The 57,671-nt window shown below is 66.7% G+C and carries 52 protein-coding genes and 1 tRNA gene; 25 read left to right on the top strand and 28 right to left on the bottom strand.

What is annotated here, in order from left to right:
* Positions 1-22: 22 nt before the first annotated feature.
* Positions 23-748: a hypothetical protein gene (locus tag ACFXKN_RS21455; protein WP_378948026.1), complete on the top strand. Its 726-nt coding sequence runs from the start codon at positions 23-25 to the stop codon at positions 746-748.
* A gap of 80 nt (positions 749-828) precedes the next feature.
* Here the strand turns inward: ACFXKN_RS21455 and ACFXKN_RS21450 are convergent, their stop codons facing one another.
* Positions 829-1,353, bottom strand: coding sequence for a YdcF family protein (locus tag ACFXKN_RS21450; RefSeq protein ID WP_379433676.1), 525 nt, complete (start codon positions 1,351-1,353; stop codon positions 829-831).
* Between the two features lie 253 nt (positions 1,354-1,606).
* Here ACFXKN_RS21450 and ACFXKN_RS21445 point away from each other — a divergent pair, with 253 nt between their 5' ends.
* Positions 1,607-2,929 carry a UDP-glucose dehydrogenase family protein gene (locus ACFXKN_RS21445; protein ID WP_379433675.1) on the top strand — a complete coding sequence of 441 codons (1,323 nt, stop codon included), beginning with the start codon at positions 1,607-1,609 and terminating at the stop codon, positions 2,927-2,929.
* A gap of 177 nt (positions 2,930-3,106) precedes the next feature.
* Entirely contained in the window at positions 3,107-4,348 is a 1,242-nt protein-coding gene (locus tag ACFXKN_RS21440; protein ID WP_379433674.1) for an Hsp70 family protein, read from the top strand.
* Between the two features lie 78 nt (positions 4,349-4,426).
* On the opposite strand, the gene ACFXKN_RS21435 is transcribed toward ACFXKN_RS21440, so the two are convergent.
* From ACFXKN_RS21435 to ACFXKN_RS21425, 3 genes are all read right to left on the bottom strand, one after another.
* The gene (locus ACFXKN_RS21435; RefSeq protein WP_379433673.1) at positions 4,427-5,698 is read right to left on the bottom strand and encodes a YibE/F family protein; all 1,272 of its coding nucleotides are present in this window, start codon (positions 5,696-5,698) and stop codon (positions 4,427-4,429) included.
* A 414-nt stretch (positions 5,699-6,112) separates the two neighbouring features.
* A complete protein-coding gene (locus tag ACFXKN_RS21430) occupies positions 6,113-7,357 on the bottom strand; it encodes a pyridoxal phosphate-dependent aminotransferase (RefSeq protein WP_379433672.1) in 1,245 nt (414 codons plus the stop codon).
* A gap of 183 nt (positions 7,358-7,540) precedes the next feature.
* Positions 7,541-8,800, bottom strand: a complete 1,260-nt coding sequence (locus ACFXKN_RS21425; RefSeq protein WP_379433671.1) for a helix-turn-helix domain-containing protein — start codon at positions 8,798-8,800, stop codon at positions 7,541-7,543.
* 203 nt (positions 8,801-9,003) lie between these two features.
* On the opposite strand from ACFXKN_RS21425, the gene ACFXKN_RS21420 reads away from it, so the two are divergent.
* On the top strand, positions 9,004-9,486 hold the full coding sequence (locus ACFXKN_RS21420) for a hypothetical protein (RefSeq protein ID WP_378948004.1): 483 nt from the start codon (positions 9,004-9,006) through the stop codon (positions 9,484-9,486).
* On the opposite strand, the gene dcd is transcribed toward ACFXKN_RS21420, so the two are convergent.
* Both dcd and ACFXKN_RS21410 read right to left on the bottom strand, forming a co-directional pair.
* Complete coding sequence (dcd, locus tag ACFXKN_RS21415; RefSeq protein ID WP_378948001.1) at positions 9,432-10,031, bottom strand: dCTP deaminase; 600 nt, start codon at positions 10,029-10,031, stop codon at positions 9,432-9,434. The genes ACFXKN_RS21420 and dcd overlap by 55 nt on opposite strands.
* Before the next feature lie 180 nt (positions 10,032-10,211).
* Positions 10,212-10,673 carry a hypothetical protein gene (locus ACFXKN_RS21410; protein ID WP_378948265.1) on the bottom strand — a complete coding sequence of 154 codons (462 nt, stop codon included), beginning with the start codon at positions 10,671-10,673 and terminating at the stop codon, positions 10,212-10,214.
* A gap of 283 nt (positions 10,674-10,956) precedes the next feature.
* Between ACFXKN_RS21410 and ACFXKN_RS21405 the strand changes: the two genes are divergently transcribed.
* A tRNA-Gly gene (locus ACFXKN_RS21405) sits at positions 10,957-11,027 on the top strand.
* A 135-nt stretch (positions 11,028-11,162) separates the two neighbouring features.
* Here ACFXKN_RS21405 and ACFXKN_RS21400 read toward each other — a convergent pair.
* The 5 genes from ACFXKN_RS21400 to ACFXKN_RS21380 all read right to left on the bottom strand — a co-directional run bounded on the left by ACFXKN_RS21400 (position 11,163) and on the right by ACFXKN_RS21380 (position 13,867).
* Entirely contained in the window at positions 11,163-11,444 is a 282-nt protein-coding gene (locus ACFXKN_RS21400; RefSeq protein WP_378947998.1) for a hypothetical protein, read from the bottom strand.
* Positions 11,445-11,880: 436 nt separating this feature from the next.
* Positions 11,881-12,219 (bottom strand): hypothetical protein, encoded by a 339-nt coding sequence (locus ACFXKN_RS21395; RefSeq protein ID WP_378947995.1) that lies wholly within the window; start codon positions 12,217-12,219, stop codon positions 11,881-11,883.
* A gap of 109 nt (positions 12,220-12,328) precedes the next feature.
* A complete protein-coding gene (locus ACFXKN_RS21390) occupies positions 12,329-12,826 on the bottom strand; it encodes a flavin reductase family protein (RefSeq protein ID WP_266294373.1) in 498 nt (165 codons plus the stop codon).
* On the bottom strand, positions 12,819-13,340 hold the full coding sequence (locus ACFXKN_RS21385) for an NADPH-dependent FMN reductase (RefSeq protein ID WP_379433691.1): 522 nt from the start codon (positions 13,338-13,340) through the stop codon (positions 12,819-12,821). Before ACFXKN_RS21385 ends, ACFXKN_RS21390 begins: the two co-directional genes overlap by 8 nt.
* Before the next feature lie 209 nt (positions 13,341-13,549).
* The gene (locus ACFXKN_RS21380; protein ID WP_378947992.1) at positions 13,550-13,867 is read right to left on the bottom strand and encodes a hypothetical protein; all 318 of its coding nucleotides are present in this window, start codon (positions 13,865-13,867) and stop codon (positions 13,550-13,552) included.
* Positions 13,868-13,981: 114 nt separating this feature from the next.
* Here ACFXKN_RS21380 and ACFXKN_RS21375 point away from each other — a divergent pair, with 114 nt between their 5' ends.
* Positions 13,982-14,731 (top strand): crotonase/enoyl-CoA hydratase family protein, encoded by a 750-nt coding sequence (locus tag ACFXKN_RS21375; protein ID WP_379433670.1) that lies wholly within the window; start codon positions 13,982-13,984, stop codon positions 14,729-14,731.
* A gap of 167 nt (positions 14,732-14,898) precedes the next feature.
* A complete protein-coding gene (locus tag ACFXKN_RS21370) occupies positions 14,899-16,005 on the top strand; it encodes a DUF4185 domain-containing protein (RefSeq protein WP_378947979.1) in 1,107 nt (368 codons plus the stop codon).
* 75 nt (positions 16,006-16,080) lie between these two features.
* Here ACFXKN_RS21370 and ACFXKN_RS21365 read toward each other — a convergent pair whose 3' ends face one another.
* Positions 16,081-17,406 carry an MFS transporter gene (locus ACFXKN_RS21365; protein WP_379433669.1) on the bottom strand — a complete coding sequence of 442 codons (1,326 nt, stop codon included), beginning with the start codon at positions 17,404-17,406 and terminating at the stop codon, positions 16,081-16,083.
* A gap of 218 nt (positions 17,407-17,624) precedes the next feature.
* Here ACFXKN_RS21365 and ACFXKN_RS21360 point away from each other — a divergent pair, with 218 nt between their 5' ends.
* A complete protein-coding gene (locus tag ACFXKN_RS21360; RefSeq protein ID WP_379433668.1) occupies positions 17,625-18,296 on the top strand; it encodes a class I SAM-dependent methyltransferase in 672 nt (223 codons plus the stop codon).
* Here ACFXKN_RS21360 and ACFXKN_RS21355 read toward each other — a convergent pair whose 3' ends face one another.
* Positions 18,297-18,899, bottom strand: a complete 603-nt coding sequence (locus tag ACFXKN_RS21355; protein WP_379433667.1) for an alpha/beta family hydrolase — start codon at positions 18,897-18,899, stop codon at positions 18,297-18,299.
* Between the two features lie 211 nt (positions 18,900-19,110).
* Between ACFXKN_RS21355 and ACFXKN_RS21350 the strand changes: the two genes are divergently transcribed.
* From ACFXKN_RS21350 to ACFXKN_RS21335, 4 genes are all read left to right on the top strand, one after another.
* Entirely contained in the window at positions 19,111-20,946 is a 1,836-nt protein-coding gene (locus ACFXKN_RS21350) for an acyl-CoA dehydrogenase (RefSeq protein ID WP_378948251.1), read from the top strand.
* Between the two features lie 287 nt (positions 20,947-21,233).
* On the top strand, positions 21,234-21,665 hold the full coding sequence (locus ACFXKN_RS21345; RefSeq protein WP_378947958.1) for a HigA family addiction module antitoxin: 432 nt from the start codon (positions 21,234-21,236) through the stop codon (positions 21,663-21,665).
* A gap of 25 nt (positions 21,666-21,690) precedes the next feature.
* Positions 21,691-22,125 (top strand): ImmA/IrrE family metallo-endopeptidase, encoded by a 435-nt coding sequence (locus tag ACFXKN_RS21340; RefSeq protein ID WP_378947954.1) that lies wholly within the window; start codon positions 21,691-21,693, stop codon positions 22,123-22,125.
* Positions 22,126-22,199: 74 nt separating this feature from the next.
* Positions 22,200-22,913, top strand: a complete 714-nt coding sequence (locus ACFXKN_RS21335) for a helix-turn-helix domain-containing protein (protein WP_379433666.1) — start codon at positions 22,200-22,202, stop codon at positions 22,911-22,913.
* A gap of 58 nt (positions 22,914-22,971) precedes the next feature.
* Here ACFXKN_RS21335 and ACFXKN_RS21330 read toward each other — a convergent pair whose 3' ends face one another.
* Together ACFXKN_RS21330 and ACFXKN_RS21325 are read right to left on the bottom strand one after the other, a co-directional pair.
* Complete coding sequence (locus tag ACFXKN_RS21330; protein ID WP_378947948.1) at positions 22,972-23,316, bottom strand: hypothetical protein; 345 nt, start codon at positions 23,314-23,316, stop codon at positions 22,972-22,974.
* Between the two features lie 456 nt (positions 23,317-23,772).
* On the bottom strand, positions 23,773-24,747 hold the full coding sequence (locus tag ACFXKN_RS21325; RefSeq protein ID WP_378947943.1) for a GlxA family transcriptional regulator: 975 nt from the start codon (positions 24,745-24,747) through the stop codon (positions 23,773-23,775).
* A 75-nt stretch (positions 24,748-24,822) separates the two neighbouring features.
* Between ACFXKN_RS21325 and ACFXKN_RS21320 the strand changes: the two genes are divergently transcribed.
* From ACFXKN_RS21320 to ACFXKN_RS21305, 4 genes are all read left to right on the top strand, one after another.
* Positions 24,823-25,407 carry a cysteine hydrolase family protein gene (locus ACFXKN_RS21320; protein WP_378947940.1) on the top strand — a complete coding sequence of 195 codons (585 nt, stop codon included), beginning with the start codon at positions 24,823-24,825 and terminating at the stop codon, positions 25,405-25,407.
* A 781-nt stretch (positions 25,408-26,188) separates the two neighbouring features.
* Positions 26,189-26,638, top strand: a complete 450-nt coding sequence (locus ACFXKN_RS21315) for a hypothetical protein (protein ID WP_378947937.1) — start codon at positions 26,189-26,191, stop codon at positions 26,636-26,638.
* A 1,105-nt stretch (positions 26,639-27,743) separates the two neighbouring features.
* Complete coding sequence (locus ACFXKN_RS21310; RefSeq protein ID WP_378947934.1) at positions 27,744-27,938, top strand: helix-turn-helix domain-containing protein; 195 nt, start codon at positions 27,744-27,746, stop codon at positions 27,936-27,938.
* Between the two features lie 14 nt (positions 27,939-27,952).
* Positions 27,953-29,128: a type II toxin-antitoxin system HipA family toxin gene (locus ACFXKN_RS21305; protein WP_378948248.1), complete on the top strand. Its 1,176-nt coding sequence runs from the start codon at positions 27,953-27,955 to the stop codon at positions 29,126-29,128.
* Positions 29,129-29,190: 62 nt separating this feature from the next.
* Here the strand turns inward: ACFXKN_RS21305 and ACFXKN_RS21300 are convergent, their stop codons facing one another.
* The 3 genes from ACFXKN_RS21300 to ACFXKN_RS21290 all read right to left on the bottom strand — a co-directional run bounded on the left by ACFXKN_RS21300 (position 29,191) and on the right by ACFXKN_RS21290 (position 32,992).
* The gene (locus tag ACFXKN_RS21300; RefSeq protein ID WP_378947929.1) at positions 29,191-30,489 is read right to left on the bottom strand and encodes an acyltransferase family protein; all 1,299 of its coding nucleotides are present in this window, start codon (positions 30,487-30,489) and stop codon (positions 29,191-29,193) included.
* A 278-nt stretch (positions 30,490-30,767) separates the two neighbouring features.
* Positions 30,768-31,637 (bottom strand): MaoC family dehydratase, encoded by an 870-nt coding sequence (locus ACFXKN_RS21295; protein WP_378947926.1) that lies wholly within the window; start codon positions 31,635-31,637, stop codon positions 30,768-30,770.
* Positions 31,637-32,992 (bottom strand): 3-oxoacyl-ACP reductase, encoded by a 1,356-nt coding sequence (locus ACFXKN_RS21290; RefSeq protein ID WP_378947923.1) that lies wholly within the window; start codon positions 32,990-32,992, stop codon positions 31,637-31,639. Before ACFXKN_RS21290 ends, ACFXKN_RS21295 begins: the two co-directional genes overlap by 1 nt.
* 206 nt (positions 32,993-33,198) lie before the next feature.
* Here ACFXKN_RS21290 and ACFXKN_RS21285 point away from each other — a divergent pair, with 206 nt between their 5' ends.
* Positions 33,199-34,536, top strand: a complete 1,338-nt coding sequence (locus ACFXKN_RS21285; RefSeq protein WP_378947918.1) for an acetyl-CoA C-acetyltransferase — start codon at positions 33,199-33,201, stop codon at positions 34,534-34,536.
* A 71-nt stretch (positions 34,537-34,607) separates the two neighbouring features.
* Here the strand turns inward: ACFXKN_RS21285 and ACFXKN_RS21280 are convergent, their stop codons facing one another.
* The 4 genes from ACFXKN_RS21280 to gnd form a co-directional block, all read right to left on the bottom strand.
* Positions 34,608-34,823, bottom strand: a complete 216-nt coding sequence (locus ACFXKN_RS21280) for a hypothetical protein (protein ID WP_378947913.1) — start codon at positions 34,821-34,823, stop codon at positions 34,608-34,610.
* 139 nt (positions 34,824-34,962) lie between these two features.
* On the bottom strand, positions 34,963-35,940 hold the full coding sequence (locus ACFXKN_RS21275; RefSeq protein ID WP_378947910.1) for an alpha/beta hydrolase: 978 nt from the start codon (positions 35,938-35,940) through the stop codon (positions 34,963-34,965).
* A gap of 109 nt (positions 35,941-36,049) precedes the next feature.
* Entirely contained in the window at positions 36,050-36,748 is a 699-nt protein-coding gene (locus tag ACFXKN_RS21270; protein ID WP_378947907.1) for a hypothetical protein, read from the bottom strand.
* Positions 36,749-37,066: 318 nt separating this feature from the next.
* Positions 37,067-38,098: a phosphogluconate dehydrogenase (NAD(+)-dependent, decarboxylating) gene (gene gnd / locus ACFXKN_RS21265; RefSeq protein ID WP_378947903.1), complete on the bottom strand. Its 1,032-nt coding sequence runs from the start codon at positions 38,096-38,098 to the stop codon at positions 37,067-37,069.
* Between the two features lie 356 nt (positions 38,099-38,454).
* Between gnd and ACFXKN_RS21260 the strand changes: the two genes are divergently transcribed.
* Positions 38,455-40,314 carry a VanW family protein gene (locus ACFXKN_RS21260; protein WP_378947900.1) on the top strand — a complete coding sequence of 620 codons (1,860 nt, stop codon included), beginning with the start codon at positions 38,455-38,457 and terminating at the stop codon, positions 40,312-40,314.
* Between the two features lie 61 nt (positions 40,315-40,375).
* Here the strand turns inward: ACFXKN_RS21260 and ACFXKN_RS21255 are convergent, their stop codons facing one another.
* The 3 genes from ACFXKN_RS21255 to ACFXKN_RS21245 all read right to left on the bottom strand — a co-directional run bounded on the left by ACFXKN_RS21255 (position 40,376) and on the right by ACFXKN_RS21245 (position 43,646).
* The gene (locus tag ACFXKN_RS21255) at positions 40,376-41,677 is read right to left on the bottom strand and encodes a DUF5685 family protein (protein WP_378947897.1); all 1,302 of its coding nucleotides are present in this window, start codon (positions 41,675-41,677) and stop codon (positions 40,376-40,378) included.
* A gap of 113 nt (positions 41,678-41,790) precedes the next feature.
* Positions 41,791-42,390 carry a TetR/AcrR family transcriptional regulator gene (locus ACFXKN_RS21250; protein WP_378947894.1) on the bottom strand — a complete coding sequence of 200 codons (600 nt, stop codon included), beginning with the start codon at positions 42,388-42,390 and terminating at the stop codon, positions 41,791-41,793.
* Positions 42,391-42,476: 86 nt separating this feature from the next.
* The gene (locus tag ACFXKN_RS21245) at positions 42,477-43,646 is read right to left on the bottom strand and encodes a glycoside hydrolase family 3 N-terminal domain-containing protein (protein ID WP_378947889.1); all 1,170 of its coding nucleotides are present in this window, start codon (positions 43,644-43,646) and stop codon (positions 42,477-42,479) included.
* A gap of 114 nt (positions 43,647-43,760) precedes the next feature.
* Here ACFXKN_RS21245 and ACFXKN_RS21240 point away from each other — a divergent pair, with 114 nt between their 5' ends.
* From ACFXKN_RS21240 to ACFXKN_RS21225, 4 genes are all read left to right on the top strand, one after another.
* Complete coding sequence (locus ACFXKN_RS21240; protein WP_378947886.1) at positions 43,761-44,228, top strand: universal stress protein; 468 nt, start codon at positions 43,761-43,763, stop codon at positions 44,226-44,228.
* 84 nt (positions 44,229-44,312) lie between these two features.
* Positions 44,313-45,437 (top strand): isochorismate synthase MenF, encoded by a 1,125-nt coding sequence (locus ACFXKN_RS21235; protein WP_378947883.1) that lies wholly within the window; start codon positions 44,313-44,315, stop codon positions 45,435-45,437.
* A 40-nt stretch (positions 45,438-45,477) separates the two neighbouring features.
* A complete protein-coding gene (locus ACFXKN_RS21230; protein WP_022566695.1) occupies positions 45,478-45,648 on the top strand; it encodes a DUF2613 domain-containing protein in 171 nt (56 codons plus the stop codon).
* On the top strand, positions 45,629-50,059 hold the full coding sequence (locus ACFXKN_RS21225; protein ID WP_378948243.1) for an alpha-(1->3)-arabinofuranosyltransferase: 4,431 nt from the start codon (positions 45,629-45,631) through the stop codon (positions 50,057-50,059). Before ACFXKN_RS21230 ends, ACFXKN_RS21225 begins: the two co-directional genes overlap by 20 nt.
* A gap of 7 nt (positions 50,060-50,066) precedes the next feature.
* Here the strand turns inward: ACFXKN_RS21225 and ACFXKN_RS21220 are convergent, their stop codons facing one another.
* Entirely contained in the window at positions 50,067-51,284 is a 1,218-nt protein-coding gene (locus ACFXKN_RS21220) for an acyltransferase family protein (protein WP_378947880.1), read from the bottom strand.
* A gap of 74 nt (positions 51,285-51,358) precedes the next feature.
* On the opposite strand from ACFXKN_RS21220, the gene ACFXKN_RS21215 reads away from it, so the two are divergent.
* Positions 51,359-52,537: a DUF3068 domain-containing protein gene (locus ACFXKN_RS21215; protein WP_378947876.1), complete on the top strand. Its 1,179-nt coding sequence runs from the start codon at positions 51,359-51,361 to the stop codon at positions 52,535-52,537.
* A gap of 59 nt (positions 52,538-52,596) precedes the next feature.
* On the opposite strand, the gene ACFXKN_RS21210 is transcribed toward ACFXKN_RS21215, so the two are convergent.
* Entirely contained in the window at positions 52,597-53,787 is a 1,191-nt protein-coding gene (locus ACFXKN_RS21210) for a polysaccharide biosynthesis protein (RefSeq protein ID WP_378948240.1), read from the bottom strand.
* 208 nt (positions 53,788-53,995) lie between these two features.
* Between ACFXKN_RS21210 and ACFXKN_RS21205 the strand changes: the two genes are divergently transcribed.
* Positions 53,996-55,858: a hypothetical protein gene (locus tag ACFXKN_RS21205; RefSeq protein ID WP_378947873.1), complete on the top strand. Its 1,863-nt coding sequence runs from the start codon at positions 53,996-53,998 to the stop codon at positions 55,856-55,858.
* A 106-nt stretch (positions 55,859-55,964) separates the two neighbouring features.
* Positions 55,965-56,225, top strand: a complete 261-nt coding sequence (locus tag ACFXKN_RS21200) for a hypothetical protein (protein ID WP_378947869.1) — start codon at positions 55,965-55,967, stop codon at positions 56,223-56,225.
* Positions 56,226-56,229: 4 nt separating this feature from the next.
* Here ACFXKN_RS21200 and ACFXKN_RS21195 read toward each other — a convergent pair whose 3' ends face one another.
* The gene (locus ACFXKN_RS21195; RefSeq protein WP_378947866.1) at positions 56,230-57,393 is read right to left on the bottom strand and encodes a glycosyltransferase family 4 protein; all 1,164 of its coding nucleotides are present in this window, start codon (positions 57,391-57,393) and stop codon (positions 56,230-56,232) included.
* Positions 57,394-57,671 lie beyond the last annotated feature (278 nt).

Here is a 57,671-nt window from a genome sequence, read left to right as displayed (position 1 = left end):
CACCTGATGGATTGGAACCTGAATGAACTTCCGTAGGACCACTGCGGCTGCCGCGCTGGTTATCGGGGCGATGACCGTTGCCATGGGCACTGCTCATGCCGAAGAGGCACCGCAGGACATCAAGTACTCGGTCAAGCTGGTCGACAAGACCGTCGTCGCCACCGTGAAGAACGGCACCTTCTCGATCGTCGAGCAGGATGGCGAGACCCCCGAGGCGCCCAAGACCAAGATCGCCGAGATCAAGGACACCAGCGGCGCGGTCGTGATCGCCCTGCCGATCGCCTTCTCGATCGGTGGCGCGGAGATCCCGACCAAGACCGAGGTCGTCAAGGACTCCACTGTTCTGGAGCTCACTCCGGAGCGGCCGGCCGGCGTGGCCATCGGCCAGCAGGTCGTCAGCCCGAAGCCGGTCCTGAAGGACATCGCGTCGGCGCAGGAGAACCAGAAGGCGATCAACGACTTCTCCAGCAAGTTCAGCATCGGCACCGCCATCGGCACGTTCGTCGGCACCGCCGTCGGCGCGCTGATCGGCTGCGTCGTCACCATCCCCGTCGGTTGCATCCCCGGTCTGACCGTCGGTGCCGCTGTCGGTGGAATCGTTGGCATGATCGCCATCGGTGGTCCGACCATGGCCGTCACCGGCTGGGAGCTGCTGCAGGTGCTGCAGGCTCCGGACGGCACCACGGTGTGGGCCGACAAGCCGAAGGCCGTCGCGGCTCCGGCTCCTGAGGTCGCTCCGGCCAACTGATAGGGCTTACGCCCCAACAGTTTTCCCGCTAAGGCCCCGCTCCTGTTCGGAGCGGGGCCTTACGCGTTCGGCGATCCCCCTCAGCAATCGGCGAACCAGGCCTTCACGTACCCCGCCGACTGATATACGTAGTCCCACGCCCAGCGGGCGGGCGAGAGGTGTGGTTCGGGGTCGACGAACAGCAGCTCCCCGTCCCAGCATTTCCCGAGGATGTAGCGGGCGCGGGAGATGTGCGGGGTGAAGGTGACCACGATGACGCGGTCCCAGCCGGCACCGAGCCGTGCCAGTTCGCGGCCTTCGCCGAGGGTCGTGCGTGGGTCGGGGTCGAAACAGATGACCTCGAAGCTGTAACCCCCGTGGCAGATTCGATTCACCATCGGGCTGCGGTCGTAGGGGTTGGAGACCAGGACGCGGGGCGCGTACCCCTGCGCGGCCAGCCGCAGACCGAGTTGTTCGCGGCCGTCGTGCGCCCCACCGAGGACGAGAATCGCGTCGGCCATCCGCGGGTCATCCGTGCGCGGCCGCACATACACCGGCCACAGCGCGACCACCGCGATCAACACCACGACCAGCAATCCACCCGTGGCGAACAGGACCCGACGCATAGTCAATGCTCCGTCCGCGATGGCGAATTCGTGCGATTCCACACGATTATGCCAATCCCGGCGAAGCCGAGCGGTACGCCGCGAGTGCAGGCCGACGATCCGAACCGTGCACCGACCGGCTACCGCGTTCTCGCAGGTGAGAGCCCCGCAAGCCAATCACCCCAGCTACCGTTTCCCCCTGTACACCAGATGTTGCGCCCCCTCTTGCCTCGCTGACGCGGCGTAGCCACGCGCGCCGCCTACCAACAGAACTATGCGATGCACAGTCTTCGGAACGGGGTACCTCGGAGCCACGCATGCAGCGTGTATGGCCGAGTTGGGACACGACGTGGTCGGGGTGGACGTCGATCCCGGCAAGGTGGCCAAGTTGGCCGATGGAGTGGTGCCGTTCTACGAGCCGGGACTCGAGGAGGTCCTGCAACGCAACCTCGCCGCCGGCCGCCTCCGGTTCACCACCGATTACTCCGATGCCGCGGCCCACGCCGACGTCCACTTCCTCGGTGTCGGAACGCCGCAGAAGAAGGGCGAGTACAGCGCCGACCTGAAATACGTTCACGCGGTGGTTGATACGCTCGCCCCGATGCTGGAACGCCCGGCGATGATTGTCGGCAAGTCCACAGTGCCGGTGGGAACCGCCGCCGCCCTTGGTATTCGGGCCCGCGAGCAAGCGAATGTCGAGGTCGAGGTCGCCTGGAACCCCGAGTTCCTGCGCGAGGGTTTCGCGGTTCAGGACACCCTGCGTCCCGACCGCCTCGTCCTCGGTCTCGACCACGGCCGCGAACGTTCGGCATGGGTGGAACAGCACATCCGCGAGATCTACGCCGACCTCATCGCCGCCGAGATCCCCTTCCTGCTCACCGACCTGGCCACCGCCGAATTGGTGAAGGTCTCGGCGAATGCCTTTCTGGCGACGAAGATCTCGTTCATCAACGCCGTCTCGGAGGTCTGTGAGGCCACCGGCGCCGATGTCACCATGCTGGCCGACGCGCTCGGCTACGACGCCCGCATCGGCCGCCGATTCCTCAATGCCGGACTGGGTTTCGGTGGCGGCTGCTTACCCAAGGACATCCGCGCCTTCATGGCACGCTCGGGCGAACTCGGCGCCGATCACGCCGTCGCGTTCCTGCGCGAGGTCGACAACATCAATATGCGCCGCCGCACCAAGGTCGTCGACATGGCCACCCGCGCCTGCGGCGGTTCCCTGCTCGGCGCGAATGTGGCCGTCCTCGGCGCGGCCTTCAAGCCCGAATCCGATGATGTGCGCGATTCGCCTGCCCTGAATGTGGCGGGCATGATCCAGCTGCACGGCGCCGTCGTCACCGTGTACGACCCCAAAGCGGTGGAGAACTCGCGCCGCGTGTTCCCCACGTTGAACTACGCCACCTCGGTCTCGGAGGCCTGTGATCGCGCCGATGTGGTGCTGGTACTTACCGAATGGAACGAATTCACCGCTTTGACACCGGCCGACCTGGACCCGGTGGTACGTTCCCGTTCGATCATCGACGGTCGCAACTGCTTGGATAGCGCGGCCTGGCGTCAAGCCGGGTGGGTGTACGCCGGACTCGGTACCCCGTAGAGTAGCGAGCCAAGCGGGGGCTGGGCGAATTTCGTGCAGCACGGACGAGATGGGCAGTGGATGAGTTCGGTTCTGGGAGTATCGGTGGGGGCCGGGACGGTTCGCCTCGCGCGTCCGCAGCACGGTGGCCCGCACGATTCCGTCCCACCGTATTCATTCGAGCTGCAATCCATCTCGATGCCCGAACAGCGGGCCGAGGAGTCCGCTGCCGACGCGATCGCCGCCATGCTGGCCGCATCGCCGGAGGTCGTCGCCACCACCGTCACTTTCCGCAGCGAACCGCAGGCCAGGGCGGTCCGCGCCGCGATGGCACGGCGCCAGCTCACCAACTACCAGCTCGTTCCCGAAGCCGTTGCCGCCGTGCATTTCGCCCACGCCACCAGCGATATGCGCGAAGTGTCCACGCTGGCCGTGTACGACCTGGGCAGTTCGGGTCTCACGGTGAGCGTGATCAACGCCCGCACCAGCGATGTGTACCAGTGCGAGCGGATCAGCGACATCAGCGGCGACTACCTGGATTCGCTGATCAGGGAGCAGCAGATCGCCTCGGGCCGGATCGCGCATCCGGCCGACCCGGCGGGCCTGGCGGCCCTCGACGCACTGTGCCGGGCCGCCAAGGAGCAGCTGTCCAACAGCAACGCGGTGGCGTTACCCAGCGAGCAGGGTCTGGTCCTGCTCACGCAGGAGAATTTCGAAGCGCTGATGATGCTGGCGATCGAGTCGTCGGCCCGGATGACCCGCGATGTCATCATCCGCGCACAGCATCCGGTGCAGGCGGTCATGGTTCTCGGTGGTGGCGCCCGGATTCCGTTGATCGCGCGCGTGCTCGAGCGCACGATCGGCGTGCCGGTGATCGTGCCCGCCGAGCCGGAGACCGCGCTGGCCCGCGGTGCCGCGCTGCTCGCCCGGCCCGCCCAGGTCCAGCAGGCACCCGTCGCCCCGGTGCCGATTCCGATGGGCGAACACGACGACCCGACCCCCGCGTGGCTGACCGCGCCCACCCGCGGCCGCCGCCCGCTCAGCGCACTCACCAACCGCGCTCATTCCCGCCGCGAACTGAACGTGGCGGTGCTGACGGTGAGTTCGCTGGTGGTCGTCGCCGCGATCGGCCTCGGCCTCGGCTACGGCCCCGAAGTGCTGGAGCGTGGTTCGTCGACGGACGGTTCGCAGGCCGTCCCCGCGTCCACTCCGCCGCGCCCCAGCGCCGTCGGCCCGACGACGGCTCCGGTCGCGACCACCGAGGCCCAACACGAAACCGTCGCCGCCCCACCGGCCAATCCGCGCCAAGCGGAGGTAACCACCACCGCGCCGCCCGCCCAGGGCCCCAACACCTTCACCGTGGTCCCCGGTCTGCCCCCGGTCGTACTGCCCACCCTGCCCCCGGTCGTACTGCCCGGGTTCCCACCCGCCGGTCAGTAACCGCTCGATTCGAAGGCCTGCCGAGTTCCGGGCGCGGTATGCCGAACTGAATTCCGGGTGCCGGTCCGACGCTCGGATTCAGTTCCGGGCGTGCCTGGCCCGCGCGGGCGCCACCGCTGCCTGCTTCGACCCGAACGGCCGGGCCAGCATCACCGCGATCGCCGTCGTCAACGGCACCGACAACGCCAGCGCGATACCACCCACCGCCGATCGGGTGATCTCGATGGCCACCGCGTCCCCGGTCAGCACATCGGTGATCGACCGCCCCGCCACGCTGAACAGCAGCAGCAGTGGCAGCGCCCCACCCGCATAGGCGAGCACGAGCGTGTAGACGGTACTGGCGATGTGGTCGCGCCCGACCCGCATGGCCGCGGTGAAGATCTCCCGCCGCGTCGCGCCTTCGTCGAGCGCGGCTAGCTCGAAGGCCGCCGAGGCCTGCGTGATGGTCACATCGTTGAGCACACCGAGCGAACCGATGATGAACCCCGCCAGCAGCAACCCGGTGATGCTCACGTGCTGAATGTAGGTCGCCACGTTGGTGTTCTGTTCCTCGGACAACCCCGTGAGGTGCGTGACCTCGATCGCCAGCCACGACAGCACCGCCGCCACCACCATCGACGCGAGCGTCCCGAGCAACGCCGAACTGGTCCGCAGATTCACCCCGTGCGCGAGGTAGAGCACCACGTAGAGAATCAGCGCCCCCGACACCAGCGCGACCGGAATCGCCGACTTCCCGTCGAGCAGCGCGGGCAACAGGAACATCACCACCACACCGAACGCGAAACACAACCCGACGAGCGCCCGGAATCCCCGCCACCGCGCGACCACACAGATCACCACGACGAACGCGAGCACGATCAGGGCCAACGGTAGCCCGCGCGAGTAGTCCTCGAAGCCGTACATGGTGACGCCCGCCGGATCCGCGGCTCGCACCACCCGAATGTCGTCGCCCGCCCGCAGATCGGGCTGCCCCGGCCCCGGCGCGATCTCGAACAACGTCTTCTGGCCCTCGTCGGGCCCCGACCTGAGCTCGATGATGCTGCGCTGACACGTGTAGGAGGAGGTCCGCGGCGGTTGCGGCGTGTCCGCGAACACCTTCCCGTTCGACGGACTCCCGCAGGGACCGATGTCCTGCATCACAACGGTTCCGGCCTCGGTCTGCACCGCCTCACCGGACATGGTCTGCATCGGCAACGGAATCTCGACGTGCTGCGCGCTCGGCCACAAAATCACCGTCGCGACCAACACCACCGCCCCGATGATCGCCAACAACCCGACTACAACCTTCGCCGCAGTGTCACTGATGGCAATCGGCCCAGAATGGTCGTGATGGTGATGATGCTCGCTCACGGCCGAAGCTTAACGGATCTCGTTTTCAAGAACACCCCACACGCCCCGCCTCTCCGCGAATGGCGTACACAAAAAACTCCCCGGGTCTAGGTCTGACCTAGACCCGGGGAGGCGGGTTTGTGGGCGGCGGAGAGCAGGGGGGTGTCTCCGCCGCCGGAGGCAGGCGCCCAGGGGGGTAGGCGCGCGTACCTAAGGCTCTCGGTTGTCCAGGGGGGGTAGACAACCGGGCCAGGGCGCCGAAGCGCCGAGGTCTACTGTACACAAAAGATGGATATTTGCACTAGTAGATCTTCAAAACATCCAACATTCCGAACTCACAGTCTGTTTATACGGGGGATACCAGGAACCCCATCCTGCCTACAACCCCGGAAACTCACTGGTCAAAGCCGTGACAAGTGAGTATCACCTGTAACCCTACTGCCGGTAGCTGGCCAGGAAATTGCCGAATCGCTCGATCGCCACGGCCAGATCGCGCGCCCACGGCAGGGTCACGATCCGCAGATGGTCGTTCGCGGGCCAGTTGAAGCCGGTCCCCTGCACCATCAGGATCTTCTCCTGCAACAGCAGATCGAGCACGAGCTTTCCGTCGTCGTGAATCTCGTGCACATTCGGATCGAGCCGAGGGAACGCGTACAGCGCGCCACGCGGCTTCACACACGACACACCCGGGATCATGTTGAGCCGCTCCCACGCCACATCGCGCTGCTCGAGCAGCCGCCCACCGGGCAGGATCAAATCCTCGATGCTCTGATGTCCGCCGAGCGCCACCTGGATGGCGTGCTGAGCGGGCACGTTCGGGCACAGTCGCGAGGACGCGAGCAGATCGATGCCCTCGAGGAAACCGGCCGCGTGCTCCTTGGGCCCGGTGATCGCGAGCCAGCCCGAGCGGTAACCGGCCACCCGATACGCCTTCGAGAGCCCGTTGAACGTCAGGCACAGCAGGTCGGGGGCGAGCGAGGCCAGCGAGATGTGCTTGGCGTCGTCGTAGAGGATCTTGTCGTAGATCTCGTCGGCCAGCAGCAGCAACCGGTGCTTGCGCGCCAGGTCGACGATCTGCTGCAACACCTCCGCCGAGTACACCGCACCCGTCGGATTGTTCGGGTTGATCACCAGCAGGGCCTTGGTCTTGTCGGTGATCTTCGATTCGATATCGGCGATATCGGGCTGCCAGCCGTTCTCCTCGTCGCACAGGTAGTGCACCGGAGTACCGCCGGCCAGGCTGGTCATGGCCGTCCACAGCGGGTAGTCGGGCGCCGGGATCAGCACCTCGTCGCCATTGTCGAGCAGGGCCTGCATGGTGACGGTGATCAGCTCGGACACCCCGTTGCCGAGGTAGACGTCGTCCACATCGAGCTCAGGGAAGCCGGGCACCAGCTCGTACCGGGTGACGATCGCGCGCCGCGCCGACAGGATGCCCTTGGACTCCGAGTACCCCTGGGCATACGGCAGGGCGGCGATGATGTCGCGCATGATCACATCGGGCGCCTCGAAGCCGAACGGGGCCGGGTTGCCGATGTTGAGCTTGAGAATGCGGTGGCCCTCGGCCTCCAGGCGTGCTGCCTGCGCATGAACCGGCCCACGGATCTCGTAGACCACGTTCTGCAGTTTCGTCGACTGCTCGAGAACGCGCGGGGGCACATGCGGATGTTGGCTACTCACCCATCCATGGTGCCACCACCATCAAATGGATTTTGACGACCCGCTGTCTCGCCTCCCTGCGTTTCTAGGCCAGTCCTAGGCGCGCTGGGGCGTGCGTTCGCGGCCGACGGCACGGTGGTGAACCAGCTGGTTCGTCCCCGGCGAGTACCCATGTGCGTGCGCGACCAGGCGTTATCTGGAGATTCAGAGTCTCGGGTGACTGGCGAGGGCGGCCGTCGCGACGCAGAACTCTTCGATTCGTTCGTCCAGGCCGCGCGCTTCGACAGCGTCACGATAAGTCGGGGCGGCGATGCGGCGGCGCAGGCCTACGAGGCGTTCGCTCAGCTGGGCGATGCGCTTGTCCTCGGGGAGGTCGAGGACCGGGCGCAGGGCGTCGGCGGCGCCGTCGATGCTGCCGTTGATGAGGTGGGCGGCCGCGTTGTCGACGCGGGCCAGCGATTCGGCGCCGTAGGAGCGTTGTAACGGCGGGCCGCTCGAGTAGAGGGTGATGGCGCGTTCGGTGGCGGCCAGTGCCTGTTCGGCGCGGCCGAGCTGGATGCAGGTGGCGCCCGCGTAGTAGGCGGCCTTGGGCGGGCCGAAACCGAACACCCCGCCGATCTCGTCGTGCAGTTCGTCGCGCCGGTCGCCTGCCGCCACCTCGGCCGCGCGCAGGCACCGGTCGGTCTCGGTATCGCTGCCGAGCCGCGCCCACACCCTTGCCTCGATATTGAGCAGCCGCACCCGGCCGAGGCCGGGCCCCACGAATTCCTGTCCGCTGCGCGCTAATTGGACGGCGTTGCGCGGCCGGTCGGACCAGTTCTCGATCAGCGCGTGCATGCCGCGGGTCCACGCGCGCAACCCGTTGTGTCCGCTCAGTTCCGCGTAAGCCCAAGCGGCCCTGATCTGTTCGCCCGCAGCGTCGAGATAGCCCAGGTCGGTACTCGCGTTCGCCAGCAGCCCCGACAACGTCCCGGCCAGCAGGTAGAGGTGGCTGGTGTCGACCGGCTTCTGCTGCCCGTCGAGTAGTCGATACACCCGCCTGCGCACCCGCAGCATCTCCACCATCATCGGTGCCGGTGCGGCATGGACGTATTCGTTGGCGATGCGCCGGACGTCGGCGTCGAGCTGGGCCAACGTCGTCGCTCCCACGTTGGTGCCCTCCGCGGCGGCCGCGTGTTCGCTGGCCTCGTGCGCAGCCGCCATGATCAACTCCCTCTCCGACAACACCTCGGGCACAGCACCTTTGACAGTTCCCGCATCGACGAACGCGAGCAGATCGGCATCACCCGCGGGCGCCAGCAGGGTCGAGAATCGCGCGCGCACAACATCATCGGAGCGGGCCAGTGACGTATCGAGCGCGGCCTGATTCACCGGACGTGGGCGCACCCGCACCCCGCCTGCTTCCCATTTCGACACCAGCCGTTCGTGCACACCGAGATGAGCCGCGAACTCCCGGATGCTCATTCGTTTGGCATCGCGAAGAGCTCTGGCCTCTCTCCCTGTCCACTCTCCGACCACGGCGTCACCTCATCCGACTAACAAGCTCCTTCCAGAGTACGAGCGTGACAGTGAGACACACCACAAGTTCGCGGAATCGGTTGCCAGAGGCAGTGAAAGGGCGGTGCGGGGCAGTGGTCACGCGCTCGCGCGTGGGCGATTCTGGAAGCGTGGAAGCCAGAACTGTCGACGACTGGGTGCGGTGTTACCAGCGTGAATTCCGGCTACCCGTCCGCGAGCGCGGCGGCTTTGTGATGCTGCCGATCACCGACCGGCTCTGCGTGGTGCACCTACCGACCACGCGCGCCGAGAAGGTGCTCACGGCGTTGCGCGAGCAACGCTGTGACGGTCCGGTGCTGGCACGCCAGATCCGCTGGAGTGTGCTCGCCGTGCCCGACGCCAGGCCCTCCGAGGAAGAGGCCGCCGAGCTCGCGGGGCTCGATATCGACATCCCCGGCACCGGCAGCGCCGTGATGCTGCCGACCAATCTGGGCCGCTGGAGCCGCGAGGGCTGTCACTGGGTGCGGCCACCGTCCGGCGGTGGCGACACCCTCCCGGCACTGACCCTGGTGCTGAGTCTCGCCGTGACGGCGGGCCCTCAGCGGGTCTCGACCGCGCTCAGCGAATCGGGCGAGAGGGGAAAGTTGAGGTAGGACCGCGACGGCGTCGGCCCCCGCTGACCCTGATACTTCGACCCGGCTCTGGCGCTGCCGTACGGGTGCTCGGCCGGGCTGGACAGCCGGATCAGGCACAGCTGCCCGATCTTCATCCCCGGCCACAGCGTGATCGGCAGATTCGCCACATTCGACAGCTCCAGGGTGATGTGCCCACTGAACCCCGGATCGATGAACCCCGCCGTCGAATGCGTGAGCAGCCCGAGCCGCCCCAGACTCGACTTGCCCTCCAGCCGCCCCGCCAGATCGTCGGGCAGCGAGCACACCTCGAGCGTGGACCCGAGCACGAATTCCCCCGGATGCAGCACGAACGGCTCACCCGGCTTCGGCTCCACCAGACTGGTCAGCTCGTCCTGCTGCTGCGCCGGATCGATATGGGTGTAGCGGCTGTTGTCGAACACCCGGAACAGCCCGTCGAGGCGCACGTCGATACTCGACGGCTGAACCATCGACTCGAGCATCGGTTCGACACCGAGCCGCCCAGCGGCGATCTCGGCCCTGATGTCACGATCGGAGAGCAGCACCGGCCCAGTGTAGGCAGCTGCGGCGCAGGTAGGGCCCCCACCCCTGCGGGCGACGCGTCAGCCACTCCGCCAGGCGACCTCGTCCGTTCCGCGGGTGAACCGGAGTCGCGTTCACCCGCGGGCTGGACTCGAATGCCATCGTCGCCGCGTCGGCCCGCCATGATCTCCCAGCTCGGCGAACTACGGCGTCGGCGCCACGATGTCGCCCGGGGAGGTCGGCGGCTTCTCGATGGTCGGGTTCACCAGGGCGCCGGGCGAGGTCGGCGGCTTCTCCGAAGTCGGGTTGACGATGTCGCTGGGACCGGTGGGAACCACCGTCGGCTGCACCGGCGTGCCAACCTCGGAGGTCTCCACCGGATCGCCACCGCCGTGGTTCGGGTTCGTACAGATGGTCCCCTCACACGGCACCCACGTCCCGTCCCCGTTCGGGTTCGGCATCATGTTCGGCCCCGGCGCGGGCGCCGTCGTGTGCACATGCCCCGGATCCCCGTGCCCCTCATCATGGGCAGCCGTGGTCGTCGTCGGCTTCACGGTGGTGGTGGTCTTGCTGGTGGTCTCGGTCTTGGACCCGGAATCATCCGAGCATCCCGCGCCGAGCACCGCCAACGCCGCGATCACCGAAACGAACAGAACGCGCTTCATCAAGTCAGCCTTTCGCCGTTCCGGCCATCGACCCAACCCACCGAGCCGAACCCTCGAGCCGGAGAACTAGTTACGCCGCACGACACGGCATGGCCGGATCCCGCACGAACGCTGACGAAAATGTGCGAAACCCGCTGCCCGCACTCTAGATCCACCCACCGACAACCACGGCCGAATCGCGCCCGATCCCCAACGATGCGCCGACCACCCCCACAGACGCGGCAACAGTTGCATCGCCCCACGCGAGTTCTGATAGAGTCGCGAGAGCCCCCAGTGGCGCAGTGCCGATGTAGTTCAATGGTAGAACTTCTGCTTCCCAAGCAGATGGCGCGGGTTCGATTCCCGTCATCGGCTCAAAACACAAGACCCCCAGGTCAGCCTGGGGGTCTTGTTGTTTCTGTTGATCTTGTCCGAGCACTCAGTCCTTCGCCATCTGCGAAAGATCGTCGGCTATGCGACGTTCGGCGTCATCGGTTGCCCGCTGGTAGATCAGCGCGGCCCGCATATCGTCGTGGCCATCCGCGACATCAGATCCTTGGTCGACATCCCCGATTTCGAGGCCCACAGGCCCCCGGCATGGCGCAAGTCGTGAATGTGGATGCCCGGCGGCCCTACCGACATGGTGGCCACCTTCCAGGTCGCGTTCTTGGTGAAGTTGGACCGCCGCATCGGATTTCCCCTCAACCCGGTGAACACGTAGGCATCCGGCCGGTTGTCGACGTACTTCTCGAGGTGAGCCAGGATGTCCGGCCGGATGGCTTCCGGGACCATCAGGGTTCGAACACCAGCCCGCGACTTGGGGCGGGATTCGCGAATAGGCTCGGAGTGTGGAGTACGAGGCGGTCTACTCGGTTATCTATCGCGCGGTGGACGAGGGCAGCGATGACCCGGACTATCTGTATGCCGGTGTGCGATTCGTCAGGGAGGGCGAGGCGCTCGCGCATGCCGCGGCTCCGCCCGGACGCGTTCCCGTTTGCGGAACGACCACACCATTCATCGTTCCGGGTTTGCCCTGGTCGGATCCTGTTTCGGGTGAGTACAGACGTTGTCCGGAATGTGAGGTGCTTTGCCCGTTGTAGCCGATGTTCGTGTCGAGCCGTCGGCCAACTCCCCTGGGTGAGTGCTCAATGTCGACCACTGTGCACGAAACTCGGCATGAGCGCAGGTCAACCTTGGGGTCTTGTCGTTTCTGCCGGTCTGGCCCGAGTCAGTAGGTGGTGAAGACCCAGGAGCCGTCACAGCCCCAGTCGGTGTTCCGCGCGGAATCGAAGTACCACGTGCCACGTGGCGGGGTTCGCACCACCCAGCCATCGTCGGAGGCGATCGCCTGGTCGCCCACTGTCAATATCGTGGTGGTGAAGGGGGCCACCTCCCACCATTCGTCCTCGAACGCATTCTCCAAGTGGATGACAACAGTGTCGGGAAGCTGGTTCGCGACCGTCAGGCACGCATTCGAGTCCGGGCCTGCCTGGGCAGGTGCGGACACCAGAAACGTTGCGCCGACTGCGATACACACCGCACCCACACGACCGACAAACGAACTCATCAGAATCTCCCCGTTCACTGGAGTGGACAGGCACAAACGCTGTCCCCGGTGACAGATTTGTCGAGATCCCTTGGCGAAAGCTGGTGAAACGCTTGCTGTTACGCGGCGATCAGCCCGCGTGCAAGGTGCGGAACTTGCTGCCGTGGAAGACCAGTGGGTCGATGTCCTCGCGGGCGGCGACGCGGTTCACGCGCAGGATCACCACGAGGTGGTCGCCCGCGCTGACCTGTGTCTCCGGGACTCCTTCGATCCAGGCGGTGGCGCCGTCGATGAAGACCGCTTCGCCGGTTCCGCGGTGCAGGGCGGTCTCGCGGAAGCGGTCGCCGTTGCGGGCGCCGAGCGCCTTGGCCGCGGCTTGCTGGTCGGTGCCGAGCAGGCTCAGGCCGAGGTGGCCGGCACCTGCCAATTTCGGCCAGGTCGACGACGAGTTCTGCACGCAGAACGAGACGAGCGGCGGATCGAGGGAGACGGGGACGAAGGTGCTCACCGCCAAACCGTGTGGGACGCCGTCGATCTCGGCGCACACGGCCACCACACCGCTGGGAAAGTTGGCGAAGGCACGGCGCAGGCCGTTGCCGTCGGCGGGAAAGTCCAAGAGCTCATGCATGATTCGTTGCCTCCACCGGCCTACCCGCCGGATCTGTCAGTGCCGCGACGACGGGTCCCCATCGCCGCGCGTATTCCTCGATGACGCCGTCCTCGCCGAAAGTCTGATCGGAGAGGTAGAGCCCTGGCAGTGCGGCGGTGCCGCCGATCTCCACCAGGACGGGCTTGAGTAGCAGGTCGGGCGCGAGCGCGTGGGCCGGGCCCGCGCCGAGCATCACCGGCACCGTCACCACACCGGCCAAGCCGGTACCGCCGTCGAACTGTTCGAGGAACAGTTTCAGCAGTCCGGTGTAGGTGGCCTTGAAGGTCGGACTCGCGAACACGACGAGCTCGGAGGACGCGACGGCGCGCGCGGCCGCAGTCACCGCCGGGTCGCCCCAGCCGAGCAGACCGGGCCCGAGAGTGACCAGGTCGATCACCGCGGGCTCGGTGCCGGGGCGCAGTGCCCGCGCGATCTGCACGGCCGCGGCCAGGGTGCGCGATGCGGGTTTCGGGTTTCCGACGACGACCGTCACTGTGTGGTCGAAATCCCAGCTGGTGCGCTGCTCGATATCGCTGGTCACCAGCCCGCCACTGACGTTGGGCACCCAGTAGGCGAACGAGACCTGGTCGGCGATTCTCTCCGTGGTCACGGCTGCTCCTCCTCGTCGTCGGCTGTTCCAGTGCAACACCGGCAGCCGACCCCGACGAGGGTTTGAATCGGCGCGATCGATACGCGCTCGGGTCAGCTGCCCACGCGCACGCAATCCGCCGCGATCTTCGACTGCGCCGCGCTCACTTTGGCCGCGTCGCCTTCGCCGAGCAGCTCGGCGGGATCGCCGGACTGCGCGTTCGACACCATCACCCGCAGCCCGTCCTGCGACATCCCCGAGTCGAGGAACACCTTCGCCGCGCAGTCGGCCAGCGCGGGATTCTTCAACCCCTTGTCCTGCAACGACTTCGACAGCTCGGCCTGAGTCACCGCAGGTGCTTCGTCGCCACTGCCGCAGGCCGAGAGCACCGGCAGCGCGAGCAGTGCCGCGGCCATCAGACAGATCCGCATTCGGGGAGTCCTCTCGATCGTCGCGCGTCGAACGACGCGCGATGCGTTCGGATCATGCCGCACCATCGTCCGCGTGGCCACCCACTCGAACTGACTCGCGAGTAAGATAGGCACATGGGAGACAACATCACCGTCCGTTTCGACGACAATCGCGCCTATGTCGAACTGAACAGGCCCGGCAAACACAACGGGCTCACCCTGGAAATGCTCCGCGATCTTGTCGACGCGGCCCGAAAAGTGGCCGACCGCAAGACAACCCGCGCCGTCATCATCACCGGAAATGGTCCGAGCTTCAGTAGCGGACTCGATATCGCCGCGGCCACTCGCAATCCGGTGGCTATCGTCAAAGAATTCCTGCCACGACCCTTGCGCGGCACCAATACCTTTCAGGAAGCCTGCTGGGCCTGGCGCCGCCTCGACGTCCCGGTGATCGCCGCCGTCCACGGGCGCTGCTTCGGCGGCGGCCTCCAGATCGCACTGGCCGCCGACTTCCGGATCGCCGCCCCCACAGCCGAATTCTCGGTGATGGAGGCCGCCCACGGGCTGATTCCGGATATGACAGGCCCCGCCGCATTGTCACAGCTCATCGGCATCGACCAGGCCAAGCTGCTGGCGATGACGGCCGACTCGATCGACGCCGATTACGCGCTCCGGATCGGCCTGATCACCGACGTCGCCGACGACCCGGTGAAGGCCGCCCAGGCCCTGGCCGACCGCGCCACCGCCCGCGACCGCAACGCCGTCGCCGCCGCCAAACACCTGTTCGACCGTTCGTGGCAGCACGGTTCCCGCGCCACCTTCGCCGCCGAGCGAATGGCCCAACTGCCATTGCTGCTGCGTAAGGCCATGAGCAGTAGCGACTGACAAGCAATCCACCGGGGAATTTATGCCAACTACCGGAGGTATGTGCCGCACCTCACTGTTAGCGGCTGTTAGCATCGCTTCGATTCGCTGACCAGTCGAAGAGTGGTACGTGACGGCAAGCCTGGAACGTGCCTGGATTTCGGCCTGACCCGGAGGCTCGAACACCTGTGAACAAGACCGGCTCCGCCCTGTTGTCCGCACTCACAGGTATTACGGCCTTGCTGGTGAGCGCGGCACCTCCCGCCGTGGCGAACCCGAACGCCATCAACCCGATTCCCGTTCTCAACGGCACCCATGGCCTGCCCGTTCTGCACGGACGCACCCAGGCGGTGTTCCAGGTAACCGGCATGGCCAGCCCCAACAACACCCAGAACTACAACGTCCTCGGCACCGATCTCGGCATCATGTGGGACAACGGGCGCGGCGAGATGCTCACCGCCTTCGGCGACACCGCGGGCCTCGGCTTCCCCAACCTGCTCGCGGGCAGTACCTGGGCGTGGCGCTCCAACATCCTGGTCCGCAGCCATGACCAGAACCCGTCCGACGGGATCATGTTCGACGGTGTCGTGCGCGATGTCATCGGCCAGGCGCGCGACCTGATCCCCAGCCCCAAGATCCCCTTCCTGGAGATCAGCCGCATCCCCACCGCGGGCATCTCGGCCAACGGCGTGCAGTACCTGTCGCTGATGTCGGTGAAGACCTGGGACGCGCCCGGTGAGTGGACCACCAGCTTCTCCGGCCTGGCCGCCTCGGCCGATAACGGCGAGACCTGGGCCGATCTGGGCCACACCCGCCGTCCCGATGAGGGTGGCAACGCCAACTTCCAGATGAACAGCTTCGTGAAGGACGGCGGCTTCGTCTACGAATACGGCACCCGCGCCGGCCGCAACAACGATGCCTTCATCGCCCGCGTCCCCGAAGCCCAGATCGAGAACCTCGGTGCCTACGAGTACTGGGACGGCCACGACTGGAAGCTCAACGAGGTGAACGCGGCGGCCCCCATCATGGGCGGCGTCGGCGAACTCTCGGTGATGTACAACGAGCACCTCGGCCAGTTCATCTCCCTCACCACCGACCCGTTCAACTCCGTGGTGATGCGCCGCGCGTCCTCCCCCGTAGGCCCGTGGAGCGGACCGGAGGTACTGATCGACGCCCGCGATCTGCCGACCGCCTACGCGCCATCGATCTTCCCGTACCAAACCGGCAGCGACCTGTACTTCATGACCACGATCCACACGCAGTACAACGTCGTCCTCATGCGCACCAGGCTTTGATTCCCGGCCGCCCACGGCGCCAACGCACGCGCCCCGTTCGATGACGAACGGGGCGCGTCGTGTGATTTCCGGGTCCTACATGGCCTGGTCCTTGGTCTCGACCAGTGCCTTGGTGCAGACCAGGCTGAGCACGGCGAGCCCGGACAGCATGACGCCGATCGAGATGCTGCCGAAGGACGCGGTCAGCGGTGCGGCGATCAGCGGGGGAATCGCCCCACCGAGCACGCCGGCCAGGTTGTAGCCGAGTCCGGCGCCGGTGTACCGGAAGCGGGTCTGGAACATTTCCGGCAGTAGCGCGCCACAGGGCCCGTAGGCGATGCCGAAGATCGCCAGGGTGATCCCGACGCCGATCGCGAAGGCCACCGGGGATTTGGTGTCGAGTAGCGGGAACAACATCAGCGACCAGACGACGGCCAGCCCGGACGACACCATGATCACCCGGCGGCGACCGAGGCGGTCCGAGTACAGCGCCGAGACGATGATCGCCGCGCCGAAGACCAGCGCGGCGCCGATACCAACGGTCAGCACGAACGGCCTGCTGAAGCCGAGGGTCTTGGTCCCGTAGCTGGTGAGGTACGCGGTGCCCATATAGAAGAAGGCGAACAGCAGAGCCAGCGAACCGGCCGAGAGCAGGATCTCCTTGGCCTGGAAGCGCCAGGCGTCGAGGAACGGCAGGGCGTTCGGCTTGCTCGTGTCGAGTGCTCGCTGCGCCTGGTTCGCACGGAACACCGGCGTCTCCTCGATCGCCAATCGCATGTACAGGCCGATGGCGAGCAAGACAATGGAGAACAGGAACGGGATGCGCCAGCCCCAGGTGAGGAAGGCGTCGTTCGCGTCGCCGAGGACCGCGCCGGTGATGAGCAAGGTACTGCTGGACAGGATGAAGGCGAAGGCCGGTCCGACCTGCGGGAACATGGCGTAGAGACCGCGTTTGCCCGGCGGGGCGTACTCAGCGGTCAGCAGGGTCGCGCCCGCCCATTCACCACCCACCGCGAACCCTTGGCCGAATCGCAGCAGCACCAGGATGATCGGCGCGGCCACGCCGATGGTGCCCGCGCCGGGGAGCATCCCGATGAGCACTGTGCACAGACCCATCAGCAGCAGAGTCGAGACGAGCGTCTTCTTGCGGCCGATCCGGTCGCCGTAGTGCCCGAACAGCACGGCGCCGACCGGCCGCGCGATGAAGGCGACAGCGAAGGTCGCGAAGGAGGCGAAGGTCCCTGCCGTCGACCCCAGGGCAGGGAAGAACACCTTCGGGAACACCAGGGCCGCGGCGGTGCCGTAGATGAAGAAGTCGTAGAACTCGATCGTGGTGCCGATGCAACTCGCAATGGCCACCTTGCGCATACTCGTAGCCGGCGTCGTCGGGGTTACCGCCGCCGTCACTGGAGACACTTTCATAGCTGTGTTCCTTTTCTCTGCCCGTTGCGGTGCCCGATCGGCTCGCTGGGTAAGAGCAAAGTAGTGATCTGGCTCACGTAGCAACTACCCCCGAAAAGGGGTGGATGTCCCGTGAGCCCATGGGTAACCACCGGGAACGGGCTACCATGACTCCAGGCCGACCGGCGGCCGCGGCGCTGCGAACACGCCTGAGTCCGGCCATGAATCGGGGAGGCGGAATGCGCGCAGCGGATTGGGACGCACGGTATGCCCGCAGCGAATTGGTGTGGGGCGCACCGCCGAACAGCACCGTTGTCGAGCACGTCTACGGTCTGGACCGCAGAATCCCCCTGCTCCCCGATGAGTCGGGGGTCGCGCCGTCGCTCCCCCGCGCGCTGGACCTGGCCTGCGGTGAAGGCCGCCACGCCCTCTGGCTCGCCACTCACGGCTGGCAGGTCACGGCCGTCGACTTCTCGCAGGTGGGGATCGACAAGGGCAGAACGGTGGCCGCCCGCCTGTCGCGCTCGGTCCGGTCCCGCGTGCACTGGCAAACAGCCGATATCACCGAACTCGAAGCCGCCGAGATCACCGGTCCCTTCGAACTGATCCTGATGGTCTTCGTCCATCTCCCCGCCGACGAGCGCCGCGCCCTGCTGCACCAGCTGTCCGACATGCTCGCCCCCGGCGGCATGCTGCTGATCCTCGGTCACGCCACCCGCAACGTCACCGACGGCTACGGCGGCCCTCAGGAACCCGAGATCCTCTTCTCCCCCGAAGATCTACGCGCCGACCTGGCCCGCGACGACATCACCATCGCCCTCGCCCACGAAGTGTTCCGCCCGACCGAAGGCCCCGACGCCATCGACTCCCTGCTCATCGCCGAACGCCCCCTCCCCGAGCCCACCGACTGATCAGTCGTCCAGCTTCCAGCGCTCGAACCAGGGCGCCACGGTCGCCTCGATGACGTCGAATCCGGTGCGGAACGAGTGCGCTTGCTTGGGTATCACCCGCACTTCGGCGGCATCGGCGGCGTCGGGCACCCCGAACGGGTCACTACCCCCGTTGATCACCACGACCTCGATATCCCCGGGCGCCAGCAGCTCATCGCGCCTGCTCTTCTCGGGCTTGCCCGGCGGATGCAACGGGAACGACAGCGCGATCACGCCCCGCGCATCTACCTCAACGGCCGTGCGGCAGGCAACCCGAGCCCCGTTGCTTCGACCCCCCTGAACAACCGGCATCCCGGGAAATCTCGCCCGCAACGCCGCCACGATCTCGAGCCAGGCCTCGTCCTGCTTGTCCGCGTTGCCCGGCGCCCGTCGACCGGCAACCCGATAGGGCTGCACGACCCGAGCTACCGCCCCACCCGCTTCGACTGCCGAATCACGCACGGCCAGAATATCTTTCGCATCGACGCCACCACCGGCTCCATGCGTGATCACCAGCAGGAATGCCGGATCACGCACGTCGTCGAGCTCGATCTCGGCCGGTCCAGCAGTCGTCTCGATGCGCACATCTCACGGTAGCCCCGCGGTCGCGGCGAGCAACGTTGCGGCACCCGCGCGTGTTTTTCACATCACATTGCCGCCCACCCCTTTGCCGAGATGATTACCCACCGGTAATATGGTCAATAAGTTACCCGCGAGTAGCATGCGGAAAACCGGCGACGGGCGGGAACGGCACACCACCGACCGCACCAGAACTCAATGGAGAGTGAGTACTCACATGGGCCACTACAAGGCAAACGTCCGCGACCTCGAGTTCAACCTCTTCGAGGTCCTCGGCATCGACAAGGTGCTCGACGCAGGCGCCTTCGGCGACCTGGACACCGACACCGTCAAGGAAATGCTCTCCGAGGTCCGCCGCCTGGCCGAGGGCCCGCTGGCCGAGTCCTTCGCCGACGCCGACCGCAACCCGCCCGTGTTCGACCCGAACACCCACACCGTCGCCATCCCCGAGTCCTTCAAGAAGTCCTACAAGGCGCTCGAAGACGGCGAGTGGGCCAAGGTCGGCGTCGTCGAGGAACTGGGCGGCCTGAACGCACCGTCGGCCGTCACCTGGGCCCTGTCGGAGATGGTCCTCGGCGCCAACCCGCCCATCCAGATGTACGCCGCGGGCGCCGGTTTCGCGCAGGTGTTCTTCAACAACGGCACCGAAGAGCAGAAGAAGTGGGCGGCCAAGATCGCCGACCGCAACTGGGGCGCCACCATGGTGCTGACCGAGCCCGACGCCGGTTCCGACGTCGGCGCGGGCCGCGCCAAGGCGATCAAGCAGGAAGACGGCACCTGGCACATCGAGGGTGTCAAGCGCTTCATCACCTCGGGCGACTCCGACGACATGTTCGAAAACATCATGCACCTGGTGCTGGCTCGCCCCGAGGGCGCCGGACCGGGCACCAAGGGCCTGTCGCTGTTCTACGTCCCGAAGACCCACTTCGACTTCGAGACCGAGACCTACGGCGACCGCAACGGTGTCTTCGTCACCAACGTCGAGCACAAGATGGGCATCAAGGCCTCGGCCACCTGTGAGGTCACCTTCGGCGGCCACGGCGTGCCCGCCAAGGGCTGGCTGGTCGGCGAGGTGCACAACGGCATCGCGCAGATGTTCGACGTCATCGAGAACGCTCGCATGATGGTGGGCACCAAGGCCATCGCGACCCTGTCGACCGGTTACCTGAACGCGCTGGAGTACGCCAAGACCCGCGTCCAGGGTGCCGACCTGACCCAGATGACCGACAAGGCCGCGCCCCGCGTGACCATCACCCACCACCCGGACGTGCGTCGTTCGCTGGCCACCCAGAAGGCGTACGCCGAGGGCCTGCGCGCGATCTACCTCTACACCGCCGCCCACCAGAACGAAGAGATCGCGCTCGCGGTCTCGGGTGCCGACTCCGACGTCGCGTTCCGCGTGAACGACCTGCTGCTCCCGATCGTCAAGGGTGTCGGCTCCGAGCGCGCCTACCAGTACCTGACCGATTCGCTGCAGACCTTCGGAGGCTCGGGCTTCCTGCAGGACTACCCGATCGAGCAGTACATCCGCGACGCGAAGATCGACTCGCTGTACGAGGGCACCACCGCCATCCAGGCGCAGGACTTCTTCTTCCGCAAGATCGCGCGTGACCGCGGTGTGGCCCTGGCCCACGTGGCAGGCCAGATCCAGAAGTTCCTGGAGTCCGACTCGGCCAACGAGCGTCTCAAGGGTGAGCGCAAGCTGCTCGCCACCGCGCTCGAGGACGTGCAGACCATGGCCGCCACCCTGACCGGCCACCTGATGGGCGCGCAGGAGCAGCCGACCGAGCTGTACAAGGTCGGCCTGGGTTCGGTGCGCTTCCTGATGTCGGTCGGCGACCTGTTCATCGGCTGGATGCTGCTGAACCAGGCCGAGATCGCGCTGACCGCGCTGGACAACGGCGCCACCGGCTCCGACGTCGCCTTCTACACCGGCAAGGTCGCCTCGGCGCAGTTCTTCGCCCGCAACATCCTGCCCGAGCTGACCGCCACCCGCGCGATCCTCGCCAACCTGGACAACGACATCATGGACCTGGACGAAGCCGCCTTCTGATCTGTTCCGCCTCTCCGCGTATTTTGGCCAGACTCAGGTGGGTCTTCGGCTCGAGCGCGCGGCCGGAGGTAGGTGGTGCGGGGAGTTAGCCGGTTCCCGGTGAGTTACCCATGTTCTTGCGAGACCAGTTGAACGGTCCGGAGTCTCAGACTCCGGACCGTTTTGGTCTCCGGTGCTGAGCTCGGCGTACCCTGGGATTGCCGTCGGCGCGGGGTGAGCTCGGGGGTTGCGACCGGTGAAAGTGCTGCGTTCCTACCACTGATCTGCCGTGAGGGGAGGCCTGAGAAATGAATGAAGATGCCGGGCTGCCTGCGCAGGCGTTTCCGGCAGGCGAATACCTCCGGGACGAGATCGAGGCACGCGGCTGGACCGTCGCCGAGTTCGCCCAGATTCTGGGTAGGCCGACACAGGCTGTTTCCGAGATCCTCAACGGGCACAAGGAGATCACCGCGGAAACAGCGCTGGAAGTCGCGGCAGCAACCGGCACGGAGGCTGCCACCTGGCTACGGCTGCAGAACACCTACCGGTTGTGGAAGCTGTCTCGCACCGCAGGGTCGGAGCGAACAGTCGTGGTTTCGAGGCGGGCCCGTCTCGCACAACTCGTTCCGATGCCAGAACTTCGGCAACGAGGGATCGTCCCCACTGGGGGACGTCCGGAAACTCGCGGGCGATGTCGTCGAGCACGCGCGCGTGCCTTCCGCGCTCGCCGCGTTGTCTGACCTGTTCCGGCAGTAGGGCATTCGCTTGGTCTATGTAGCGCCGTTCAAGTCGGGAAAGATCGACGGCGGCGCCTATCTGGACAAGTCGGGGGCGCCGGTAGTCGCCCTGTCCGGCCGCATCCAGCGTATCGACAGTGTCGTATTCACCCTGCTACATGAACTTGCGCACGTGCACTTGGGGCACCTGTCCAGTGGCATCGCGTTGGACTCGGACGTGTGCGCGGCCACCCAGAACGAAACAGAACACGCCGCCGACAAGCTCGCTATGGAATGGGCGCTGCCCGGCAGACTCGAGTTCTCCACACCGATTTCCAAACGCGCGGTCACCGACCGCGCGGCATCCATGGGCGTTCACCCGGGACTCATCGTCGGCAGGCTTCAGCACCAGGGCAGACTGCCGTGGTCGCACCTACGAGACCTGACCCCCAATGTCAGGAACTATCTGAGCGCCTGGGTATGACGTTTCAGAGGTAAGGTCCCGAACCCGGCGTATCCTGGAATTGCCGTCGGTCGGGGCGAGGCTCGGGGGTTGCGATGGGTGAAAGTACTGCGCTCAGTGCGTATTTGCGCGAGCGGCGGCTGGCGGCGGGACTCGCGCGAACCGAGCTCGCGGCGCGAGCGCAGATGGCTCCGTTGCTGATCAGTCAGATCGAGTCGGGCGCGCTTGTCCCGAATCACGCTATGCTGCAACGCCTTTTCGATTCCCTCGATGTGCCGCACTGGTATCGCAAGCACATCCTGGTACTCGGCCTGCCCGCCGTCGAATCCGGTGCCGTCGCAACCGCCCCTTCGGCCGAGGACCTCGCCGACCTGGCCAGCCTCACCCACCCCGCCTGCCTCACCCGCTTCCCCACCATGGACATGCTGGCAGCGAACTCCGACTACCAGCGCCTTTTCCCCGGTCTCGGCGCCGGCGTGAACATGCTCGAGTGGATGTTCCTCAACCCCGTGGCGAAGAAGGTCTACCTAGACTGGAACACCGAAGCCCAGCTCCTGGTTCATGCCTTCCGCATGCTGGCCCCGCTCGCCCCCACCCAGCGCGTCAGCGCCATCACCGCATCGTGCGGCGAGTCCCCCGACTGGGATCCGGTGTGGACCAGCGAAGTTCGCCCCCAAGACATCGCCCGGCGCCACCTGCGGCTGCGCGAACGCAGTACCGGTCTGGAGCGCCGCATGATGCTGCGCATCTACGACCCCGCGTTCCCGAGCCGCCCGTGGTGGCTCTACCGCCTGATCCCCGTGCGATGAAGCAGTGCGGCACCCGTCGATCCGACGGGTGCCGCAGGTACAGCGCTCAGGGTTCGAGCTACTCGGTTTCCGCTGCGGCCGTGCCGGTGGTGAGCTGCGTCAGCAGCGCGGCGAGGTCCAGACCTTCGGCGGAACCGGTGGCAGGCTCCTCGGCCACAGGCTCGGCCTCACTCGACCCGGAGGTCAGCAGCGCCAGCAGCGCGGCGAGGTCCAGACCTTCGGCGGAACCGGTGGCAGGCTCTTCCTCGACCACAGGCTCAGTCGCACCCGTTCCGCTGCTGAGCTGCTCGAGCAGCGCGGCCGAGCCGGTGGCCGGCTCCTCGGCGGACGCCACGCCCGCGCCGAGTACCGTGACGCTGGCCACCGCCGCAATCGCTACACCGAAGACACGAATCTTGCTCATTATGAACCCCTCATACTTCAGATTTGCCGCGGATTTCCGCCGCACAAGATGTTTAACAGCAGAACAACCCCGGACAGAAGACCGATGAAAGGGGGGCAAGACAAGCCCGCCGAAAGACGTGGTGGAGAAGGCAGGCGACGGCATCGTTCGCATCACCCGCGATGCCGAAGATCTGATCCTGATGCGGGCGGGCCATCTGGAGCGCCAAGACGCGGGTATCGCGTTGGCCAGCCGACCGGGACTGCCGAGGCATATGCGGCGGGCCTGCCAGTGGCAAGAACTATCGGTGACCTGTTCAGGAACCCAAACCGCGCACCAGCAGCTGCAATAGTCCTGTCATTCCCCACAGCATCGTCGTCGCCGACCCGGTCGGCAATTGCTCCACGATACCCATATCCCGAAACCCCTTGTAGCTCAATCCATCACCGACAACCTCTCGACCAAGATCATAGTGAGTCACCCGATCCGGAAACGGCGGCGGTACTCGTTCGGGGTCGTGTCGAGCTGGCGACGGAAAGCACGCGCGAGCGTATCGATGGTGTTGAATCCGCAAGTGGCGGCGATTCGTTGGAGCGTTTCGTCGCTCGTCTCGAGCCGATGCCGCGCCACCTCCACCCGCGCCGACTCGATGTAGGCCGCGGGCGTCATCCCGAGTTCGGTGCGAAAGATTCGTGTGAGCTGGCGATCACTGACATGAACCTGCTCGGCCAGCTCGGTGACAGTGAGCGGACTGGCGATATTGCGGGTGATGTAGTGCCGCAAATCCTCGATCCGCCGGGTGGTGGACACCGGCTCGAGCGACACACTGAACTGGCTCTGCCCACCCGGCCGTTTCAGATACATCACCAGCTGGCGAGCAACCCGCAACGCCAGTTCATCCCCGAAGTCATCGGCTACCAGCGCCAGCGTGAGATCCAGACAAGCCGTGAGTCCCGCACCCGTCCATACGTTTTCGTCGCGAATGTAGATCGGATCGGCATCGACGAGGACCTTCGGATGCTCGGCCGCCAACTGCTTCGCGGTCGACCAATGCGTGGTCGCCCGCTTCCCATCGAGCAGCCCCGCCGCCGCCAGAATATGCGCACCAACGCACACCGAAGCCACCCGCCGAGCCCCCTCGGCCAACCGCGCCACCGCCGCGACCACCCCCGGATCGACCACCGCGCTGACCCGCCGCCGACTATCCACCTCCACCGCCCCGGGCACCACCACTGTGTCCACCCGCCCCAACTCGGCGAACGTCACATCCGGCAGAATCCGCACCCCCGCCGAGGTAGTAACCGCCGCCATCGACTCGGCGGCCAACACCACCTGATATCCGGTCGGCTCATCCATCTCCCGCTGCAACAGCGAGAAGACCTCCGGTGGCCCCGTGACATCGAGCAAATCCACCCGATCGAACAACACGATCACAATGAGCCGCTCAGTCATCCCGCAACCTCCATGTCCGAATCTGCAGGTTACATGACATTGCCGACACAACGCACCGTCCATAACGTGGATCCCATGACCTCCACAACGCTGCGCGCACTCAACGGCTTCGACGAAACCCCCGCATCACTGACCAACTCCACCCTCGTCCTGATCGACTACCAGAACACCTACACCCAGGGCGTCATGGAACTGACCGGTTGGGAACAGGCCCTCGACGCGGCAGCCGAACTCCTCACCGCGGCCAGGGCTGCGGGCACCCCCGTCATCCACGTCATCAACGACGGCGGCAAAGACACCCCCTACGACATCACCACCGACATCGGCCGAATCCATCCCCAGCTCTCCCCAACCCCCGGCGAACCCACCGTCGTCAAATCTGTCCCCAACGCCTTCGTAAACACCGAGCTCGCCGAATTGATCGACGCCACAGGCAAACCCAACCTCATCATTGCCGGCTTCATGACCCACATGTGCGTCACCTTCACCACCGAAGGAGCTTTCCTCCGAGGCAACACCCCGACCATCGTCGCCTCAGCCTGCGCCACCCGCCCCCTGGGCGATGTCCCCGCAGCTCAACTCCACGCCAGCGCCCTGGCCATCATCACCGACCTCTACGGAATCGTCGTCCCCACTCCCACCGACCTCCGGCAGTTTTAGAACTAGCCCTCAGCCGATTCCAGGTCAGACGAACCCGCCAGTGCTATGACTGCAGAACACCTACCGCTGTCTCGCACCGCAGGGTCGGCACGAACAGTCGTGGTTTCGAGGCGTGCCCGTCTCGCACAGCTCGTTCCGAAGCCCGAACTTCGACAACGAGGAATCGTCCCCACCAGCGGACAGTCCGGCTGAATCCGTCAGAGCTAGCTCCGCCGGGGGCGCTACCCCGCCCACATCGCGGTGATAGTGTCAGGCTCTTGACCGGATCGGAACTCGTAGAGTTGCCAGCACGCCGAGGTACCGGACCAGAATGCGATTCGCGGATCGGTGATCACCCGCCGGTCACCGTCGGGCAATGAGATTGTGGCGGTGCCCCGTCGCGGTTGTCGGCCGCGGAACGTGCGTGCACCAGCCGCACCGCTTCGAGAACTGGCATGGCGTCGGAGGTGATAGCGGCGGCTCGTTACGTGTATCCGTCGATCTGCGTGGGTAACGGCCCGTCGGGTAGCTCGGCGAAGTCGACCGCCAGCGGCGCGCTGTGATCGCTCGGCACAGGCCCGAGTCCCCGGGATATGCCGCGAACTCAACTCCGCCGCGCGCTCATAGCCGTTCCGTGGATTTGTCCAGGCGACCAGGATCGGATAGAACTTGATCGCTGTCATCAGCAGCACAGCGAAACATTCAGCACGCCAACGGATTGCGGCGTGTACAGGGGATAGGAAAATCAATGCGTCGGACTACCGGCAAATTATGCCGTCAGGCTCTAATCGCGGCACTTCCCATGGCGGTCGCGGTAGCTTTCGCGGGAGCAGGAACAGCTTCCGCCGACGTCGCGGGCGTTGCCCCGCAGCAGACCCCGGTCATTCAGCTGGTCGCGGCTTCGCAGGATCCGGTTCCGGTCCAGTTGGCTCCGGTCGTCGCGCAGTCGGCCGCTACAGTCGCAGAGCAGCCCAACACCTCGGCTGCCGCACAGGCTGCCACTCCGGTCGCGGGTACGGTTCCGCAGGAAATCGCCACCAATCCGAATGCGGCCAACCACGATCCGATGGCCAATGGGGCGGCCGCGGGTGCGATCGTCGGGGCCGTGATCGGCGCTACTATCTGCGCCGTCACCATTGTCGGCATTCCCCTCATCCCGCTCTGCGCCCTCGGGCCAGCTTTGCAGGGTGCCCTGGTCGGTTTGATCGTAGGTGCGGTTGCCCCGGACGTCATTCCGCAGATCCTTCCCTGATCCCTGGGAATTGAACGAATATCGTTTCCCGGTAGCCGAATTGAGTTCGGCTACCGGGAACGCGCTACCGATGTGCGCATCACTGATCACGACAGCGAGCCTATTCGTCCTGTCACTGAACCGCATTGCACCGCATTGCGATTGATCGTCCACTAAGACGACAAAACGGCCCGCACACCCTTTCGGGAGTGCGGGCCGAGCACTGGGGTTCCAGTGCGCACCAGTTCCGTCGAGAAACTGTCGAGATGCCGGGCTGTCAGACCCGGTTCGGCGGGTAGTCGCTATCAGACTGGAACAGTCACGATGGCTACAGCAGAACTCGGAGTCTTCCTCGAAAAACGCAGTGGCACCGGGCATCCCGGACTCACTGACCTCGTCGCTCGGCGGCTCACCGAGGTGGCCAGCCGCACGGTCGGGCAGAACGCCGCGGCGAATCAGAAGGGCCTCCTTACCCGCCAGCGCGTTGCTCGGAATCTCCCACCACCTTGCCCGCGACGTTCTTCGACTAGTTCAGACTCCATGGGGCACAACACTATCCAGCCCGACCGCCAGGCGTCTCGCGGTCGCCTACGTGGCGACCAAGCTGTCGGTGCTGTTCGCAGATCATCATTCGGCATTGCTGGCGCGGACCCGAAAACGATCATCATCGCTGGACATCGATCGATCGCATCACGCGAAGCTCGGCCAAGGCGTAGAACCGAGGCCGAGCAGCGCGCCTGCGCCGAACCTTTTGTTATATCCAATTAATGATCGGCAAATACCACGATTGATCTCACTCGAAAACCAGGCAATACCAGGACGACTGTAAACGATTGCGGCTCAGCCGCATTCATACATTCCTCACCCCGACCAGGACTTGCCGCACCGGCGATTTTCCGCCCGATAGCTGGGAAGAACACCCTCGCACCCGAGCGAACCGGCCATCAGACAGGGCGCTTCGACATGTTTCGGCAATATTCTGCCGATCCGGTGGACCCGCGCGACAAACAATTGCCAACCGACCCAATTTCGGCAGGATTCTGCCGATTGGTCGAATTCTGAGGTATGCTACCGGCGAAGGCACCCAATTCGGCAATATTCTGCCGACTAGTATCAGGTGGTGGACATGTTGACCGACATAGGCGCGAAGATTCGAGCTGAGCGGCGACGTCACCAGTTGACGCAGGAGCAGCTGGCCGAACTTTCGGGTACCTCCACGCGCACGGTCCGCGATATCGAACACGGCCATGGTTCCACCAGCATCGGGACAGTCGCCGCCGTCGCCAGCGCACTCGGGTTGGCACTGACGGTGACGCCGTGACCGACTTCGATGCGATGCGAAGGATCACCGCCGCCGACATCTACAAGGCCGGTTGTCTTGCCGCCTCGATCAGCAGGAGAGCGGACGGCAGCACCGAATTCCGTTACACCCCTGGGTATTCTGGGGATGCAATCGCTACGACTTTGCCGCTCGGTGCCGACCCGGTTATCAGCAGATCCGGGTCGGTGCCGCCGTTCTTCGCTGGCCTGTTACCGGAAGGACACCGCTTGACCGTGCTTCGTCGTGCGGTCAAGACCAGCGCTGATGACGAACTCAGTCTGCTACTCGCGGTCGGCGCCGACGCACCAGGCGACGTTCAGATCTTCCCCACCGGTGCCGAACCAGTTGACGCTCCCGCGCTTGTCGACTGCATGTCAGCCGAGGAGCTCGAATTCGACTGCCTCGTAGACGATGTCGACCGACAGTCGATCCCAGGTGTCCAGAACAAGGCAAGCGCGTCGATGATCAGCACACCGATCGCCGCGGGATTCGGCCGATTCATCCTGAAGCTATCGCAGTCGGGATACCCGCACCTGATCGAGAACGAAGCCGCGCATCTGGCGGCGGCCCGCACATTGAAGTTGGCGGTCGCTGATTCGAATCTCGTGCACGATAAGTCCGGCCTGCCAGGGCTGCTCGTCCGCCGTTTCGACCGTGTCCACGAGGGAGACACGTGGCGTCGTCTCGCGTTCGAGGATGCCACCCAAGTGCTCGGGTTGCCGCCCGCATCGAAGTACAACGTCGATTCGGTCCAGGTGGTCGGAGCGCTGGTCGGCATAGTGGGCGCCCCGCTGCTCGCAGCACGAAATCTCTACTTGCAGTTCCTGTTCGCATGGTTGACCGGCAATGGCGACCTGCATGGCAAGAACATCGGGGTACTGCGGGACAGCGTGGGGCGCTGGGATATCGCGCCGATTTACGACATTCCATGCACCCTGGTCTACGACGACGACTCGATGGCGCTACCGATCGCCGGACGAACCAAGAATCTACGTGCGAAGCACTGGACCGAATTCGCCGCAGAAATCGGGGTACCCACCAAAGCCGCGAAGTCGGCGCAACAACTCGCGCTCCGCGCCGCCACGGCGGTCGATCTCGATCAGCTCCGGATAGCCGGTTCGCCGTTGAACCGAACTCGACGTGAACTCCGGCTTCGCCGAGGAGAATTGGAGCAAGCGCTCGACGCGTGACGGGGCAAGCCGAACGACGAAAGCCCCGCCGGAAGCGGGGCATTCGTTCGGTAGGCGTTGGGTCAGTCGGCCGGGGTTGCTGCCGGTTGTGCTCGCGCGTCCATCTTGTCCATCAGACGGCGACCGAGGTTGTGGAAGGGCTTCTCGATCGTGTGGTAGGTCAAAGTCGCGAGAGCGATCGAGCCGATCACCCAGGTGCACCAGGTGAGCCAGGCTGCGGATATCCCGAGTACCGATGTTGTCCACGGGTTTATCGCGCCGAGCACAAGGGCGTGCATGAGGTAGAGCGAGAAACTGATCCGCCCCAGGAACAGCAAGGGCCGCGGGAAGGAGTACTTGCGCAACAGCAGTGCGACAGCGAACAGCAGGTAAGCGCAGATCATGGTGACGGCTTCCTTCCACCAGGGGATCCACACGCCGGTCGACGGGTCCAGATGTGGCTGTTCGACGACGAATTTGAACGCGAGGATCACGCATGCGGCCAACCCGAACATTCGCCAGCCGAGCGCGGTGCTGATCTCGCCCGCCGTCATTCGGTAGAGCACCGTACCGACGAACATCGTGGCGAAGATCGTGGCGGAGTACGCAGACGGACCGGGTTGGTTGAGAACCAACGGGACGGCGATCGCTGCGAGCAGGACCGCTGCGACGGCCGAGCGTCTTGCGGTTGCACGGCGAGCGAAGAACACCGCGACGGCCACTGTCGCTATTACGACCGTCAGGCGACTGGCAAGGCTCGACTCTGGGCCATTGACCATCGCGACCGGCAAAAACAGTGCGGCGACGATCGAGCCGATCGCGAGGACGGCCAGCGGCACCGATCGCCGGTTGAGCCCACCGAGGAACAACAGCGACACGAACAGGTAGAACACCAGCTCGTAGGACAGCGTCCACGCGGCCCCGATCACCTGAGTATCCGGTGGGCCGAGGAAGAACTGCGCCATGGTGACATTCGTGAGAATGTGCCATCCGGGGTCGGCCAGAAAGCCCGCTTGCAGACCGAACCGGCCGACGGAATGCAGGATCATCGCCGCGATCAGACAGCCCCAGAACAGTGGGAACAGTCTGAAGAACCGGCCGACCCAGAACGCGCCGAGCGAACGCCCTCGCTCCAATGATGCGGGGATGATGAAGCCGCTGACGATAAAGAAGACAAAGACCCCGAACATCCCGGCCCCGAAATATGACGACGAGAACCGTGCGTATTCAGGCCACAGTCGCTCCCCACAATGCCCGATCACCACCGCCAAAGCCGCCAAACCCCGGAGCGCATCCAGAAACTCGAACCGGCCACCACGGGTACGTACTTTTTCTTCGACCGGTGCTACCGGATCGAAAACCGCTTCATCAGATTTCGTCACACCACACCGCGAAGAGTTCGAACAAGGACAACCACACGCATAGCAAGTGATCCTAGCGCCGGCCGACCGCGGCGACCGGGCGCAGCAGCACTGGGCATGAAATGACGTATACCCAGTTCATCGCGGGTCCCACACTCCCTGAACTCTCACCGTCGACGACGACCCCGCGGGCAGCGAATCACTCGGGATCCGGTGCCCTGGTGTGGTTGTCGCCGACATCTCGAATACAACAAGGCCCGCACACCCCCCTGGAGTGTGCGGGCCTTGTCGAGGAGACCTCAGCGCAAGGTGGCGGTGAGGTGGGGGTAGCCCTTTTTGGGGTGCAGGATGGAGAGGTCCCAGCCGGATCCGACCTGGTCGGCGTAGATGTTCACCGAGGACGGGAGGAAGATCGGCTTGCCGAATTTGACCGCGTAGGTGGCCTTTTCGGGAACGCGGCCCTCGATGGTGCTGAGGATCGCGGCGGCGGACCACATGCCGTGGGCGATGGTCTGGGGGAAACCCATTGCCTTGGCGCCGATTCCGGAGACGTGGATCGGGTTGTGGTCACCGGAGGCGGCGGCGTAGCGGTTGATCATCTTCTGATCGACGCGCTGCACGCGCAGCGGGGGCGGCGGGACCTCGTCGGCGGGAGGTGCCGACTTGGGGCCGCCCGAGAGTGACGTGCGCTGCTGGTGCAGGAAGGTGGTCACCTGGCGCCAGACGAGTTCCCGGCCGACGCTGATCTCCGTGATCGCGTCCACCAGAAGGCCTTTCGGGTGTTCGCGGAGGTTCTCGATATGGGCGGAGAAATCGAGGGGCTCGGCGACCGAGATCTCGCGGGTGCGTTCGATGACGTTCTCGAAGTGCACCGAACCGATCGCGCTGAACGGGAAATCCCGTGCGACTACCAGTTGCATCGCCAGCGGGAACGCCAGGATGAACGGGTAGGTCAGCGGCAGGGTGTCGCTGAAACGCAGGCCGGTGGCATGGCAGTAGGCGGCCAGGTGGTCGGGGTCGACCCGCACGCCTTCGAGGACTACTCGACGGTCGGGCAGGGTCGGCTTGCGAGCCGACAGCGGAGCGGGCAGCGGGATGGCGCCCAGCGCGGCCTTGGCGTACAGGCCGCCGTTGCGGGGAACCTCGGTGAGGGTGATGGTCTGGGTCATCAGGCGCCGATCAGGCTCTGACCGCAGACGCGAACCACGTTGCCGCTCACCGCGTTCGACGCGGGGCTCGCGAAGTAGGCGATGGTCTCGGCGACGTCGATCGTCTGGCCGCCCTGCAGCAGCGAGCTCATCAGACGACCCGCCTCACGGGTACCGACCGGGATGGCGGCGGTCATCGCGGTCTCGATGAAGCCCGGCGCCACCGCGTTGATGGTGATGCCCTTCGCGGCCAGCAGCGGGGACTCGGCGTCGACCATGCCGATGACGCCAGCCTTGGAGGTGCCGTAGTTGGTCTGGCCACGGTTGCCCGCGATGCCCGCGATGGAGGACACGTCGATCACGCGGCCACCTTCCTTGAGCACACCCTTGGCGACGAGGCCGGAGGTGATCCGGTGCGGTGCGGCGAGATTCACGTTGATGACCGAGTTCCAGCGACCATCGTCCATGTTGGCGAGCAGCTTGTCGCGGGTGATACCGGCGTTGTGCACGACGATGTCGATGCCACCGAAACGCTCGACGGCGAACTCGGCCAGCCGCTCGGCGGCGTCGGCGGCGGTGACGTCCAGGGCCAGCGCGGTGGCGCCGATCTTGTTCGCGGTGTCGGACAGCGCCTCGCCCGCGGCGGGGATGTCGGCGACGATCACGGTGGCGCCGTCACGGGCGAACACCTCGGCGATGGTGGCGCCGATACCGCGCGCGGCACCGGTGACCACGGCGACCTTGCCCGCGAGGGGCTTGTCCCAGCTGGCAGGGGCGACGGAGTCGCCGGAACCGACGCGGATGACCTGGCCGTCGACGAAGGCCGACTTGCCCGAGAGCAGGAAGCGCAGGGTGGACTCGAGGCCGGTCGCGGTGGCGCCCGCTTCGGGGTGCACGTAGACGAGCTGGCCGGTGGCGCCGCGCAGCAGCTCCTTGGCGATCGAACGGGTGAAGCCCTCGAGCGCGCGCTGGGCGATCTGCTCGTCGACCGAGCCGACCAGTTCGGGGGTGGTGCCGAGAACCACGACACGGCCCGAAGGGGCGAGGTTGCGCATGGCGGGCTGGAAGAACTCGAACAGCTGGGCGAGCTTGTCGATCGAGTCGATGCCGGTGGCGTCGAAGACCAGCGCGCCGTACTTGGTGCCCGAGTCGAGCGAGTCCGCGACGGTGTAATCCGACAGCAGCGCGCGGACCGGCTCGGCCAGGCGGCCCTTGCCACCGAGCAGGACCGGGCCCGGCAGAGCGGGCTCGCCCGCCTTGTAGCGGCGCAGCTCAGCAGGCTGCGGGAGGCCCAGCTTGCTCGCGAGGAACGCGCCGGGGGCGGAGTGGATGAAAGATCCGTAGAGGTTCGGTGCACCCTTGCTCTTGGCTGCCACTGTTCCTACCTTCTCTGTGCTCGACGAGTTGTGTGACCGTGCTCCGCCCAGTGTCCCCCGTGTGAGCGCACACTTGCGGGTACGGTGTCGACAACGAACTTACTCCGGAGTAAGTTTAATGTAAACCGATACGACGCTGTACCCGCACGGGGGCCTGTTCCACCGGCCGGCGTTACCCGGAACCGACGAGACCATGGAGAACTCGAGTGACAAGCAAAGCCCGCTCGGCGACCGCCAAGGCTGCAGCTAACACTGCCAAGGCCGCCAAGACCCAGCGCCCGGTTGCCATCGTTGGCGGCAACCGCATCCCGTTCGCGCGCTCCGATAAGGCGTACGCGAAGGCGTCCAACCAGGACATGTTCACCGCCGCCATCGATGGTCTGGTCAGCCGGTTCGGCCTGCAGGGCGAACGGCTCGGCATGGTTGTCGGCGGCGCGGTCCTCAAGCGTGTCGGCGAGCACAGCCTGGTCCGCGAGAGCGTGCTCGGCTCGAAGCTCTCGCCCTACACCCCGGCCCACGACCTGCAGCTCGCCTGTGGCACCGGCCTGCAGTCGATCGTCACCGTCGGTGACGCGATCGCCCTCGGCCGGATCGAGTCCGGCATCGGCGGCGGCGCCGACACCACCTCCGATGCGCCGATCGGCGTGAGCGAGGACATGCGCGAGTGGATGCTCACCGCCAACCGCGCCAGGACCACCAAGGACAAGCTCAAGCTGGTCGGCCAGCTGCGTCCCTCGATGCTCGGCATCGAGATCCCGAAGAACGCCGAGCCGCGCACTGGGCTGTCGATGGGTGAGCACGCTGCCATCACCGCCAAGGAATTCGGCGTCGCCCGCGAGGCGCAGGACGAGCTGGCCTACCTCTCGCACAAGAACATGGCGGCCGCCTACGACCGTGGCTTCTTCGACGACCTGATCACCCCGTTCCTCGGCCTGACCCGCGACGACAACCTGCGTCCCGGCTCGACCGTGGAGAAGCTGTCGACCCTGAAGCCGGTGTTCGGCGTCAAGGCCGGCGAGGCCACCATGACCGCGGGCAACTCGACCCCGCTCACCGATGGCGCGTCGGCGGTGCTGCTGTCCACCGACGAGTGGGCCACCGAGCACAAGCTGCCAGTGCTCGCGCACCTGGTCGACTCCGAGGTCGCCGCGGTCGATTACATCCACGGCCCCGACGGTCTGCTGATGGCGCCCACCTACGCGGTGGCGCGCCTGCTGGCCCGCAACGGCCTGACCCTGCAGGACTTCGACTACTACGAGATCCACGAGGCCTTCGCCTCCGTGGTGCTGGCCACCCTGGCCGCGTGGGAGTCCGACGCCTACTGCAAGGAGCGCCTCGGCCTCGACGCCGCGCTCGGCTCCATCGACCGCAGCAAGCTCAACGTCAACGGCTCCTCGCTCGCCGCGGGCCACCCGTTCGCCGCGACCGGCGGCCGCATCGTCGCCTCGACCGCGAAGATGCTGGCGGAGAAGGGCTCCGGCCGCGCGCTGGTCTCCATCTGCGCCGCGGGCGGCCAGGGCGTGGTGGCGATCATCGAGCGCTAGTCCGCACTGATCACAGCGACGGCGGGTGGTTTCCGGTTATCCGGAGACCACCCGCCGTTCGTTGTCAGACCTCAGCGGCACATCGGGTTCGGATGCGGCTCGGCGGACGCCCACGGACCGCAGATGATGAATTTAAGAATGCCGAGCGGAAGGTCCACCAGCGCGGAACCGGTTCCGGCGGAACCCAATTCGGCGACGACGGCCGGTTGGGCGGGAGCGGCGAGCGCGGGTGACGCGCCTGCCGCGATACCGGCGACAGCCGCGGTCGCGACCAGGATTCGGATCATTCGACGATGCATAACAAGCCTTTCGAGGGGAAATCTGAGCAAAGCTAATAACCACATCGGGTGCCTCGACGCGATCGTTATCCATAGATTCCGGGGGCTTGACTACCTGAATTCCCCAGTGCTAGAAGACATTCGAATGTCAGCTCGCACCGATAGCCGCGGCGAGAAGTGGCCAGGATTTGTGTAGATCTTGTTCCCAATACTGCCAGGTATGGGTGCCGGCGGAGCGAAATTCGGTGTGGGCGGGGATGTTCAGCTCCGCGAGGCGGGCGGCCAGGCGCTGGGTGCACAGGTTGGCGGCCGCCTCGATGGCGCCGCCGAGGAGGATCTGGTCGGTCATGCCGATGACCTTTCCCGGCGTCGCACCGGGCGGGAGAGTTTCGGCGGGGCCGGGCAGACCGTTCGCGCTGGAGAGGTAGATCGCCTTGCCGCGCAGCCGTTCCGCATTGAGATAGGCGTCGTTCGCACGCCAGGCCGGGTCGCCGGGTTGGCCCCACATGTTGGCCGGGTCGGCTCCGCCACGGGCGAGAACGAGGTCGATGTAGGCGCGGCCCATCGGGTCGTCGACCGAGGCGCAGCCACTGTAGGCCCCGACGGCGCGGTAGCGATCCGGGGCGGCGATAGCCAGGTTGAGCACCGCTGTGGCCGACATCGACAGGCCCGCGATGGCATTCACGCCGGTGGTGTTCAGGGTGGCGTCGATGATCGGCGGGAGTTCCTCGGCGAGGAAGGTCTGCCACTTGTTGCGGCCGAGCTTCGGATCGTCGCGCTGCCAGTCGGTGTAATACGAGAAGGCGCCCGCGGCGGGCGTGACGACGTTGACGTTCTTGTCGGCGAAGAACTGCACGATGTCGGTCTGGTTGTACCAGTTCGCGATGTCCTCGCCGCCGCCCGCGCCGTTGAGCAGGTACAGGGTCGGCCGTGGCGCGCTGGTGTCGTGCGGCGTGATGACCCGCAGCGGGATCACCCGGTCCATCGACGCGGAGTACACGTGCAGCGTCTGTTGCCGCTGGCCGGGTCGTTCGATCCGATCCAGCTTCGATCCGTCCGCACCGGCGGTCCCGATCGAAGCGACCGACACCGCGATGACAGCGAGCGCGGTCAGCACTGTCCGCATACAGGTGAACACGAATCCTCACAGAGTTCGAAACGAATGACGCCACAAAGAGAATGGTGCGCCGGGACGGCAGCGCGAGAGACGTCCCGGCGCACCACGCGCTACGCGATCAGCTACCGATCAGATTGCGCAGCACGTCGGAGATGATGTCGCTCAGCGAGCCGGTGGAGCTCAGCTGGCCATCATCGGAACCGAGCCCGTTGTCACCGAGGCTGCCGATCACGGTCTCGCCCGCGTTGGCGCCACGTGCGGTGAAACAGGCGGTGAGGCCGGGCATTTCATTGCTGACGCCGACGGTGCCCGCCACCCCGACGCCACCACTGGTGACCATCTGGCCCACCTTGATGTCGCTCGGCACCGGGTAGGTAATGGTCATGGTGACCGGGTTGCCGGAGTTGACGAACCAGCCGGTGCTCGTCACCTTCCAGCCGCCCGCGTTGGGCTCGGCGGTGACGTCCTCGGTGACCTGGCCGCCGACCGCGTGATAGGCGGTGATGGTGGTCTTGATCGGCGCCCCGAAGCCGACCGGCGGGAAGTCGGTGATGGTGTTGACGTACGGGTTGCCGATTCCGGTGGTCCCGACGATCACCTTGTAGGTGACCGAGGTGCCGACGCCGATCTGCTCGGCGCTGGCGATCTTGTCGTAGACGTGGGTGACGCCGACGGTGCTCGCATCTTTCTTCTGCGCGTGGGTGCTCACCGCACAGTCGGCGGCGGCGGCAACGCCGGATCCAAGGCCGACACCGACACCGGCGACGACCAGAGCGGTGGTGGCGACGCCCGCGGCGATACGCGAAGTCCGGAACATGATTTCCTCCAAAGCCCCGGCGAGACGGCCGGGACTACTTCCTCATCAGGTGGGCTGTCCCCCCCCTCTGACCACAAGGTATAGGTCAGGCTGGACGCTTGTCCTGGAAAATAGGAACGTGTTCTTATTTTGTGGAACATCGTTGTTTTACTCTTGGAGGCGGGTAGCATCCGAGGATTTTCGGTCATCCGAATCGATCCGAAAACGCGACAACCGGCCTCCGTCTGGCGACGAAAACCGGTTGCGGGGCGTATAGGGGGCTACTTCTGCGGCAGCTCATTGTGGCCACCGAACGCCTTGCGGAATATGCGCGTCTGGCTACTTCTGCGGCAGCTCATTGTGGCCACCGAACGCCTTTCGCATGGCGGAGAGCATCTTGTCGGCGTACAGGGCTTGGCCGCGGGAGGAGAAGCGCTGGTAGAGGGCGGCGGAGAGGATCGGGACGGGGACCGCGGTGTCGATCGCGGCGTCGACGGTCCAGCGACCTTCGCCGGAGTCGGAGACGCGGCCACCGTAGGAGTCCAGGTCGGGGTCGGCGACCAGGGCCGATGCGGTGAGATCGAGGAGCCAGGAGGCGACGACCGAACCGCGACGCCACACCTCGGTGATGGCCGGGATGTCCAGGTCGTACATGTAGTACTCGGGGTGCTCCATCGGCGTCTCCTCGGCGGAGTGCTCACCGTGCAGATACGCCGAGCCCGCGTTGGCGTGCTTCAGGATGTTGAGACCCTCGGCGTAGGCGCCCATCGCGCCGTATTCGATGCCGTTGTGCACCATCTTCACGAAGTGGCCCGCACCGTGCGGACCGCACAGCAGGTATCCCTTCTCCGCCTGCGACGGCTCCCCGGTACGCCCAGGGGTGCGTGGGGCCGATTCGTAGCCGGGGGCGATGGTCTCCAGCAGCGGCTCGAGGTAATCGACCTGGGCCTTGTTCCCGCCGATCATCAGGCAGTAGCCGCGCTGTAGGCCGAACACGCCTCCCGAGGTGCCGATGTCGAGGTAGTGAATGCCCTTGGGCTCCAACGCCTTCGCGCGCTTGATGTCCTCATGGTAACGGCTGTTACCACCGTCGATGATGATGTCGCCGGGCTCGAGCAGCTCGGCGACGTTCTCGATCACCGCACCGGTGGCACCGGCGGGGATCATCACCCACACCACGCGGGGCACCTCGAGCCTGCCGATGAACTCGGCCAGGTCGGTCGTGCCGCTGAACTTGTCGCCGAGCTCGGCTTCCAGCTCGGGAATGGGGCCTTGGTGGCGCTCGTAGCCGACGGCCGTGTGCCCGTCGCGCACGATCCGGCGCACGATATTGGCGCCCATCCGGCCGAGGCCGATCATTCCCAGCTGCATCAGTTCTCCTCGCTGTCCGCACCCCGTGGTGTCGATTCTCACGTCGATTGTCTCGCGAGCTCGAGACGCGACGAAGGGCGGGCGTCGCCCCACCCGCCGAAATTCTTCCGAATGGGCTGTAACGCCCCGCTCCGGGCCACGATAAACAGATCGGCTCCGTGTAGTTGCCAGACCCCCGACCCGGCAACTACACGGAGCCTTTCCGCTGCCTAGTAAGCTGTCAGACCCCGATCCGTCATCCACACGGAGCGTTTACATAGTCCCCACCCGGTTGCCGAGCTGCCGAGCGCGCCGAAGCGCGTTACCCTCGGGCCGGACCCCGCAAACATCGGGGCCAACCTAACGGAAGGACCTCCGTGCCCAGCGAGTCGACCGCCGGACAACCGGCCGACCGAAGGGGCGAGGTCGGATTACGCAAGCTGCTCGATTCAAATCGCACTTTCGATCCGGACACCACCGCCCTCACCCAGCCTTTGACCACCGTGACCCGCGATCGCTGGTCACCCACTCCCGGCCCGGCAGGCGCACAGCCGCCGACCCCGCCGGACAACCAGCAGCTGGTCAAGCGGGTCGGGATCGCGGTCGGCGCCGTGCTGGCCGTCGGCACCGCCGCCTACCTGGCCGACCTCGCGTTGAGCACGGGTGAGGTGGCGCGCGGCGTCGTCGTCGCCGGTATCGAGATCGGCGGGATGGATCAGGCCGAAGCCGACGCCCTGCTCCACACCGAGCTCGGACCCAAGGCCGAACGACCGCTACCTGTGCGGATCGGTGACGTGCAGGCGAGCATGGTGCCCGCCGCCGCCGGTCTGTCGGTGGACTACGACCGCACCTGGGCCGCGGTCGGCAGCCAGCCGCTGAACCCGGTGAGCCGGCTGATCTCACTGTTCGGTACCCGCGAGGTGCCGGTGGCGAGCATCGTCGACACCGCGGCCCTCGACGCACAGCTCGCGGATTTCCGCGTACACGACAATCCGACCGTCGAAGGCACGGTGCGGTTCGAGAACGGCAGGCCCGTCGCGGTCGCGCCGGTACCGGGCCGGGTGCTCGACACCGACGGCGCGCGAGCCACCATCACCGAGCGGTGGGCCGCCAGCAGCGAGCTGGATCTGCCCGTGGTTGCCGCACCCGTCGCCGTGCGGATCGATGCCGTGCAGGCGGCGTTGCGCGATATCGCGACACCGGCCGTCGCGTCACCGATCACTGTGTCCGGCAAGGACGTTCAGGGATCGCTGACCACCGATCAGATCGCCGATGTGCTCGGTTTCGTGCCCGACGGCAACGGCGGGCTGGCACCCCAGATCGACAACGACGCCGTGATCGCCCTGCTCGCACCGCAATTGGCGAAGTCCGAGGTGGAACCCAAGGACGCCACCTTCACCGTCGTCGGGGGCAAGCCGACCGTCGTGCCCGCCGTGGTCGGCGAGAAGGTCGACTGGCCCAAGACGCTGGAGAAGCTGCCCGCCCTGCTCACCCAGCCGGGTCCGCGCACCAGCCCGGTGGTGTATCAGCGCATCGAGCCCAAGCTCACCACCGAGGCCGCCAGTGCGCTCGGGGTCAACGAGAAGATCGGCGAGTTCACCACCGGCGGCTTCAGCGGACCCTCCGGGGTGAACATCCGCACGGTCGCCGCCAAGGTCGACGGTGCGGTGATCAAGCCGGGAGATACGTTCTCGCTCAACGGGTTCACTGGTCCGCGCACCACCGCGGAAGGCTATGTGGAGTCCGGCATCATCGACCACGGCAGGCCGAGTACCGCGGTCGGCGGCGGCATCAGCCAGTTCGCCACCACGCTCTACAACGCGGCCTACTTCGCCGGGATGGAAGACGGCGGACACACCGAGCACAGCTACTACATCTCGCGCTACCCGGCCGCACGGGAAGCGACCGTGTTCGACGGCGCGATCGACCTGGCGTTCCGCAATACCGGCACGACCGGTGTCTACATTCAGGCGGTCGCCACCGGATCCGAGATCACCGTGCGGTTGTGGGGCACCAAAACCGTGAACGTGGAATCGATTACGGGTGAGAAGTCGAAGCCGACCGAGCCCAATGAGGTCGTCCTGCCCAAGGGCAAGGACTGCATCGCCTCCGAGGGTGCGCCCGGCTTCACCATCTCCGACACCAGGGTGATCACCGATGCCAAGTCCGGCACCCAGGTGTCGCGACACACGCGGACCGTGAAGTACGACCCGATCCCGGTCGTCAAGTGCGAGTAAGGGTTCAGCGTTGAGAGGCTCGCGCGAGCAGGCGGATTCGCCACCGCGCGAGCCTTTTTCGTCAGCAGCTACAGTCGCAACCGCAACTGTCGCAACCGCAACCGCTGCAGCAACCGTCCTCGCCGCAGCAACCACCGCAGCACTCACCGCAATCGCAGCAACTACCGCAATCGCAGCGCTTGGCCCAGGCATCCTTTTTCTCGCCGGTACACGGGCTGGTGTGGTCGAAACAGCAGGCCAGACCGGTGCAATAGATGCCCATGACCACACCGAGCGTCTCGAACGGACCGGGCCGGTTCGGTCGCTGTTCGGGCGGGGACGGGAATTCGTACGGCGAACGCTGTTGCGCCGTGACGGAAGCGCGGCAGACGTGGCCGACCACGATGCCCAGACCTTTGCCGAGGTTTCGCAGCAGGCTCGCCAGCGGATCGAGCAGCGCCCAGCGCACGGTCGGCAGCTGGTCGAGTTCGGTCTCGGCCGCGACCTGCCGAATTCGGGACTCGCTCTCGCGCAACAGATCATAGGCGCGGGGCATATCGGTGCCGGTGGCCTCGAGCGGATTGAAACGGCCGCGCGCTCGGTCGCGCTCGAGGTCTTCGATGGCATCGGCCAGATGCGCGATTCGGCCGACGTGACGCCCGATCTCCTGCAGGGCCGCAACGTTTTCCGGTCGACCGGCCAGCGTCGCGGTGTGGCCGAAGAGAGTGGCGGCACAGAGCTGCGTCGGCCCGGTGAGTTCGTCGAGAGTGATCACTTCGACCATCGACGGCGACAAATCCCGCCGTGCCCCAACGGAATCCGACGCATCGATCGCAGCCGGAAGTGCCGGATCGGACGCACCAACGGCGGCCGAGACTGCGCGCAGTTCGGTCGACGACCGCGCCGCGCGCGCTTCCACCGCGCCCTGGGTGGCGATCGCCGCGAGCAGCGGTGCCACATCGAGGCCGATCTGTGCGGCCTGCCGCTGCGCACGTGCCGCCCAAGTGCTCGAAACCTTGCGCATCGGCCGGCGGGCGAAGGCGGCGGCGTCACCGTCCTCGACATGATCGCCGATCTTGGCCGCGCCCAGCAACAGTGACGCCGTGGCAGCCAGCTGCACGCCCGGCGAACTCGCGGCGACCACCGAAGCGCGCTTCATCCCCCGCAGCGGACACGGGCCCGCGGTCGTGCGCGCACCCGCACCCGACTGCGCCTCGGTGAGCACACTGAGCACGATCGCATCGGTATTCGTCGCGGCACGGGCCAACTGACCGTGCCCGTCACGCAGACCCAGACACAGCCCGCACATATGTGCCTGCCACTGCCCCGGATCGATGCCGTATTTCGCCGCACCGTGCGCACACGGCTTCAACACACCGAACACTGATATCCGCCTGTCGTAACGCCTGCCGAGCTCAGGCGCACAGGGCCGGAGCGAAAGGCGCGGGAGAACGCCTAACCCTGCACCCTCGCAGCCGGAGGGGACGACCGCAACCGCTACTCGGACTTCTTGCGCCCGGCCAGACCGCGCCAGGCGAGATCGTCGAGCAGGTCGACCGCCTCCGCTACTTCGATCCGCCCGCTCGCGACCCGGTCGGCGATGGCCTCGCCCGCGCCGATCACCGCCGCCGCGACGACCTCGAAATTGGTACCGGGGTCGGCGTTCTTGGCACTGGATTCCAGCAGCTTCGCGGTGAGTTCGATGACGCGCTCACGGGCATTGTCGATTTCCGAGGCGAAAGTTTGCTGACCGATCGCCTGACGGTAGAGGACCTGCCAGGACTGCCGGTTGCGGTCGACAAAATCGAGGAAGCCCTCCAGTGCGGTGCGAACCTGCTCGTGGGGGGTCAGCTGCGGGTTACCCGCGGGCGCGACGGCCTCGATGAAACGTAGACCCTCGCGCTGGATGCAGGCGCGGAAGAGTTCGTCCTTGGAGCCGTAGTACAGGTAGAGCATGGGTTTGGAGATCTTCGCCTCGGCGGCGATGGCATCCATCGACGTGTCATGGAAGCCTTTGCGCGCGAACACCTCGACAGCGGCATCGAGCATCTGCTGCTCGCGAACCGCCCGGGGAAGTCGCTTGGTCCCGCCTGCCATCCACTCTCCTACCGCAGGGTGAACCACCTATCTTACTTGAAGGTAAGTTAACCCGCGCTCATTTGCCGCACAGTCGCCGGGTGCGATCAGCAGCCCAGCGCTACGCCCTTGTAGCGCGCCATCCGCAGTACGGAAGTGTCGACCCGGTCGGCGGGCAGTTTGCCACTCGCGACCGACTGTTCCAAACGGTCGAGTACCTGCGGCACCGCATCGGTACTGATCCACAGGGCATTGTCGGCGCCCGCGACGAGCGTGGCCTCGACCGCCTCGGCGATGGACATGCGGGCGGTGATGGCGGCCATGCCACTGAGATCGTCGGTGAAGATCGGGCCGTCGAACGGCGGGGCACCGTAGCCCTTGCCCTCGCGCAGCAGCGTCATCACGGCCGGGCTGATGCTGGCGGGCACGTCGGGTTCGGTCAGGCCGGGGACGTCGAGGTGACCGACCATCACCGCCGCGCCGGAGTTCACCAGGTCGCGGAACGGCACCAGGTCGGAGTCCTGCAACTGATCCAGGGGTGGGGTGGTCACGGCGCCGGTGTGCGAGTCGCCGGAACCGGAACCGTGGCCGGGGAAATGCTTGATGACCGAGCCGAGGCCCACCTCGTTGGACGCGCGAATGTAGGCGCCGGCGAATTCGGAGACGACCTTCGGGTCGTCGCTGTAGGAGCGGTCGCCGATCACGCTGTCGGCGGGCTGGCTGCTCACATCGGCATCGGGCGCGAAATTGACAGTGACGCCGACGTCCTTCAGTGCCTTCGACCTGGTCAGGGTGAACTGGTAGTACTCCTGGGGCGACATGGTCTGCGCGACCTCGCGGGCCGACGGCGCGGCGCCGATCACGTTCTTCGCGCGCGAGACCCGCCCGCCTTCTTCATCGATGGTCACCATCAACGGCACCTTGGCCTGCGCTTTCACCGCGTCCAGTGCCGTCTTGTCCAGCAGGCTCGGATCGGTCCAGCTGCCGACGAAGATGCCGCCCACCTGCTCCGAACTCACCACGTTCGAGGCATCCGCCGAACCGGTGATGCCGACAGTCAACAACTGGGCGAGCTTCTCTCGCTGGGAGAGTTTGGCGAGATAGTCCGCGCCACAATTGCTTTGGGTCGGTGTTGCCGAGGCCGGATCCCCGGCGGCCGACGGGGCAGCCACTGCGCTGCTACTCGCCGCGGGCGACGTCTCGTTAGACGAACCTCCCGAACAGGCGGTGGCAACGGCGGCGAGGACTGCGAACACGACCACAGGCGATTTCCGCATGCGCTCCACGGTAGCCCGCTCCGGCGCCAACCCCACCACTCCGGTTCGGATTGATACACCCCGTCCAGGGGTAATCTGATGAAAAAGCCGCTCCGACCAGCGCAGGAGGTCGTCATGGCATGCGATCGGATGCTCATCGCCTACGACGGTTCCGAACACGCCAAACGAGCCATCGAGTACGCGGGGCGGTTCCTGACCGCCGAACGCGCGATTCTGCTCACCGCGTGGGAACCGATGGTGCGCCAGGCCGCGCGCATCTCCGGGCTCGCCGGGGTGATGCAGCCGGACTGGGTGCCCGACGAGGAGGTGGAGGACATCGCCTACACCGATGCCCGCAAGATCAACGCCGAGGGCGTGCACCTGGCGAAACTGGCCGGAATCGACGCCGAGCCGCGCACCGCCGAGTGCACCACCACGATCTGGAACGCCATCGTGGATTGTGCCGATGAGCTCGACGTCGACATCATCGTCGCCGGTACGCGCGGTTCCACGGGGCTGCGCGCGCTGTTGCACAGCAGCGTCGCCGAAGCGGTGCTCAAGCACGGTCATCGGCCGGTCTTCCTGGTGCCGCCGGAGCAGTAGCGGTTCGTGGTGGCGCCGAGCAGTTGAGAGTTCGGTCGCTCTCCTGGATCGGGGCCACGGTCGCGGCGTTATGGTCGAAGAACCATGAACGAATTCCTGCTCGCTCGACCCGACGCGGTATTACGGACCTCGGGCGTGCGCGCGAGGTATTCGGATCCCCGGCAGGCGGCCGAGGCGTTGCGCCGGACCGCCGCCCCGAAGCTGATCGTCGGCGCGCTGCCGTTCGATCCGCGGGCGGCGGCCGCGCTCTGGCAGCCCGAGAGCGTGCTGCACACCGCGGGTCCGTGGCGGCCCGCCGCGCTGCCCGCTTTGCCCGGCGTGCGGGTAGTGGCCGAGATACCCAGTGCACCAGAGCATGTGGCGCGGGTGACGAAGCTGGTCGAGCAACTCGGCGACCCCGCGAACGAGCTGCGCAAGGTGGTGGCCGCGCGGTCGATGGTGCTCGAGGCCGACGCGCCGCTCGACCCGGAGGTGCTGGCCGGACACCTGCTCACCAGGCATCCGAATGCCGCCGTATACGCGGTCGAGCTGTCCGCGGCGGGGCGCGACGGCGAGACGCTGATCGGCGCGACGCCCGAAGTGCTGGTCGCACGGCACGGTGATCGCGTGAGTCTGCATCCGCTGGCAGGCACCCTCCCCCGCCTCGCCGACCCAGCCGATGACGCGGCGCAGGCTCGAGAGCTGTTGTCCAGCACCAAGAATCACGCCGAGCATGCCTTCGTGATCGAGTGGATCCGCCAACAACTGGCGCCGGTCTGCGCGGAGCTGCACATCCCCGACGCGCCCGAGCTTCTCAGCACCGAACAGGTCTGGCACCTGGCCACGCCCATCCACGGCGTGCTGCGCGATCCGTCGACCACCGCACTCGACCTGGCACTGCTGCTGCACCCGACGCCCGCCGTCAACGGCACGCCCTTCGCCGCCGCGCTCGACGCCATCACCACCGATGAACCGTGGCGCGGGTTCTATGGCGGGGCGGTGGGCTGGTGTGGCGACGACGGCGACGGCGAATGGGTCGTCGCGATTCGCGGCGGCGAACTATCGGCCGATCAGCGCGTTCTGCGCGCCAGCGCGGGCGGCGGGATCGTGGCTGCCTCCGATCCACTGGCCGAACTGGCCGAGACCACCGCCAAACTTCGCACCCTGCTCGGCGCGCTGCGTTGCGAGCTGCCCAACGACCGACTGAGCTCGATAGACCTGCTAGGTTGACCGGAGACAGGCCCCGACGTCGAGCGTATTGGAGTGCGCGATGAAGTTTGCTGTTCCGGCTGTTGCCAGCGCGGTCGGCGGCGCCCTGCTGAGCGCGATCGCCGTCTTCGCAATCACGGCGGCCGTCCAGCAGAACACGGCGCCCTCGATCGACCGCAGCGGTGACAAAGACTCCTCGCTGCTCAACGCCCCTGAATACGGCAGCCGCTGAGGCTGACGCCCGCGCGTCGCGCCCCACCTCGGGGCAACCGGACAAGGCGCCACTCGGTTGGCGCTGGCTCGTCGGCTCGGTAGTAGCCGCCTTCGTACTGACCTTCGCGCAGGCGCCCGGCCTCACCGTCGCCGACACCAAATACGACCTCGCGCAGAACCCGCTCGGTTTCCTCGCGCGGGCGTCTCACCTGTGGAGCAGTCAGGCCCCGATGGGCCAGGTGCAGAACCAGGCCTACGGCTACTTCTTCCCCCACGGCACCTTCTTCTCCGCAGGGCACCTCCTGCACCTGCCCGCGTGGGTCACCCAGCGCGTCTGGTGGGCGCTGCTGCTGCTCGCCGGGTTCTGGGGAATCGTCAAGCTGTGCGAAACGCTCGGCATCGGCTCGCGCGGGTCACGCGTGATCGCGGGCATCGCGTTCGCCTTGTCGCCGCGCGTGCTGACCACGCTCGGCTCGATCTCCTCGGAAACCTTGCCGATGATGCTGGCGCCGTGGGTTCTGCTCGCGCCCGCGGCGCTGGGCGTCGCCGTGAAAACGCGGCGCGGCGCGGCGGCACTCGACCAGGCGCAACCCGGCGACCCGGCCGGCGACCGTGTGGCATCCGATACCGAGAAACCCTCGACGCGCCGAGGCGGCCCGCTGTCTCCGGCGGGAAGCGCGCTCGCACTGGCGTTGATGGGATCGGTCAATGCTGTCGCGACCGTGGCGGCGTTCCTGCCCGCGGCGCTGTGGTGGGCCTCCTACCGGCCGAATCGGCAGTGGTGGCGGTTTACCCGGGCGTGGATTCCGCTGCTGGTCCTTGCCACTTTCTGGTGGGTGGTGCCGCTGCTGCTGCTCGGCAAGGTGAGTCCGCCGTTCCTCGATTTCATCGAGTCGTCGGGGGTGACGACGCAGTGGGCGGCGTTGAGCGAGGTGCTGCGCGGGACCGATAGCTGGACACCGTTCGTCTCGCCGGAGCGGATCGCCGGTGCGGTGCTGGTAACCCAGCCCGCCGCGGTGCTGGCGACCGGCTTGCTCGCGGCGGCGGGAATGGCCGGACTCGCGCGGTCGTCGATGCCGTATCGGGGCAGGTTCGCGCTGATCCTGTGCGTGGGGCTGGCGGGGATCTGTGCGGGGTATGTCGGGACGCTCGGGGGGCCGTTCGCCGAATCGGTGCGGATCTTCCTCGACGCCGGCGGTGCGCCGCTGCGGAATGTGCACAAGCTCGAACCGCTGATCCGGCTGCCACTCGTGGTGGGGCTGGCGCACCTGCTCGGCCGCGTCGCCCTGCCCGCTTCCGTACCGATGCCGGTGTGGCGCAGCTCTTTCGCCCATCCCGAGCGCGATCGGATGGTCGCGGTCGCCGCGCTGATCCTGGCCGCGCTCACCCTCGCGACCTCATTGGCGTGGACCGGTCGGCTCGCCCCGCGCGGCGCCTACGACCGGGTGCCCGCCTACTGGACCGATACCGCCGACTGGCTGGCCGACAATGCCGCCGACACCCGCGCGCTGGTCGTGCCGGGTGCGCCGTTCGGCAGTCAGATCTGGGGACTCACCCGCGACGAACCGCTGCAGGCCTTGGCGAGTACCCCCTGGGCCGTGCGTGATTCGGTTCCACTGAATCCGCCGGGCACGATTCGCGCGATGGATTCGGTGCAGCGGCTGATCGCCGACGGCAGACCGTCGACCGGTCTCGCCGCCACTCTCGCCGACCAGGGCATCGGAATCCTGGTGTTGCGCAACGACCTCGACCCCGAGACGTCCCGTTCCACGCGCCCGATACTGGCGCACCGCGCGATCGAGGGCTCGCCGGGGTTGACCAAGGTTGCCTCGTTCGGCGCGAACATCGGGCCGCGCGCGGCGGATGCGGGACTGGTGGTCGACAACGATCTGCTGCCCGCCTATCCGGCGGTCGAGATCTACCGGGTCGACGTGCCGCCGCCCGGCACTCCCGTCGACGTGCGCAGCGGCACCGGGGCACCACCCGGATTCCCCGGCGCGTACACGACCCCGCTGGATTCGATCCCCGTCGTCCGAGGCGGTCCCGAAGTACTGGAGCGAGTGCGCCGAGACAGCGAGAACCCCACGGCGCCAGTGCTTCTCGAAGCGGATGCCCGGCGTGCCGGGTTACCGCCGCAGCCCGTCCTGGTGACCGACACCCCGATGGATCGCGAGACCGACTTCGGCCGGGTCGACAACCACAGCTCGGCGGTCCGCGCCGCCGACGACGCCCGGCGCACCCACAATCTGGTCCCCGACTACCCGGTCGACGGCGCCGAACTCGTGCAGGGCGAGTGGTCGGGCGCGAAGGTCACCGCGTCCAGCTCCGCCGCCGACGCCACCCAGATCGGCGGGGCAGCACCCGGTAGCTCGACCGCGGCCGCCGTGGACGGCGATCCGAGTACCGCCTGGATCAGCAATGGGTCGGAATCGGCTCTCGGGCAATGGCTTCGACTCGATCTCGACAAGCCGATCGCCAACGGTTCGCTGCGCTTCACCACCACGGGGGCGGCGCTGGGTGATCCGGTGAAGTGGGTCGAAGTTCGCACCGCACGCGGGACGGTGTCGGCGCGGATCACCGAACCCGGTGAGCCCGTGTCTGTCGCGCTACCCGCGGGCAAGTCCGACTGGGTGATGATCTCCGCCGCCCGCACCGAAACCGGCACTCGTGGTGGGCAATTCGGGATCAGCGAGCTCACGCTCGACGACTACTCGAATCGGGAAGCGCCGGTGCGTGTCGATATCCGGCATCGGGTCGTGCTGCCCGATGTGGCCGCGGGAACGATTGTCAGCGGGTGGGATCTCGGACAGGAATTCCCTGGTCGCAGTAGCTGTTTCGACGGTCCCGACCGCGTGCACTGCAGTAGGGGACTCGGTCTGCCCGCCGAGGAACCCGGCATCTTCGGCCGCACTCTCTCGGTGCCGGAGCCGCTCACCGTCGGCACCGACCTCACCGTGCGCACCCGACCCGGGCCCGCGCTGGAGGCGTTGCTCACCGACCCGACCAGGCCGGTGGCACGCGGTAAAGCCGACATCGCCGACCTGCGCGGTGCCGCCTTCGCCGCCACTGATGGCGACCCGAAGACCACCTGGACCGCACCGGAGTCCACCGTGCGCGGGCTCGCGGGCGGCAAACCCACACTGGTACTGGAACTTCCGGAGCCGACGATGGTGACCGGACTCGACATCACCACCGCATTGGGCGGACTGCCCGCGACAGCTACCGCCGTCGCGGTGAACATGGGCAACGGCCCACAGATCCGGGAACTGCCCGAACGCGAGCACGGCGAACCTGCCCGAATCTCGCTGTACCCCACCGAAACCGATCGCATCGAGATCAGCATCCAGAGCTGGAACGAGGTTCTCGACCGCACCGCACTCGGCTTCGTCCTCACCCAGCCCACCGGGCTGGCCGAAGTCGAAGTGCTCGGCCCCGAGTACCCCGCACATGCCCCCGGCGACCGGCTCGTCACCATCGGCTGCGACGCGGGACCGGTGATCGCCATCGGTGGGCGCGCCGTCCATACGACGATCACCGCCACCGCCGACGAACTCCGCTCCGGCGCTCCGGTTTCCGCGCAACCGTGCCCACAAGACGCGGCCGACATCGAACTCCTCCCCGGTCACCCCGACCTCACCGTCGCCCCGACTGAGCTGTTCACCGTCGACCGACTACGCCTGCCCCGGACCGACCACTACCCGGGCAAAACCAGCACACCGACCGCACCGGAAACCCCTGCCGAACTCAGCGAAACACCTACCGATGCCGCACCGGAAACCCCCGCCGAACTCAGCGAAACCACGGCCGCGCCCACGGATGTCACGCCGGAAACCCCCGCCGGTCCCGGACACTCGGCGACGGGTACTCAGCTGCTGGTTCTGCCGCTGAGCACCAATGTCGGCTGGCAGGCGCACACCGCCGACGGGCGGGAACTGTCGCCCATCGTTGTCGACGGTTGGCAGCAGGCTTGGCTCGTTCCGCCCGGGACCAGCGGGGAGATCACGGTGTCGTTCCCGGCGGACCGCTGGTATCGGCTGGCGATCTTCGGCGGGCTGTTGCTGCTGATTCCCCTTGTGCTGCTTGCGATTCCGCGCCGACGTGCGGTTTCCGACGCCGGGCCCGCTCCGAGCACTTGGGGTGTGCGCCCGATCGCGGCTATCGGGCTGACCGGCGTGATCGCAGTCATCTCCGGACCGTTCGGTGCGGCGTTCACACTGATCGCGTTGGGCTGCGCCTACTTCCGGCCCGCAGTGACCGCTCGGACCCTGCCCTGGCTCGCGGGCCTCGGGACACTGATCTCGGCGGCGGCCCTGTCGACCGGGACCTGGCGTTCTGGCACCGAATACATGGGCGGCTCGCTGTGGGCTCAGGCACCTGCGGCCATCGCGGTCGTCGCCGTCGGGGTGGCGGCACTCCCACGCCGCCGCTGAACGGGACTCAGCGCACCGCCGAACTGTCGACCGATTCACGTTCGGCGTGCGCGGACGCGGCCCGCCGATCCCAGCGGGCTGCCCAGCGGCGGGCGGGTTCTTCGATCAGGGCGAAGCTCGCGGCGGCCAGTGGGAGGGTGAGGGCTGTGGTCAGGATGATCACGTAGAGGAAGTGGCCGTTGAAGGGCATGATCCCGAAAACCGGGAAGACCACGGTGAGGACCACCAGGTGCCAGAGGAAGATGCCGTAGGACCAGCGGCCGAGGATCGCGGCGGTTCGCGATTCCAGCCAGCGGTGCGGGGCGTCGGGTCGGGCTATCACCAGGGGCGCGAGCAGGCAGAAGCCGAGGATCATGCCGAGCACCATCTTCATCGCGTACTGCCACGGTTGCGCGCGTTCCAGACCGGCCGGGCCGCCGAACTCGGTCGCCGAGAGCAGAAGCGCCGCGAGCGCGACCGCCCACATCAACGGCTGACTCGACATAATCCGGGCCCACCGCACCTCAGGTCGCACCAGGTGAATCAGTTCCGCCAGGAGCATGCCCGCCGCGAACCACGGCAGATAGGCGGGCAACCAGTTGTCGGCGTGGATCGCGTCCGGCGTGGGGATCGGCCACAGATTCCAGGTCAGACACACCGCGACCAGCCCGCACAGCACCGGCACCCGCCACCGGGCCGCGGGGCCGCGCAGTCGCACGACCAGCCATGCCAACAGCGGCAGTACCAGGTAGAACGCCATCTCCACCGACAGGCTCCACATCTGTGTGAGGCCATCGGTCAACGTCAGCGGTATGAACACCTGCAGCAGGTTCAGGTTCGACAACCACACCCGCAGGTTCGCCGAATGCGCCGCGCCGGGCAGCAACAGCAAGACGAACACCACAACGACCCAGTACGCGGGCATCACCCTGGCCACCCGGTGCAGCAGGTAGCGGGAGGTTCTCGGCGCGCGGCCGAGTCCGTGCGCGGCCGCGGCGTGCGGGCGCCACAGCAGGAAACCCGACAGCGCGAAGAACACCGCGACCGCCATATCGAAGCGTTCCAGGATCGGGCCGAGGACCGGTATCCGGCTCGTTCCGGTCTGGAAGGCGACGTGCGTGACCAGCACTCCGAGCGCCGCCATTCCGCGCATCCCTTCGAGGGCGGGAATGAAGGCGCGCGGGGGCGAAACAGGGGCGGTGGCGGTCGTCATCATGGTCCAGTCTGCCGTGTCGGCGATTTCCATGGCACAGCACCGCAACCTTCGAGGCCTGGGCTGTTAGTGTCGGGCCATCCGTGTTCGAACGACGAGGAGTTTGCATGGCACTGAGTGCCGGTACCAGAAGAACGGTCGCCTGTGTGCTCGTGGGTCTGGGCGCGGCATTACTCGTCGCCGCGCTGATGATCCCCACCTACACGGTGAGCAAAGTCGCCAAGACTCCACTCGATCTCGAGATCACCACGATCGCGGAGAATCAGCCGGGCGAGGAAAGCCTCGTCCTCGACTCCAAGTCGCTGACCTCCGGTGACGGTGCCGCCGTGGTGAACAAGGATGTGCCGCTGATCTCCCAGCGTTTCGTCACCGTCGAGGAGCCCTCCGACGCCGACGAGATGACGCTGCAGGCAGGCACGACGCTGCGACGCACCGACGTGCAGGGCGACACCGGCCTGCTCACCGCCGCCATCGACCGCGTCACCATCTCGCGCACCACCGGCATGCCGGTGGATACCGAGCCCAACGGGTCGATCGCGGTGACCGTGAACAAAGAGGGCAGCGTCATGGAGCCGGTGCAGCACACCGGCATCGGCTACCGCTTCCCGATCGGCACCGAGAAGAAGACCTACCCCTACTTCGACATCAACGTGCGCGAGTCCTTCGACGCGAACTTCATCGAAGAGACCGAGATCAACAACATGAAGGTGTACCGGTTCCAGCAGACCGTGCCGGTCACCAGCACCTGGGATGTCGTGCAGTCGCCGACCAACCGGCTCACCCTGCCCGCCGCCAAGTGGGGCGTGGAGGGTGGCGACACCCCCGTCACCATGACGCGCTACTACGCCAACGTGCGTGACCTGTGGGTCGAGCCGCAGACCGGCACCGTGATCAAGGGTGGGGAGTCGATCCACCTGTTCTACGCCCGGTCCGGCGACAAGCCCGAGGTCACCGCACTGAAGTCGCACCTGGTGTTCGACGCGGCGACCGTCGAGTCACAGATCGCCATCGCCAAGGAGAACACCGACAAGCTGTCGCTGTTCGGGCGTGTGGTGCCGATCGTGTTCGGCGTGCTCGGTGTGTTGGCATTGCTGGCCGGGTTGTTCTTGGGGCTTCGCGGTGGTGGCACTCCGGCTCACGCGAGTCCTCGCGGGTCGCGTCCGACGCCCGCACCTACCGCCGCGCCTGATGACAGGTGGGATGGCGATGACGCGCCGACTACGCAGTTCCCCCGTGGGGACTATGACACCCCTACTGAGCAGATTGACATCGACAAGCGTCCCTGAGTGGAAATAGCTTTCGACGGCCCCGGTCATAGACCGGGGCCGTCTTCGTTTCGGGGGGTTCAGCTGGGTTTCGGGCTGGCGTTCGGCTGGGTCCGGGGGGCTGTTCGGAGGACGACTACCGCGACGATTGTGGTGGTGACGGCGGCTATGGAGACGGCGGTGCCGATCACGGATTCGATGGTGCGGGCGAAGGTGAGCATCAGGGTTATCTCGATGGCCAGGCCTATCCAGGTGACGGCGGCCAGAGCGGTGCGTTCAACGGCGATCGCTGAGAGCAGGGCGCCCTGGAGGACCGCCAGGATCGCGCCGTGCAGGGCGAACAGCCACAGCATGCCCTGAACGGGTGCGTAATCGGCGCCGGCGAACAAGGGGGCCAAGGGGGCGGCCAGCGCGGCGCCGATCACCGCGACCACGCCGATCAATGAGAGCACCGAGAGTGCGTCGCGGATCGCGCGGGCCGAATGGGTTGGCTGGGCCATCCGGGGATACAGCACCACGCCGACCGCTTGTGGCAGCCAGAACGCGATCTTGGTGGCGATGGTGCCGAGCGAGTAGCGGCTCGCGTCGACCTCGTCGAGGACGATGCGGACCACGATCAGGTCGACCGAGGACAGTGCCATCAGCGCCGCCTGCACCTGGACAGCGCGCAGCACCGGCATGACGCCGACAGAGGTGGCCGTGGCCCCGTTTTTCGTACCGCTGCTGTCATCGATCGGCAGATCCGCTGCCGCGGTCGTCGAGCGAGCGATTCGACCGGCGACGATCGCCGCGCCGACGATCCCCACCGCACCCGCCCACAGTGCACCGGCGGCACCGCCGCCCAGCGCGAGCGCGATCAGCGCGGGCACCACCCGTGCCGTACCCGCCATCGCGAGCACCGTCGCGAGCGCGCGGAAGTGGTTGCTGCCCTGCAATATTCCCTGCTCGCCGGACAGGATCACCAACGCGGGCGCCGCACCGAGCGCGGCAGCCGCGGCCCACACACCTACGTCCAGCACGCCTGCCACCACCGGAATCAGGACCACCGCGACCGCCGCGACCAACGCGGCGCACCGCCACATCATCGCCCGCACCGCCCGCGGCGACGCGCCACGCACCACCTCTCGGGCGACCACGTTCTGCATGGCCAGCGCGGGGACCGCGCACAACAACTGCACCGCGAGCAGACTCGCGAACTCGCTGTACCCCTCGACCCCCAACCAGCTCGCCGCCAGCAACTGCAGCAGGTAGCCGGCGACGTTGGCGGTCATCGCGCCAGCCGTCACCCAGGTCAGATCGGCAACGACGGGCGGGCGGCGGACTGAGGACACGCCCCATCGTCGCACCTCACTGTGTTCGCCATCACGGCTACCCCGAAAATGTGAGTCCGAGCGGACTCACCTCGAGCGATTCCACCCCGAACAGCGCCTATTCGCCCCCGGCCACGGCGCGGCTCGACGGGACGTAAGGTGCGTGGACGTGACGAGTAGCGGGCGAGCCAGGGCCTTGGTGGCCGGATACTGCGCGCTGCTCACGATGATCATCGTCGGACCGCTGGCCGGATCGGGCTACCTGCTGCTGCGGGACGCGGTGAGCACCCCGCGCTCGTACCTCACCGATTCAGCACTCGGCTTGGGCGCCGCCGCACCCCGCGCCGTCCCGCAGGACGCCTTGCTCGCGGCGCTCTCGCCGGTCATCGACGGCGGGATTCTGGTGAAGGCGATCCTGATCGTCGCACTGTGGTCGGCGGGATACGGCGCGGCGGTACTCGCACGACGATTCATCTCCGCTTCCACCGGAGCACAATTGGTCGCCGCGACCCTCGCGTTGTGGAATCCCTATGTCGCGGAACGACTTCTGCAGGGGCACTGGAGCCTGCTCGCCGGATACGCCGCCCTGCCATGGACCGCCCTGGCCGCCGCGCGCATCCGAACAGCCACGGACGGAACAGAACCCACCCGCCTCTTCGGGTTCGGCGGCCACACCGGATCGCTCGGCGGGTGGGCCGCGCTGACCGCGAGCTTCGCCGCCGCCGGATTGACTCCGACGGGCTCGTTGCTGGCCGCTGTCATCGGGCTCGCGCTGGTCGGACGGCGGGCCTTTCTCCCTGCCATCGTTGTCTGGATCGCGACCTGTGCGCCCTGGCTCACCGCGACCGCGCTCGGATCGGGGGCCGATCCTTCGGACCCGGCCGGGGTCTCGGCGTTCGCGGCACGTGCCGAACCGTGGCTCGGCACGCTCGGCAGCCTCGCCGGGCTGGGTGGGATCTGGAACGGCGAGGCCGTGCCAGCGAGCCGCACAACCCCGCTCGCCCTGGTCGGCACGCTGTTGCTGCTCGGCATCGTCGCCTGCGGGGTGCGGGCCGTATGGGCGCTCGGCCGTGACGGGCGGGCCCTGCTGGTGATCGCCGCGGTGGCGATCGTGCTGCCCGCCCTCGGCGCGACCAGCTGGGGACTGGCGGCCGGGGAATGGTTGATGGTGCACGTTCCCGGCGCCGGGCTGCTGCGGGATACGCAGAAGTACGTCGCTTTGGCGATGCCCGCGTACGCGCTGTGCGTCGCCGCCGCGTGCCGCACCGTCGCTACGGCGAGCCGGCGACTGCTGACCGATGGGCAGCCGGACAGCGATCCGGACGCGGACTCAGCAGACACCGAGCCGGAATCCGTTGCCCACTCGAAAACCCACCGACGCGACTTCGGAATACGGGCCACCGCAACCCTTTTCATCCTTCTCATAACCCTCCCCTTGGCCGACCTGGCCTGGGGAGTCGGCGGCGCCATGCGTCCCGTCCACTACCCCGCAGGCTGGCAACAGGTCGTCGACCACATCGACGGCCCCGGCGACGTAGCCGTGCTCCCCGCGGGAATGTTCCGCCGATTCCCCTACAGCGGAACAGCTCCCGTACTAGACCCCGCTCCCCGTATCCTCCCCAACGATGTCCTGCAAACCGGCGAACTCCAAGTCCGCGGCTACGCGGTAACCGGCGAGGGCAACCGCGCCCGCGCGGTAGAGGAAGCACTACTCCGAGGCGCCCCATCCACCGATCTAGCAGCCATGGGCGTCGGCTGGATCCTCATCGAGCGCACCACCCCCGGCCGCCTCGGCACCTCCGAAAACACCCTCGCCACAGCCGAACTCGAATACCAAGACACCGACCTAGCCCTCTACCGCATCCCCTCCCCCACCCTCCTCGACACCGCCACCCCATCCCAACGCCAAGCCTCCACCGCGGCCCACCTCGTCTGGGCCATCCTGCTACTCGCAGGCCTACTCGTCGCCGGGCTCCGCCCCCACCGCACGCCACCGGAGTGTCACCCGGCGAGCCAACCGAGTGTCACCTGACACGCCGGTAAAGAGAACAGAATTCCCATTAACGATCTAGAGTCGTCGCTATGGTCAGCTCACAGCATGAGGCGACGCACCGGGTATTCCGGCATGACGCATGTCTGTGGATCTCTCGTTCTTCCGTTCCGAGACCTCGCAACGTCTGCGCCAAGAGGGCCTGGAAAAGGGCCTCGAAAAGGGCCTGGAGGAGGGCCACGATCAGGGGGTGGCAGACAGCATTCTGCGGATCCTCGCCCGGCGCGATGTGCCGGTCCCTGCTGCGGCGGAAGCCACGATCTCCTCGTGCCACGATCGGGATCAACTGGTCGTCTGGCTCGACCGTGCGATCACGGCTGAAAGCATCGACGAACTGTTCCGCGACTGAGCGGTCAGTCGCGCGGTGCGACCAACCCGGAGACCCGTTCTCCGCAGGCTGCGGCGGCCAGAACCGTGTGCACCCCGGCGCCGGTCTGTTCCCAGGAGAACTCGTTAGCGCGGGCTCGGGCTTTTTCGCCCATGACCAGTCTGATCTCGGGATCGGCGAGGAGGTCGGCGGCGGCTGAGGCGAGCGCGGGGGCGTCGTCGACCAAGAGACCGGTGACGCCGTCGACGATGGAGTCGGTGAGGCCTCGGGAGCTGCGGTAGCCGATGGTCGGCACGCCGTGCTGGGCGGCCTCGATGACGGCCAGGCCCCAGCCTTCCTTGCGCGATGGCATCACGTGGACCCAGGCGGTCGAGAGGATCTCGTGTTTGCGGCGCTCGTCGACGTGGCCGTGGAAGGTGACGGCGTCGGCGATGCCGAGCGAGTCGGCACTGGCGCGCAGGTTGGGGGCCCACCAGCCGTCGCCGATGACGTCGAGGTGCACGCCGGGGAAGCGTTCGCGCAGGTGGGCGACGGCGGTGAGGGCGTCTTCGATCTGCTTGTGCGGGACGAGGCGCGACAGCACCGCGATGCGCGGGTGGGTGGCGCGGGTGGCATCGGCACCGGGGACGACCTCGGCGGGGACCGGTTCGGCACCGTTGCGGACCACGGCGATGCGCTCACGGTCTACCCCGAGCACCGACAGCTCCTCAGCGGAGGGCAGCGACACAGTGAGGTACTGGTTGTCGCGGTGCACGCGCGGGGACAACGTGGATTCGATCCACCAGCCGATCCGCCCGACCAGGCGACCGGCGACCGGCCACTGCTCGCGGTGTCCGTGGTGCACCAGCACCACCGAGGGCACGCCCGTGGCGGTGGCGAAGAAGGGGATGCCGTTCTGGGTGTCGATCACGACGTCGGGGCGCAGGCCGCGCAGCGGGCCGAAACCGAGCCGACCAGCCACGATGGCGGCCAGGGCGCGGGGGTACACGGTGAAGCGCCCGCCCGCGCGACTGATGTCGATCCCGTCGATCCGCTCGCGCTTGGGCGCACCGGGATAACCGGCCGTACGCAGGGTGACCTTGATGCCACGCGCGGCCAACTGCGCGCCGACCTGCTCCAGATACCGCTCGCTGCCGCCGCCCTGTGGGTGCCCGGTGTCACGCCAGCAGAGTAGGAGGACTTCACGCACGGTCGCTTCTCACATTCGAGTCGGTGGCAGACAAACGTCGGCCCCCACCCTAGCGGGTGTGCTCCACACAACAACCTCAAACTGACACCGCGTCGGCCCGCATTCGACAAACTCCCCCCTCACCGCACTACCCAGCCACCGTCAAACCCCAATTCCGCCATGACCGCACTCCCAACCCCCACGACCCGACCTCGAGGAGGGTCCCGCCGCGCAGCGGCGGTAGCGGCCCGGCCGCGAGTTAGCCGCCGTTGCGTCCGCGGCACAGCCGCCAGCAACGG

The sequence above is a fragment of the Nocardia sp. NPDC059195 genome (assembly GCF_042754695.1).
Lineage (GTDB): Bacteria > Actinomycetota > Actinomycetes > Mycobacteriales > Mycobacteriaceae > Nocardia.
This window is presented reverse-complemented; position numbering and strand designations above follow the sequence as displayed.

Coding starts and splice junctions, on each gene's coding strand:
- ACFXKN_RS21220 (WP_378947880.1), bottom strand. CDS start 51,284: ATGGAAATCGCCGACACGGCAGACTGGACCATGATGACGACCGCCACC.
- ACFXKN_RS21325 (WP_378947943.1), bottom strand. CDS start 24,747: ATGACTGAGCGGCTCATTGTGATCGTGTTGTTCGATCGGGTGGATTTG.
- ACFXKN_RS21210 (WP_378948240.1), bottom strand. CDS start 53,787: ATGACCGCCAACGTCGCCGGCTACCTGCTGCAGTTGCTGGCGGCGAGC.
- ACFXKN_RS21395 (WP_378947995.1), bottom strand. CDS start 12,219: ATGAGTTCGTTTGTCGGTCGTGTGGGTGCGGTGTGTATCGCAGTCGGC.
- ACFXKN_RS21320 (WP_378947940.1), top strand. CDS start 24,823: ATGACCTCCACAACGCTGCGCGCACTCAACGGCTTCGACGAAACCCCC.
- ACFXKN_RS21440 (WP_379433674.1), top strand. CDS start 3,107: ATGCCCGAACAGCGGGCCGAGGAGTCCGCTGCCGACGCGATCGCCGCC.
- ACFXKN_RS21215 (WP_378947876.1), top strand. CDS start 51,359: ATGGCACTGAGTGCCGGTACCAGAAGAACGGTCGCCTGTGTGCTCGTG.
- ACFXKN_RS21365 (WP_379433669.1), bottom strand. CDS start 17,406: ATGAAAGTGTCTCCAGTGACGGCGGCGGTAACCCCGACGACGCCGGCT.
- ACFXKN_RS21345 (WP_378947958.1), top strand. CDS start 21,234: ATGAATGAAGATGCCGGGCTGCCTGCGCAGGCGTTTCCGGCAGGCGAA.
- ACFXKN_RS21275 (WP_378947910.1), bottom strand. CDS start 35,940: ATGCGGACAGTGCTGACCGCGCTCGCTGTCATCGCGGTGTCGGTCGCT.
- ACFXKN_RS21310 (WP_378947934.1), top strand. CDS start 27,744: ATGTTGACCGACATAGGCGCGAAGATTCGAGCTGAGCGGCGACGTCAC.
- ACFXKN_RS21270 (WP_378947907.1), bottom strand. CDS start 36,748: ATGTTCCGGACTTCGCGTATCGCCGCGGGCGTCGCCACCACCGCTCTG.
- ACFXKN_RS21330 (WP_378947948.1), bottom strand. CDS start 23,316: ATGAGCAAGATTCGTGTCTTCGGTGTAGCGATTGCGGCGGTGGCCAGC.
- ACFXKN_RS21250 (WP_378947894.1), bottom strand. CDS start 42,390: ATGGCAGGCGGGACCAAGCGACTTCCCCGGGCGGTTCGCGAGCAGCAG.
- ACFXKN_RS21455 (WP_378948026.1), top strand. CDS start 23: ATGAACTTCCGTAGGACCACTGCGGCTGCCGCGCTGGTTATCGGGGCG.
- ACFXKN_RS21380 (WP_378947992.1), bottom strand. CDS start 13,867: ATGCGGATCTGTCTGATGGCCGCGGCACTGCTCGCGCTGCCGGTGCTC.
- ACFXKN_RS21390 (WP_266294373.1), bottom strand. CDS start 12,826: ATGCATGAGCTCTTGGACTTTCCCGCCGACGGCAACGGCCTGCGCCGT.
- ACFXKN_RS21245 (WP_378947889.1), bottom strand. CDS start 43,646: ATGCGGAAATCGCCTGTGGTCGTGTTCGCAGTCCTCGCCGCCGTTGCC.
- ACFXKN_RS21280 (WP_378947913.1), bottom strand. CDS start 34,823: ATGATCCGAATCCTGGTCGCGACCGCGGCTGTCGCCGGTATCGCGGCA.
- ACFXKN_RS21230 (WP_022566695.1), top strand. CDS start 45,478: ATGAAGTTTGCTGTTCCGGCTGTTGCCAGCGCGGTCGGCGGCGCCCTG.
- gnd (WP_378947903.1), bottom strand. CDS start 38,098: ATGCAGCTGGGAATGATCGGCCTCGGCCGGATGGGCGCCAATATCGTG.
- ACFXKN_RS21425 (WP_379433671.1), bottom strand. CDS start 8,800: ATGAGCATCCGGGAGTTCGCGGCTCATCTCGGTGTGCACGAACGGCTG.
- ACFXKN_RS21335 (WP_379433666.1), top strand. CDS start 22,200: ATGGGTGAAAGTACTGCGCTCAGTGCGTATTTGCGCGAGCGGCGGCTG.
- ACFXKN_RS21295 (WP_378947926.1), bottom strand. CDS start 31,637: ATGACCCAGACCATCACCCTCACCGAGGTTCCCCGCAACGGCGGCCTG.
- ACFXKN_RS21360 (WP_379433668.1), top strand. CDS start 17,625: ATGCGCGCAGCGGATTGGGACGCACGGTATGCCCGCAGCGAATTGGTG.
- ACFXKN_RS21240 (WP_378947886.1), top strand. CDS start 43,761: ATGGCATGCGATCGGATGCTCATCGCCTACGACGGTTCCGAACACGCC.
- ACFXKN_RS21445 (WP_379433675.1), top strand. CDS start 1,607: ATGCGATGCACAGTCTTCGGAACGGGGTACCTCGGAGCCACGCATGCA.
- ACFXKN_RS21410 (WP_378948265.1), bottom strand. CDS start 10,673: ATGAAGCGCGTTCTGTTCGTTTCGGTGATCGCGGCGTTGGCGGTGCTC.
- ACFXKN_RS21375 (WP_379433670.1), top strand. CDS start 13,982: ATGGGAGACAACATCACCGTCCGTTTCGACGACAATCGCGCCTATGTC.
- ACFXKN_RS21315 (WP_378947937.1), top strand. CDS start 26,189: ATGGCGGTCGCGGTAGCTTTCGCGGGAGCAGGAACAGCTTCCGCCGAC.
- ACFXKN_RS21450 (WP_379433676.1), bottom strand. CDS start 1,353: ATGCGTCGGGTCCTGTTCGCCACGGGTGGATTGCTGGTCGTGGTGTTG.
- ACFXKN_RS21305 (WP_378948248.1), top strand. CDS start 27,953: ATGCGAAGGATCACCGCCGCCGACATCTACAAGGCCGGTTGTCTTGCC.
- ACFXKN_RS21350 (WP_378948251.1), top strand. CDS start 19,111: ATGGGCCACTACAAGGCAAACGTCCGCGACCTCGAGTTCAACCTCTTC.
- ACFXKN_RS21235 (WP_378947883.1), top strand. CDS start 44,313: ATGAACGAATTCCTGCTCGCTCGACCCGACGCGGTATTACGGACCTCG.
- ACFXKN_RS21400 (WP_378947998.1), bottom strand. CDS start 11,444: ATGGTCCCGGAAGCCATCCGGCCGGACATCCTGGCTCACCTCGAGAAG.